The sequence below is a fragment of the Shewanella marinintestina genome (assembly GCF_023283845.1).
Classification (GTDB): Bacteria; Pseudomonadota; Gammaproteobacteria; order Enterobacterales; family Shewanellaceae; genus Shewanella; species Shewanella marinintestina.
Genome location: NZ_JAKILC010000016.1, coordinates 57,672 through 115,342 on the forward strand (window position 1 = coordinate 57,672; position 57,671 = coordinate 115,342).

General features: G+C 42.2%; 48 protein-coding genes (2 of these 48 cut by a window edge). 21 read left to right on the forward strand and 27 right to left on the reverse strand.

What is annotated here, in order from left to right; genetic code table 11:
• On the reverse strand, nt 1-875 hold the 5' portion of the coding sequence (locus L2747_RS16185; protein ID WP_249000044.1) for a LysR family transcriptional regulator. Its footprint begins 91 nt before the window's first position; only the first 875 of its 966 coding nucleotides appear in the window; it begins with the start codon at nt 873-875; its stop codon lies off the left edge, out of view.
• 540 nt (nt 876-1,415) lie between these two features.
• On the opposite strand from L2747_RS16185, the gene L2747_RS16190 reads away from it, so the two are divergent.
• The 3 genes from L2747_RS16190 to L2747_RS16200 all read left to right on the forward strand — a co-directional run bounded on the left by L2747_RS16190 (nt 1,416) and on the right by L2747_RS16200 (nt 5,962).
• Entirely contained in the window at nt 1,416-2,111 is a 696-nt protein-coding gene (locus L2747_RS16190) for a 4Fe-4S dicluster domain-containing protein (RefSeq protein ID WP_249000045.1), read from the forward strand.
• Between the two features lie 9 nt (nt 2,112-2,120).
• Nucleotides 2,121-5,156 (forward strand): molybdopterin-dependent oxidoreductase, encoded by a 3,036-nt coding sequence (locus L2747_RS16195; protein WP_249000046.1) that lies wholly within the window; start codon nt 2,121-2,123, stop codon nt 5,154-5,156.
• A 224-nt stretch (nt 5,157-5,380) separates the two neighbouring features.
• Nucleotides 5,381-5,962: a hypothetical protein gene (locus tag L2747_RS16200; protein ID WP_249000047.1), complete on the forward strand. Its 582-nt coding sequence runs from the start codon at nt 5,381-5,383 to the stop codon at nt 5,960-5,962.
• A 132-nt stretch (nt 5,963-6,094) separates the two neighbouring features.
• On the opposite strand, the gene L2747_RS16205 is transcribed toward L2747_RS16200, so the two are convergent.
• The 4 genes from L2747_RS16205 to L2747_RS16220 all read right to left on the reverse strand — a co-directional run bounded on the left by L2747_RS16205 (nt 6,095) and on the right by L2747_RS16220 (nt 12,714).
• The gene (locus L2747_RS16205) at nt 6,095-6,661 is read right to left on the reverse strand and encodes a lipid-binding SYLF domain-containing protein (RefSeq protein ID WP_249000048.1); all 567 of its coding nucleotides are present in this window, start codon (nt 6,659-6,661) and stop codon (nt 6,095-6,097) included.
• Nucleotides 6,662-6,815: 154 nt separating this feature from the next.
• Nucleotides 6,816-8,873 (reverse strand): S9 family peptidase, encoded by a 2,058-nt coding sequence (locus L2747_RS16210; protein ID WP_249000049.1) that lies wholly within the window; start codon nt 8,871-8,873, stop codon nt 6,816-6,818.
• A 128-nt stretch (nt 8,874-9,001) separates the two neighbouring features.
• Complete coding sequence (locus tag L2747_RS16215) at nt 9,002-9,892, reverse strand: hypothetical protein (RefSeq protein ID WP_249000050.1); 891 nt, start codon at nt 9,890-9,892, stop codon at nt 9,002-9,004.
• A gap of 161 nt (nt 9,893-10,053) precedes the next feature.
• Entirely contained in the window at nt 10,054-12,714 is a 2,661-nt protein-coding gene (locus tag L2747_RS16220) for a hybrid sensor histidine kinase/response regulator (protein ID WP_249000051.1), read from the reverse strand.
• A gap of 102 nt (nt 12,715-12,816) precedes the next feature.
• On the opposite strand from L2747_RS16220, the gene L2747_RS16225 reads away from it, so the two are divergent.
• Together L2747_RS16225 and L2747_RS16230 are read left to right on the forward strand one after the other, a co-directional pair.
• On the forward strand, nt 12,817-13,305 hold the full coding sequence (locus L2747_RS16225; RefSeq protein WP_249000052.1) for a hypothetical protein: 489 nt from the start codon (nt 12,817-12,819) through the stop codon (nt 13,303-13,305).
• Nucleotides 13,306-13,307: 2 nt separating this feature from the next.
• Complete coding sequence (locus L2747_RS16230) at nt 13,308-14,348, forward strand: hypothetical protein (protein WP_249000053.1); 1,041 nt, start codon at nt 13,308-13,310, stop codon at nt 14,346-14,348.
• 278 nt (nt 14,349-14,626) lie between these two features.
• Here the strand turns inward: L2747_RS16230 and L2747_RS16235 are convergent, their stop codons facing one another.
• From L2747_RS16235 to L2747_RS16300, 14 genes are all read right to left on the reverse strand, one after another.
• Nucleotides 14,627-15,577 (reverse strand): hypothetical protein, encoded by a 951-nt coding sequence (locus L2747_RS16235; protein WP_249000054.1) that lies wholly within the window; start codon nt 15,575-15,577, stop codon nt 14,627-14,629.
• A gap of 139 nt (nt 15,578-15,716) precedes the next feature.
• Nucleotides 15,717-17,153, reverse strand: coding sequence for a DUF3131 domain-containing protein (locus L2747_RS16240; RefSeq protein WP_249000055.1), 1,437 nt, complete (start codon nt 17,151-17,153; stop codon nt 15,717-15,719).
• 17 nt (nt 17,154-17,170) lie between these two features.
• Complete coding sequence (locus L2747_RS16245; protein WP_249000056.1) at nt 17,171-17,497, reverse strand: Hpt domain-containing protein; 327 nt, start codon at nt 17,495-17,497, stop codon at nt 17,171-17,173.
• 34 nt (nt 17,498-17,531) lie between these two features.
• A complete protein-coding gene (locus tag L2747_RS16250) occupies nt 17,532-18,809 on the reverse strand; it encodes a glycosyltransferase (RefSeq protein WP_249000057.1) in 1,278 nt (425 codons plus the stop codon).
• A 157-nt stretch (nt 18,810-18,966) separates the two neighbouring features.
• Nucleotides 18,967-19,860, reverse strand: coding sequence for a hypothetical protein (locus tag L2747_RS16255; RefSeq protein WP_249000058.1), 894 nt, complete (start codon nt 19,858-19,860; stop codon nt 18,967-18,969).
• A complete protein-coding gene (locus L2747_RS16260) occupies nt 19,857-21,239 on the reverse strand; it encodes a DUF3131 domain-containing protein (RefSeq protein WP_249000059.1) in 1,383 nt (460 codons plus the stop codon). Before L2747_RS16260 ends, L2747_RS16255 begins: the two co-directional genes overlap by 4 nt.
• Nucleotides 21,240-21,253: 14 nt before the next feature.
• The gene (locus L2747_RS16265) at nt 21,254-22,648 is read right to left on the reverse strand and encodes a DUF3131 domain-containing protein (RefSeq protein ID WP_249000060.1); all 1,395 of its coding nucleotides are present in this window, start codon (nt 22,646-22,648) and stop codon (nt 21,254-21,256) included.
• Nucleotides 22,649-22,658: 10 nt separating this feature from the next.
• The gene (locus L2747_RS16270; RefSeq protein WP_249000061.1) at nt 22,659-23,984 is read right to left on the reverse strand and encodes a DUF3131 domain-containing protein; all 1,326 of its coding nucleotides are present in this window, start codon (nt 23,982-23,984) and stop codon (nt 22,659-22,661) included.
• On the reverse strand, nt 23,971-25,827 hold the full coding sequence (locus L2747_RS16275) for a glycosyltransferase family 2 protein (protein ID WP_249000062.1): 1,857 nt from the start codon (nt 25,825-25,827) through the stop codon (nt 23,971-23,973). The genes L2747_RS16270 and L2747_RS16275 overlap by 14 nt, the downstream gene beginning before the upstream one ends.
• Before the next feature lie 66 nt (nt 25,828-25,893).
• Nucleotides 25,894-26,355: an ATP-binding protein gene (locus L2747_RS16280; RefSeq protein WP_249000063.1), complete on the reverse strand. Its 462-nt coding sequence runs from the start codon at nt 26,353-26,355 to the stop codon at nt 25,894-25,896.
• 10 nt (nt 26,356-26,365) lie between these two features.
• Nucleotides 26,366-27,559, reverse strand: a complete 1,194-nt coding sequence (locus tag L2747_RS16285; RefSeq protein ID WP_249000064.1) for a nucleotidyltransferase family protein — start codon at nt 27,557-27,559, stop codon at nt 26,366-26,368.
• A 13-nt stretch (nt 27,560-27,572) separates the two neighbouring features.
• Complete coding sequence (locus L2747_RS16290; RefSeq protein ID WP_249000065.1) at nt 27,573-27,905, reverse strand: STAS domain-containing protein; 333 nt, start codon at nt 27,903-27,905, stop codon at nt 27,573-27,575.
• Between the two features lie 13 nt (nt 27,906-27,918).
• Nucleotides 27,919-29,121 (reverse strand): SpoIIE family protein phosphatase, encoded by a 1,203-nt coding sequence (locus tag L2747_RS16295; RefSeq protein WP_249000066.1) that lies wholly within the window; start codon nt 29,119-29,121, stop codon nt 27,919-27,921.
• Nucleotides 29,122-29,299: 178 nt separating this feature from the next.
• Nucleotides 29,300-29,695: a nitrous oxide-stimulated promoter family protein gene (locus L2747_RS16300; protein WP_249000067.1), complete on the reverse strand. Its 396-nt coding sequence runs from the start codon at nt 29,693-29,695 to the stop codon at nt 29,300-29,302.
• A 731-nt stretch (nt 29,696-30,426) separates the two neighbouring features.
• Between L2747_RS16300 and L2747_RS16305 the strand changes: the two genes are divergently transcribed.
• The 9 genes from L2747_RS16305 (at nt 30,427) to L2747_RS16345 (ending at nt 41,272) form a co-directional block, all read left to right on the forward strand.
• Nucleotides 30,427-32,952: a TonB-dependent receptor gene (locus tag L2747_RS16305; protein ID WP_249000068.1), complete on the forward strand. Its 2,526-nt coding sequence runs from the start codon at nt 30,427-30,429 to the stop codon at nt 32,950-32,952.
• Between the two features lie 122 nt (nt 32,953-33,074).
• A complete protein-coding gene (locus L2747_RS16310) occupies nt 33,075-35,093 on the forward strand; it encodes an EAL domain-containing protein (RefSeq protein ID WP_249000069.1) in 2,019 nt (672 codons plus the stop codon).
• Nucleotides 35,094-35,279: 186 nt separating this feature from the next.
• Entirely contained in the window at nt 35,280-36,179 is a 900-nt protein-coding gene (locus L2747_RS16315; RefSeq protein WP_249000070.1) for a hypothetical protein, read from the forward strand.
• Between the two features lie 129 nt (nt 36,180-36,308).
• A complete protein-coding gene (locus tag L2747_RS16320) occupies nt 36,309-36,605 on the forward strand; it encodes a hypothetical protein (protein WP_249000071.1) in 297 nt (98 codons plus the stop codon).
• Nucleotides 36,606-36,876: 271 nt separating this feature from the next.
• Nucleotides 36,877-38,328 carry a protein adenylyltransferase SelO gene (locus L2747_RS16325; protein ID WP_249000072.1) on the forward strand — a complete coding sequence of 484 codons (1,452 nt, stop codon included), beginning with the start codon at nt 36,877-36,879 and terminating at the stop codon, nt 38,326-38,328.
• Nucleotides 38,329-38,377: 49 nt separating this feature from the next.
• Nucleotides 38,378-38,674 (forward strand): DUF3630 family protein, encoded by a 297-nt coding sequence (locus L2747_RS16330; RefSeq protein WP_249000073.1) that lies wholly within the window; start codon nt 38,378-38,380, stop codon nt 38,672-38,674.
• A gap of 68 nt (nt 38,675-38,742) precedes the next feature.
• Nucleotides 38,743-39,771: a serine/threonine protein kinase gene (locus L2747_RS16335; protein WP_249000074.1), complete on the forward strand. Its 1,029-nt coding sequence runs from the start codon at nt 38,743-38,745 to the stop codon at nt 39,769-39,771.
• Nucleotides 39,772-39,900: 129 nt separating this feature from the next.
• A complete protein-coding gene (locus L2747_RS16340) occupies nt 39,901-40,512 on the forward strand; it encodes a thiol:disulfide interchange protein DsbA/DsbL (RefSeq protein ID WP_249000075.1) in 612 nt (203 codons plus the stop codon).
• A 547-nt stretch (nt 40,513-41,059) separates the two neighbouring features.
• Nucleotides 41,060-41,272: a DUF1107 domain-containing protein gene (locus tag L2747_RS16345; RefSeq protein ID WP_248471478.1), complete on the forward strand. Its 213-nt coding sequence runs from the start codon at nt 41,060-41,062 to the stop codon at nt 41,270-41,272.
• Nucleotides 41,273-41,282: 10 nt separating this feature from the next.
• Here the strand turns inward: L2747_RS16345 and L2747_RS16350 are convergent, their stop codons facing one another.
• Nucleotides 41,283-41,486, reverse strand: a complete 204-nt coding sequence (locus L2747_RS16350) for a cell division protein ZapB (RefSeq protein ID WP_249000076.1) — start codon at nt 41,484-41,486, stop codon at nt 41,283-41,285.
• Nucleotides 41,487-41,666: 180 nt separating this feature from the next.
• Here L2747_RS16350 and L2747_RS16355 point away from each other — a divergent pair, with 180 nt between their 5' ends.
• Nucleotides 41,667-43,157, forward strand: coding sequence for a Na+/H+ antiporter NhaC family protein (locus L2747_RS16355; protein WP_249000077.1), 1,491 nt, complete (start codon nt 41,667-41,669; stop codon nt 43,155-43,157).
• Between the two features lie 97 nt (nt 43,158-43,254).
• On the opposite strand, the gene L2747_RS16360 is transcribed toward L2747_RS16355, so the two are convergent.
• Nucleotides 43,255-43,875: an outer membrane beta-barrel protein gene (locus L2747_RS16360; protein ID WP_249000078.1), complete on the reverse strand. Its 621-nt coding sequence runs from the start codon at nt 43,873-43,875 to the stop codon at nt 43,255-43,257.
• Between the two features lie 241 nt (nt 43,876-44,116).
• Between L2747_RS16360 and L2747_RS16365 the strand changes: the two genes are divergently transcribed.
• The 5 genes from L2747_RS16365 to L2747_RS16385 all read left to right on the forward strand — a co-directional run bounded on the left by L2747_RS16365 (nt 44,117) and on the right by L2747_RS16385 (nt 50,136).
• Complete coding sequence (locus tag L2747_RS16365; RefSeq protein WP_249000079.1) at nt 44,117-45,463, forward strand: esterase/lipase family protein; 1,347 nt, start codon at nt 44,117-44,119, stop codon at nt 45,461-45,463.
• Between the two features lie 262 nt (nt 45,464-45,725).
• The gene (locus L2747_RS16370; protein WP_249000080.1) at nt 45,726-46,619 is read left to right on the forward strand and encodes a virulence protein; all 894 of its coding nucleotides are present in this window, start codon (nt 45,726-45,728) and stop codon (nt 46,617-46,619) included.
• A gap of 78 nt (nt 46,620-46,697) precedes the next feature.
• Nucleotides 46,698-47,606 carry an alpha/beta fold hydrolase gene (locus L2747_RS16375; RefSeq protein WP_249000081.1) on the forward strand — a complete coding sequence of 303 codons (909 nt, stop codon included), beginning with the start codon at nt 46,698-46,700 and terminating at the stop codon, nt 47,604-47,606.
• Complete coding sequence (locus L2747_RS16380; protein WP_249000082.1) at nt 47,603-48,904, forward strand: DUF4056 domain-containing protein; 1,302 nt, start codon at nt 47,603-47,605, stop codon at nt 48,902-48,904. Before L2747_RS16375 ends, L2747_RS16380 begins: the two co-directional genes overlap by 4 nt.
• Before the next feature lie 29 nt (nt 48,905-48,933).
• Nucleotides 48,934-50,136, forward strand: a complete 1,203-nt coding sequence (locus L2747_RS16385; RefSeq protein WP_249000083.1) for a BamA/TamA family outer membrane protein — start codon at nt 48,934-48,936, stop codon at nt 50,134-50,136.
• A gap of 70 nt (nt 50,137-50,206) precedes the next feature.
• Here L2747_RS16385 and L2747_RS16390 read toward each other — a convergent pair whose 3' ends face one another.
• From L2747_RS16390 to L2747_RS16410, 5 genes are all read right to left on the reverse strand, one after another.
• Nucleotides 50,207-50,950: a cupin domain-containing protein gene (locus tag L2747_RS16390; RefSeq protein WP_249000084.1), complete on the reverse strand. Its 744-nt coding sequence runs from the start codon at nt 50,948-50,950 to the stop codon at nt 50,207-50,209.
• Nucleotides 50,951-51,404: 454 nt separating this feature from the next.
• Nucleotides 51,405-52,478 carry a DcaP family trimeric outer membrane transporter gene (locus tag L2747_RS16395; protein ID WP_249000085.1) on the reverse strand — a complete coding sequence of 358 codons (1,074 nt, stop codon included), beginning with the start codon at nt 52,476-52,478 and terminating at the stop codon, nt 51,405-51,407.
• 253 nt (nt 52,479-52,731) lie between these two features.
• Complete coding sequence (locus L2747_RS16400) at nt 52,732-53,859, reverse strand: porin family protein (protein WP_249000105.1); 1,128 nt, start codon at nt 53,857-53,859, stop codon at nt 52,732-52,734.
• A 46-nt stretch (nt 53,860-53,905) separates the two neighbouring features.
• Entirely contained in the window at nt 53,906-54,274 is a 369-nt protein-coding gene (locus L2747_RS16405; RefSeq protein WP_249000086.1) for a cytochrome c3 family protein, read from the reverse strand.
• Nucleotides 54,274-55,797, reverse strand: a complete 1,524-nt coding sequence (locus tag L2747_RS16410) for a flavocytochrome c (protein WP_249000087.1) — start codon at nt 55,795-55,797, stop codon at nt 54,274-54,276. The genes L2747_RS16405 and L2747_RS16410 overlap by 1 nt, the downstream gene beginning before the upstream one ends.
• A gap of 339 nt (nt 55,798-56,136) precedes the next feature.
• Between L2747_RS16410 and L2747_RS16415 the strand changes: the two genes are divergently transcribed.
• The gene (locus L2747_RS16415; protein ID WP_249000088.1) at nt 56,137-56,922 is read left to right on the forward strand and encodes a TetR/AcrR family transcriptional regulator; all 786 of its coding nucleotides are present in this window, start codon (nt 56,137-56,139) and stop codon (nt 56,920-56,922) included.
• Between the two features lie 127 nt (nt 56,923-57,049).
• Here the strand turns inward: L2747_RS16415 and L2747_RS16420 are convergent, their stop codons facing one another.
• A protein-coding gene (locus tag L2747_RS16420) for a porin family protein (protein WP_249000089.1) crosses the window boundary here: on the reverse strand, nt 57,050-57,671 show its 3' portion. 512 nt of this gene lie beyond the right edge of the window; 622 of the gene's 1,134 nt are visible here — the last part of the coding sequence; its start codon lies off the right edge, out of view; its stop codon occupies nt 57,050-57,052.

The window sequence follows — 57,671 nt, forward strand, 5'->3', positions numbered from 1 at the left end:
CCAAATAACACATAGTTACCAATCTCGCGATTTTCTCTACGGCGAGTTCGGCATTTTTGCGCTAACTCGTCTGGCAATTTGACGTAATCAATCCCCGGTAGCATGTTGACGAATTGACGGGTGAATTGATTACAGCTCAGAGTTATTGCATCACTTTCGCTTAAAAGGCGCATAGCTGAGGCTAAACTGTCGGTATAACCTTCAACATCCATGCATAAGTCTTTCTCTCGACATAAGTTGACTAATAGTGGGCAACTAAGATCATCGTAGTTATCGATTTCTAAGCAGGGATAGCGAGAGAGGTTTTCGAGAGTAATTGCTTGGCTTAAAACGGGATGATTGCGCTTGGCAAGTATATATAGGCTATCGGTTTCGCTAAACATTTCGTAGTTTAGGTTTTTACCATTGAAACCTTCGTACACCACCACAAAGTCCATGTCGCCATTAGCCAGTGCCGTAGTGCAATCATGAGTGAGTACTCTGACATCAAATCTTAGATTTGGCGCTTCATTTAAGATATCTTCACGCACGACTTTCTGCACTGCGTAGACAAACTCATCGTAGGCATGAATTACAAATTGCCCGCCAGATTCAGCTGGTGTAAATACCGAATGCTGCATTTCAATTTTTTGATATTGTTCTACTAAACTTTTAGCCATTGGGATCAGTTGGTGAGTTTTTTCTGTGGCAACAAAACCTGAACAACGTCTTATAAAGAGAGAGTCTTTAAATATATCTCTTAATATTTTAAGTGTTCTGCTTACACCAGAAGCTGTCATACCTAATTCATTTGCAGCCTGATGGCTTTGTCCGTGTTCATATATAGCAATAAAGACTTTTAATTGGTTGTAATTTAATAGGTCTATTTTGTTCATGACAAATGCCTGCTGCAATAATTAAATTCTATAATCTATATAAGAGTTATAATGTGCAGTGTTATATGTCACATTTTTAATAAGCTTATTTTTGTAACTTTGATATATGTCTCGTGTTTTACATATTAAGATTAGCAAATATCAGAATGTGATATTTGCAGTTGATATATATATGATCTTTAAACTCAATAGCTAAAGAGTATTTATCGATATAGCTAAAAATACCTGTAATGCCCGGAGTTACTGTATCTTATTGTTTTTATTTGTATATATATCTACTGTTGTGTTTGTGTTTTATCAGGGTAATAGTGTTGATACGTTTTGTTGCATATATATTCTGGATAAATAAATGCCTGAAAATCTACCTTCCAATTTTATTTCATAAAATTTCAAATTATTTTCTTATTGTGACCTCTAGTTGATATTCGTTTGTTAGATTATGTCGTTGTTTATATTTTTGTGTTTTTGAGTGTATTTTAAATATAAAGATTTTATAAGTGAGTAAATTAATATTAGTCACTTTTATAATAAGGAATAAATATGTTGGATAGACGGTCCATATTAAAAATGGCTGCTGGTGGTGCAATGTTAACGCTGATCCCCAGTGCTCAACTTCAAGCTAAAACTTCTGGTAAAAGGTTAGCGATGGTGTTTGATGTTCGCCGTTGCACTGGGTGTCTATCTTGCACAGTGTCTTGCGCTATGGAAAACCAAACTGATGCAGGGCGTTGTCGTACTCGGGTGAATCAAGCTGCCATTGAAACATCAACTGGCTTTGCGACACTGGCGGTACCTAACCAATGTAATCAGTGTGATAACCCTGCTTGTGTTTATGTTTGCCCTGTAGAGGCGACTTATAAACGCGAAGAAGACGGCATCGTAGTGATTAACCATGATGAATGTATTCATTGCCAACTATGTGTTGATGCATGCCCTTATGGCGCTCGCCGTAAAGACGACACCTTTAACTCACCACCTGAGAAGTGCAATTTCTGTATTCATCGTACATCGGCTGGTTTACTGCCTGCATGTGTTGAAACCTGTATTGGTGAAGCGCGTAACTTTGGCGACCTGAATGATCCCACTAGTACTGTGTCGAAACTTGTTCGCGACAATAAGGTATATGCCATGTTGGCTGCTGAAGGGACAAAGCCAAATATTTTCTACATAGGTTTGCCTGAACAACCGCAGGACAAACAGATTTTGTCTCTTAACTTTCTTGAATGGCAACGCTAGGAGCTGACAATGGACAGACGTAAATTTTTAACTCAAGCAGGCGTTGTTTCTGTGGCTGCTGCAACAGTAGGCTGCAGTGATAAAAGCTCTCCAATTCATCCAAGCCGCAGTCAAGATGTGAGTTGCTTTGGCCATCCTATTCCGGCTGAATGCCAGCAAGACACTAAGGGTGATTGGCAGCTCACACCTGGCATACGTACCGCGTATTCTCGTTGTTTTAGTTGCTACAATATTTGTGGCTTACGTGTACGTATTGATGACAAGAATGACAAAGTGCTAAAGGTGGGCGGCAACCCTTATTGTGAGAATAACTCTGGCTCTCCATTACCAATCGAAACTAGCGTTAAGCAAAGCTATATAGCATTAGCAGGCGAAAAAGGCCTAGAGAACCGAGCGACCACCTGTGCTAAAGGTGCAAGTTGTGCAGACTCTGTTGATGATCAGCGAAGAGTGACTCAAGTGCTTAAGCGTGATGGAAAACGGGGTGAAGGTCGTTGGATCACGATTAGTTATGAGCAAGCCTTACAGGAAATTTTACAAGGTGGTGATCTGTTTGGTGAAGGTCATGTTGAGGGCTTGCGTAGTTTGCGCCAGCTCGATAAGCCAGCTAAACCAGGTTTCCCTGAATTTGGTAGCGCGGCCAACCATCTATTTGCAACTTATTGCGCCGAAGATACATTGCGTGGCAGTTTTTATGCTCGTTTTATGCAGCAGGCTTGGGGCACAAGCAATTTGGGTACGAAACATGCGTATTGCGGCGCTGCGCAGGCAACAGGCTATAGCCTAGGCATGGCCGCTGGCTTTGAAGAATGGCTTAATGATGTTGACTGGGAAAACGTCGAGTACGGTTTATTTATGGGAACTAGCCCAGGATCTTCAGGGGTTAGTCTTAACCGTGTTGGCCGCGGCCTTGCTGATAGCCGTGTTGATAGAAAGTTTAAGTATGTGTGTGTCGACCCATTGCTTCGTACCACAGTGGCAGCAGATACTAATGCCACTTGGTTAGCTGTTAAGCCGGGCCAAGATGCCGCATTTTCTTTTGGTGTTATTCGTACCATGTTAGAAGAGGGCTGGTTTAATAGAGTTCACCTTGAAGGTGCGAGTGAAAAAGCGGCTAAAGCCGCTGGCGAACTAAACTATACCAATGCGGGGCATTTGGTTATTACTGATCCTAATCATCCTGATTATCGCCGTTTTGCTAAGGCTAAGGACTTTGGTTTAGGTGATGATGAAGCCATTATTGTAAAAGCTGGCAGCAATAGCGTGGTCTCTGCTGAAAGCGGTGATAAAGCTGAGTTATTTGTCAGTAAAACCCTTAAAGATAGTCGCGGTAAAAAAGTGCATTTGGCGTCTTCTCTTTACCTATTAAGAGCTGAAGCTCAGCGTACGAGTATGAAACAGTATGCAGCGAAATCTGGCATTAGTGTTGATGCGATGCGCCAAGTGGCACAAGACTTAGGAAAATATGGTCGTAAGGCCTGTGTTGCAGGTAATGGTGGCACTAATTCTTCAGACGGTTTTGTAATGGGCTGGATCTGGGCGACTTTAAATACCTTAGTCGGCAGTCATGACGCTAAAGGCGGTGCAATTTACGGTAATGGCCCAATAGGCGGTATGGAAGGGCGCTACGATTTAGCCAATATCGATAACGGTGTCAGCCTTGACGGCGTAGTCAATGCTTGTCGTGATGGCGCTTATGAGTCATCAACTGAGTACAAACAAAAACTAGCTAAAGGGCAAAACCCTTATCCTGCTAGCACACCTTGGCATGAGGTTTTGCCTGCAATGAATGCTGCAGAGCAATGGACTAGCCATGCTAATAACGATCCTTATCAGGCCAAAGTGTTATTTAATTGGCGTAATAACTTCCTCTATAGCGCGGCATCGATTAGCCAAGAGGTCGTAGCAAGTATTGCAGATCCTAAGCGTCTACCTCTGATTATTGGCATTGATTGCCATATGAATGAGACGAACCGTTACGCCGATTACTTTATTCCAGACCGTTCCATGCTTGAAGAATATGCAGCAGATAGAATGTGGGGCTCGCATATGTTAGGTGTGGTGGCCGCTGCGCCACTTGTTACTCCAAGAACCGAAAAAAATGCCGCTGGACAGCATGTATGCATGGAGCAGCTATTAGTCGATATAGCACTCGATATGCAGTTAGCTGGCTTTGGTCAAGGTGCGATTGCCCATGAAGATGGCACAAAAGCTGATTTGCTTTGTTTTGAAGATTGGCATGCTAAGTATTTGGCGAACGTGGCTGCGCAGTGTGAAAACTTGCCGACAGTAACTGCTGAAGATAGACATTGGGCTGGGCTTTCATACGCAATGAAACCGTTAACACCTAGGCTTAATGCTAATGAAGCCGCTGAAGTTGAGGCGTTATTATCGCGCGGTGGTTATTACGTGGCAGATGAACGTTATGACGGTGATTTTATTAAAGGAGCAGGCCCTAAGTGTTTGCAGCTTTATCATGAGGCAGTTGCCCAGTTACGTCATGCCTATTCTGGTGAGCGCTATCCGGGCACGATAACTTATCATGAGCATAGGTTCTGGAATGGTGATAGTTGGGAAAGCCACTGGCCTGCAGCTGAGTATCCGTTGCTGTTCTCAAGTTACAAGGCTACAGTGCGTTCAAACTATGCTGTAGCGTATAAGCGTATAGCAGAGATTAGCCCAACCAATTTTGTGTTTATGCATGAAGAAACAGCCAAGCAGCAAAACTTAAAAGACGGCGATACTGTAAGGCTGGTAACAGCGAATGGCAAACCTGCTGAGGGATTGTTGCAAACTGACTTTGGCGTCGCGCCAGGCGCAGTGTGTGTATCCCATGGTTTTGGTCATTCACAGGGTTTTGGTGGTGATGACCGGGTGATTAATGGTGAAAAGCTAGCTGCGCTAAAAGAGCGTGCCGGTGGCGTTGCGATTAATCAAATGATCCCATCAGATCCTACTCGTAAACAATCTGCAAGTATGCTTAATGACTACTGGACTGGGGCAAACTGCCGTCATGGTATTCCGATCCGTGTTGAGAAAGTGTAATGGCGTTTTAAGATTGAAAAGAGTCTCGAAGCTAACAAAATAACAATTAGTTAGCTTCGAGATAGACTGATTTGTCCGGCTCAAAATTTTTGTTTTATCCTGCAACCTTCCCCTCAGTATTATGTTTGGCTGAGGGGCTTTTCTTCTATTTAATCAAAGCAAATTGCTTCAGTTAAAATTTATCTCTTTGTGATAGTGTTAGTCACAAATCATCGGAGATAATAATGAAAACAATAAAATACTCAGGCCTCGCGTTAGTGGCTGCTAGCTTTGCAGTACCAGCAATGGCCACCACAGTTGAACAGAATGCTTTTTTCGATAACCTCGCAGCGCACTGTGGTAAAGCGTTTGCAGGTACTGTGACTGCGGGCAATACCGCAGATTCGGCGTTTAGTGGCAAAGAGCTTATCATGCATGTGCGTGAATGCAGTGATACTGTACTTAAAGTGCCATTCCACGTAGGTGACGACCACTCTCGTACCTGGGTGATCACTAAAACGCCTTATGGGTTGCACCTTGCACATGATCATCGCCATCAAGATGGCACTGAGGACAAGGTGACTATGTACGGCGGAATGACTGCTGATATGGGCAGCGACACTGAGCAGTCTTTTCCTGTTGATGCTTACTCGATTAACAACTTTAGAGAAAATGGTTTAGATGTGTCGGTGACTAACGTTTGGCATATGTATGTTAAGCCTCAAGAATTTACCTACCGCTTAACCCGTGAAAATCGTGACTTTAGAGTCGATTTCGATCTGACTAAGCCGGTTGCTCTACCTCCAGTACCTTGGGGTCATAAATAGTGGACTCTTATCTTTTTAAGGGATATTAAGGTATGGAAATGACCTAGGTTCAAGCTTTTAATGGCTAGGTCCTAGGTCCTAGGTCCTAGCACTACTTTCCGTCTTAGCTTGTTCCTATAACCTTCTTGTCCCCTACTTCTCTTCAAAAGTGAATGACTGTCCGGCAAGTGCAGCTTCAAACATCAAACCGCCTTTTGCGACAGTAAACACGGCCATACCGTTAATGTAGGCGGCCTTAGCTGCGCTCTTACCTGCGCCAGCGGAATTCCCCGTTGTTCCTGCTTGTGCATTGGCACCAATATTTATGGCTACTGCCGATGCCTGTGCGCCAAATTCAAAACTGCCACTGGTGAAGTCTTTATAAGCCGCTTCATCTTTAAAGAAGATAATCTCACTGTAGGCTTGGCCGCCTAGCTGAAAACCAAAGGAAACCTGAGTTAAACTGGTATCACCGGTATACGCTCCGCCTTGATAGACTTGGCCTTTACCGTAAGCGGCACCAATACCAATACCACCTTTACCCACAGTGGGAAATAGAGCATAACCGTAGGCGTTATTAAAAAATTTCTGAGTTTCATTCGCTTGTTGAAAAGTGCTTTTAGCTTGGATATAGCTATCTTCAGCTAAAGCTTGCGGGGCTAATAGAATACTGGCAAGCAGACATAAGCTAGTGGCAATTTTCTTGATAAAGTGAGTCATTCCATTCTCCTAATCTTACAAACAGGCTAAACCTTAGCATACGCTTACTGAACGGAAAGTGAATGGCTTTTACTCAGACTAATTGAAACATAAAATAAAAGCGCCACTGCAGGCGCTTATTATACTAATTGGTATTATTTAGAGGGGTCAGTGCTTATTCTACAGGCTTACCGAGCACGTAGTGATTAAACCATTTCTGATCCCATTCCATCTTAGCTTTACGATGTTGGTACTTGCTTAGACCATGACCTTCACCAGGGTAAACCACTAACTCTACAGGTACATTAAGGTAGTGGTGCAGGGCGCGATATAAGCCTTGGGCATGACCCAGTGGTACGCGTTGGTCACCTTCACCGATGTGGATTAAGGTTGGGGTTTTAATTTTGTCTGCATAGGTTAACGAAGAACCATGGTTGTATGCTTCAGGCTTTTCCCAAGGTAAGCCCTCCATAAAGTTAACTACGTGGCCAGGGGTATCCTCAAGGATCCACTGCAGACGTTGATCAAACACACCTGCCCCTGAGCTTGCTGCTTTGAAACGGTTATTGGTACTGATTAGCGCGTTAGTAAGGTAACCACCGTTGCTCCATCCCATCACCGCCATCTTGTCACCATCGACAATACCGTTAGCGATGAGTTGATCGACGCCAGCCATAATGTCTTTGACTTCGATATCGTGTTCACGGCCAACCAGATCGGTTAAAAACTTATCGCCATAGCCGGTAGAGCCGCGATAGTTAGGCGATAATAATGCCCAACCATTGGCGGTAAATGTCGAGCGACCGTAAGATCTATGCTGCAGTGCATAAGGGGTGGCTGCAGTTGGTCCACCGTGGATCTGTATGATTAATGGCAGTGGGCCATCTTCTTTTTTATAGTCAGCAGGGAGGTCTAAAATCCCTTCAACTATAGCGCCGTCTGGTGCGGTCCACTTTACAATTGAAACTTGTGGTAGTTTCCAGCTATCAACTTGAGGGTTGATATTCGTTAGACGCTTCGGTTTAGCGCGGCTGCTATTGGCATCGGCAATAAACATATCAGAGAAATGATCTAACCCATTGTGGCTAAAGGCGACAGACTTTCCATTTTGGCTGAAGCTGTAACTACCTATCACCATATCGCCAGGAATAACTGTGCGGGTATCGCCTTGTTCGCCATCATCTATTTCAGTACAGAACAGTTTAACTCTGCCATGATCGGCGCCACGGTAGCAAAGTTCATCGCTATTAGGTCGCCAAGTTAAATCGCTAGCAGTGAGAGTTACGTCGCCTGGGCGGCTTATCTCTAATGATGGTTTGTTAGTTGCGTTAGCATCTGCAATGAACAGCTTACCTGGATGACCATCAAAGTCGACTCTAAAGGCTAGTTCTGTATTATCTTGCCATGCAAGCCCAAGCAGCCAACCATAAGGAGAGGGTGCATTGTCACGCCATTGTGTATCTACTATTACGTTATTTTGCATGGCCTGAGTATCGTAAACTTCAATGTCTGACCAACCCTCTAAAAATACCAATTCGTTATCTGTCGTGGTGATACGGGCTATCTTGCTGTCATCTTGGCTAACCTTGAATTCCCACACCACTTTGTCATCGTCTAGCACTAATTTTTGTTTGAAATGCTCAAGATCGAGTTGATATAAAGGGTTGGTTGTTTGCTCGCCGTGGCCATATTTAGGTGCGCTGTGGCTAGTACGCATTGCTGCCCATTGGTCGTCATCAGTGGTGATTTTAGTGGCTAAAAAGTAAAGGCTTTTTCCGTCATGGCTGAGCTCAAACCCAGCAACACCTTCAGCTTCTTTAGTCATCGGCTGACTGTTACCATTGTTAACTGACAGACGGAATACTTGAGTCTTGCCGTTGTAAGGTGCTTTCGCACCTTCTTGTGCTACTTTTCCTAAATAATAAACATACTCACCGTCAGGGCTCCATTGTGGGCTAGACTCGCTTTCATTGGTGAAGGTCATGCGTTTTGACTGACGAGTTTTGGTATCGAGTAACCATAAATCACGTTGGCTTTTATTTAGCTCTTTGTCCCAGCGAGATTCTAACCAAACTGCTTTTTTGCCATTAGGGCTAAGTGTTACTGAGCCCATGTTACCAATATTGAAGAAGTCATCTATGGTGATATCGTGAGTTCGATCTGCCGCTATGGCGGAAAAGCTGCTACCGACTAGCGCGGCAGCAAGCAGAGAAAGCTTGTGTGCTTGCTTCATGTATTGTTCCTACCCTTCAAATAGTTAACTTTTATTGTGTTGTTATTTTAAGATCTGGGCTCATACACTAGCGTAAGTTTTGTGCGGTTGGCTATGAAATTGTTGTTTGAGTGCTATAAGGTTAGCGATTAGGGCTGGGGCGGCTTTGGGTGATGTCTATCTTCTTGCATTAATTGTTGTAGATAAGCGAGCTCCTCGGAGTTGAGCAGTTGTTGGCTCGCTTGCATTGGCTTTTTTGGTTGTTGTGCTAATTTTCCGCGTAAAAATGCCGCACGAGTTATTTGTTTAAGACCGTAAATAGCTAAAATATAAACTGTGAGCAGTAATGTTAATTTGGCTGCGGCTTGGTTGATGGTGAAAACTTGGCTTGAAAAATAATAGGGCATTATGATGAGAACAACGCGAATTAACCAATTACTCATTAATGCCAAAGTGAGCACCAGTAACCAGCGAAACTTAATGTCTTTTAAACTATCTTGATGAGCACGAGATACCCGCCCTGGGTAACGTATGAGCATTTTAATGATGAAGTAAAAGTATAGGGTGGTTTGGATAAATAATACTGCTGGGAGCAGCATGCTCAAGATAGTTAAATCACTAAGTCTTGGCAGTTGTTCTAGGGGCGCTAAACCGTAACCTATGACAATGCGCAAACAGGCAAGCATAACTAATATTGCTATTATTGTTGCGGGATAAAAGTGCCGAGAAAAGCCAATTGGACGATTAATATCATTTAAGCTGCGATCACAATATAGATAGAGCAATGGCATCATTAAGAAATAGACTGGAATAATAAAGATAAACAATAAGTGTAGCGGGGCTGGAGCGTTATCACTCGTGAATAACCCAGTGAAAAAATACACAGCCATAAGGCTAAATATTGCCGCTAGAATTTTATGATTACCACTGCGTTCATTATAAATATAACGAATATAGAGGCCTAGCCCTAGGCAGTGAAGACCGCCAAGCAAAGAGACCCACCAATAGCCTTGAGAGAAAAACTCATCAAATTCATTCATGTATTTGCTATTTCAACCTATTGCCTAATGATATGCAAGCGTTGAATTTATCGACAGTTATGTCAGCGCTGAATAGTGCTAATGGTTTTGGACTTTGGCCTTATTCGCTTGTATGCGCTGAACATTTATTGTCGATAGCTCTAGGTTTAAGTGTAGAGCATTTAGCTGGCCAATTTGGGAATAGCTTTTAATTTATGTAGCAGCGCCTCTTTTTTAAAAGGTTTAGCTAAATAGTCATCCATCCCGGACTGGTAACATTTTTGAATGTCTTGATCGAGCACACTAGCGGTTAATGCAATAATCGGCAGTCTATGCTGGGAATGATTGCTCTCCCATTCTCTAATCTTTTCAGTCGCGGTAAAACCATCCATAACTGGCATCATACAATCCATTAAGATCGCGTGAATAGCTTCTCCAGTACTAATGAACTCATAAGCTTCTTGGCCATTGTTGGCAATAATAAAGTCAAATCCAGCCTGCTTAATAAGTAAAGATGCAACCTTTTGGTTAACAAGGTTGTCTTCCACTATAAGGATCACCACATTTATTTTTTCAGCTGTTTCGGTTTGTTGTTCAGAGCTATAGTATTCACTAGAGCGCTGTTTTTTCCTTAAATCTCTACTTTCTAAGCCATTGTGAATTGCATTTCTAAAGCGATTGCCCAGTAGCGGTAAGGTTACTGTGGCGTCCATATTTTCTAATGCGCGTTTTTCTGTTGGGGTATTGATTGCAATGGTAAAAATATCTTTCTGTTGTAACAGTTCCGGTAGTGTTGCTATTGCATCACGAGTCGATGCAAAATTGTCGACAAATAATAGGTCGAATGTTTGCTTATCTTGCTGTAGGTCGAAGCAAGACTGGTAATGATAGTTAAGACTAAATCCTTGTTGATGGCATTCTTTATTGAGCTCCTCATACAGCTGAACATTGCTGGAAATTAACGCGGCGGTCAGGTCTGTGAATTGATTTGATAATGGCTTTTCCATGGTGATGATTTGAGAGCGTAAGTTAATAGAAAAACAGCAACCTTCACCTTTTACCGAAGTGATGCCAATAGTGCCACCCATAAGTTCAACTAGCTGCTTACAGATAGCTAGCCCTAGCCCTGTGCCGCCGAACTGACGGGTTATAGTGTCGTCTTCTTGGGTGAATGGAGAGAAGATATGTTGTTGTTTATCTTCGGCGATACCTATACCTGAGTCATGAATACTGATTTCCATATCGGTATACCCAGCAGCGTCATTTTTGCAAGCGACAACAATCTTGATCCCTCCTTCATTAGTAAACTTCACCGCGTTAGAGAGCAAGTTCATCAGTACTTGTCTCATTCGGTGTTCATCAAGTGAAATGAGGTAAGGAGTGTTGTCATCTATCTCTACATTTAAGGTTAGTTCTTTCTCTGCTACTTTAGCCAAAACCATAGTTAAGGTGTCGTATACAACCTCGGTGATATTGGCGTCAGAATTGGTGATAGACAGATTGCCAGACTCAATTTTAGAAAGATCGAGAATATCGTTAATTAGCAATAGTAGGGTTTGTGATGAGGTTTCGATAGTCTGCAGGTATTCATTTTGAATAGCTGTAAGTTTTGTCCCAGCCATAATATCTGACATGCCTATAATGCCATTGAGTGGTGTTCTAATTTCATGAGACATATTGGCAAGAAAAGAGCTTTTTGCTTGGTTCGCTTTCTCGGCTTCAGACTTTGCGCGTAAGATTTTTTGTTCGTTTTGGTGACGTTCTAAAATAAGGTTGTTTAGCTTTCCGGAGAAAAAGCTGAGTTCATCGTGACCGCTTTCATTAATTTTGTAAGAATAGTCATGAGTTTCTTCAATTTGCGACATGGTTTTAATGACATGCCGTAAGTAATTGATTATTCGGTTGTATAGATTCGCTCCAATTAATCCAATTAGCAATAACGAGACGAATAAAGCGCCACAAAATAGCATTATTAACTTTTTGGATTGTGCTATTTCATTGTGAATATTGCTGGTGAGCTGCTTGGAAAACGTGTTGACCACATATTGAATCAAACTTAAACGTTGGCTAAAGGCCGTTAAACTTGCTTTAGGGTCATTCGCTAAGTTTTCGCGATTTAATATATCGCTTCTTAGCTTATAGCTTTGCTCAAAGGCTCTATCAGAAAATGTATTCAGTAGTAGAGTGACTTGTTCTGGTTTGGCGTTTATATCGATAAAGCGTTCTACATAAAGCTGTTGTCGTTCAGTAATAGTATTTAATTGGCTGAGTAGTGCAGTGCTATTTCGATCTAATAGTAACTGGTTTATCAGCCACTTTTCTTCTGTAGACCATAGAGATAGCCACTGTAATTGATACAAAATTGCTAGCTCACGGTTTATTTCTTCGTTAACGTTAGAGCGATCCTTTTCCAATATTGTTAATGCTTGGGTTTGTAACTCACTCAGCCAAGTTGACCAATCTGCTAAACCATCGACTCCGTCTTCCGGTAATTCATCTAATGCGCTGCGAGTACTATCGAGCCAAGATTGCATTTCTTGAATGTGAATTTTAGAAAAGGCTTTTGGCAGTAGTGTTTCAAGTGATGTCAGAGATTTTGAGTATGGGGACGTCTCTGTATAAGCGTTGTCTCGAAATAAAGTTTCGCGTGCTTGGTTGATACTGTTATTAAGCTGGGAGAAAGATTGCAGAAAGTCTATTTTACTATTGAGGGTATTTAACGCCTGAACATTATTTTTTTGCTTTATGATTTCTAATCCAGATAAAAACGAGGCAAAAATTAGTGGTAAAAGCACTAAAGCCAGCATCCGTGTTTTTATTGAAAAGTGGTTCAATAAGTTCATTTCTACTCCATGAATTGAACAAGTTAGCAGCAATCTTGTAGTTTGATCTATGCTTGACTATATTCAGCATAGTACAAAAACTATCTAGGATTGAGGTTTTTAATGTTTAAGGGATTAAACGAACTCACTCGGCTATGTTATGGCCGAATACTGATCTTACTTTTATTATGCTGTGCCTCACCTAGTACACTCGCTGCAGTTGTTGACGATGGCGATGTTGAGTTTGCAATTTTTAGTCTCAATAACGACTTACCTCCTTTAAGTAAAAATAAAGCTCGAATGCTTTATCGGGGAAAATCAAAAAAAATATCTGGCAGTTTGAAGATTATTTTGGTCGATCTTCCCGAAACTTCTATTCATCGAGAAGATTTTTATAAAATGCTATTAGGTAAGTCAGTTTCCCAAATGAATGGCTATTGGGCGGGGTTAGCTTTTTCCGGTAAAGGTTCTCCGCCAGAAGAATTAGATAGTGATGATATAAAACAAATTTTAAAATGGCTGAACGATAACCCTAATGGCATAGCCTATGCTCCAATTGAATCTGTACCAGAAGAAGTCAATATATTAATAACCGTGCCACAGGGAGAGTAGCCATGTTATTTAGACGAGCGCCTTTAATTATCTTATTGTCGATGCTGGTTCCTACCCAAGTAAAAGCAAGTATTGAACTTACCGACAACATTAATTTAAGCGGATTTGGGTCAACCGCGATCAGTAAAAGTGACAATCGAACGCCACTATTTATAAGCCGAGAGATAACCGATGAGGTCTGTTATGACTGTGACACCATTTTTGGTTTGCAGTTGGATGTTGATATCTTTGAAGGTTTTACAGCTTCTGGACAAGTGGTTAAACGAACCCAAGATAAATGGAGCGATCCTGAATTAGAGTGGGCCTATCTATCCTACGAATATGATGATTTTGAGTTTAGAGCTGGGCGTTTACGTTTACCGCTTTTTTTAGTCTCTGAATATTACTATGTTGGCCAAGCTTATCCTTGGGCGCGTCCGCCGCAAGAGGTGTATGACAGTATCTTAGGTTTTACTTCCTATGATGGGTTATCGGTTGCCTGGAACCTTGAGTTGTCGGATGGCTTATTACTGACAGTATCGCCTTACTATGGCTTTGAACGAGTCAACAAAGTCGATTTAGGTGTTGTCGCATTGGAGTTTGATACTGATTATATGGCGGGTATCTATGTTGACTTGGTTGGATTCAACTACCGTATTCATAGCGGTTTTATGCAGGCGAAATATCAACAACGCCCAAGCCCGATAGTAGAAAAACTGGATGTATATACTTTGGGGGGGGAATATAGTTACGATTCTTGGCAATGGATGGCTGAAATTGAAATTGATCGAATTCAAACTAATTGGTACGCCTCTATTATCTATGCTTTCGATGCATTCTCTCCTTATTTCACTTACGCCGAAAGCCACCAGTCTCGTAAAAGTAAGGCGGGGACTTTAGGCCTAAGATACGATGCAACCTCGAGTATTTCATTGAATTTAGAATACCAAATGATTTTTTCTACTGAGGAGGGCAACCGCGGTCAATTTGTCACGTCGCCATTAGTTTATGGTGAAAGCTCTGATGTCGACCTCGTTACCCTTAGCGTTAACTTTGTATTTTGATTATGGAAGACATTACATTTTGGCTTAGTTTTTATCTGCTGATGTTAGTGCTCGCTATCATCATAGGTTATAACAAGGGCAATGTTGTGGCGGGAGCACTCCTCGGCTATGTATTGGGTCCGATAGGGGTTTTATTACTATTGTTAAGTAAAGACCGCAGAATGTTGCCTTGCCCAGAGTGTGCGACCAAAATACATCGGCATTCTTATTTTTGTCCTCGGTGCCAGCAAAAGGTATTTAATCGTTTGAAGTGATAATCCAGATTGTTAGTGGAATGATTAGAACTTAAATGAGTAACTAATGCTGATAGAACCATCTTTAAAGCGGCCGGTATCAGGCCCTCTATCTGCACTATTCCAGCGATTACCTGAGTAATTATTATATTGTATGGTAATTGTGCCGGGTTGCCAGTCAAAATAGCCAAAACCATAAGTGAAGTCGGGGTTCCATGGTTGTTTCTGCGCACTATCTAAATAATAAAATGCAGTCGCGTTGACATACCAATTCCCGATAATCGAATATTTACAGCCCAAACTGACGGTTTGATGTTGGGTTTTATATTCAACACTTTCTAAATCGAAATACTCAGGCGTGTAGTTATAGTCAATTTGGCAGCCTATGGCGCCATCATCAGTAAATGATAGCCAGTCAATAAAGGGTTTAGTCACAGGAAACTTCCAACCTAATGACCAAGTTCCTTGAGAGAACTCTGTACGCCTAAACCCTTTGCTTGGATTGAAGCGGTTACCACCGTAATTAGAGTAAAGTAGGCTAAAGGTATAAGGACGCCAGTCACTATAACCAAACACATAGGTGAAGTCGGGGTTCCAGGCTTGCTGCAGTTCTTTATCAAAATAGTGATAAGCAGTAGCAGATATAAACCAATTACCTATGATGGCATACTTTAAAGATAGGCTGGCGGTGAAGTTTTGATTGCTGGGACCTGTCGTCGAGTTTGCGGGTAACACTGCGGGGGTATCCACCAGCGGATAACCTAAATTGACGCTAGCACTCCAGCGTTTATACCAAGGTATGTCAGCATTCCATTCCTCTACGGGTAGCATAAATGAGCTATTTATACCCTTCCAAATTAGATCCGAGTCGCTTGTTGTGGTGTCATCTTTAATAGGCTTTGCTGTATTGAGAACAGCAGCTGGATTACTCTTGGGAGCATGTTTTGCCATTTGGGTCTGATGTTCATTGGCCCAACACGATATTGTGGCTGTCATTGATGTCATTATGAGCAATTTTTTAGCGTATTGCCTACGGCTACTCGTCCCTGAAAAGCGATTTATCAATGGTGCTTCCTTGATGTTATCCGCGATAAGAGTGTAAAACATTCTATGTTTACTCTTGTTTTATTCAGTATTAATTTCGCGACTTATTGCTAGACATTTCCGCTTGTAAACCTCTAGTGTTATCGGGCAATAAAATTGATTGTTTATTGCGAGATTTATACCAAAGACTAACTAATATCAGTGAGTTAGTATTTATATTATAGGCGGTATTGGTTTTGCCGTTAGCATAAAGGCCTGTAGGAATGACTGTGTGCCGAGCACTGTTACTTATGACTAAATCTGCGAGCTGCTGACTATATGGTTCATCAAACAACACACTCATTGCAAAAGCGGCTTTATTACTAAAGGTCTGCTTGTCATTAATTGGTTTACCGGAGTGAGATACGCTCTGCCAAGGTGAGCCTTGGAAAATAATATTGTTGTACAAAAACCAAGGCGACTTACTCAGAGAATCTTCTGCAAAAGCAACCAATCGATTGTTCGTTGCAGCGTGTTGCTTATGTAACTTATAGAGCTGTTGTAGTTGATTCCAACATGAGTCTTGGTAACCGAGTTCTATCGCGTATAACACGTAGGGATCTAAAGTGAAAAAAGGTAGGTTACCTTGGTCTATTAATAGAGAAATACCCTCCAAATCAATGCTTTCAAGTTTGTAGCATTCAAATGCGGTATCGACATTTAACCCTGCTAATCGATAGCCCGTTGCGGCATATTGTAGGTAACCTAAGCGACCTTCTTGACGAAAGTATTCTCTTTGGGCGGTGAGTTTTGTACCGTATAGATTACCCTGTTTAGTTGCGCGTTCTAGCTGCCATTTATTCTGCACCTGGTTGATTTTTTCGATTAAATAAGGCTTGTGGCGCTTAAGGATTTCAAGCCAAATATACAGTCGACCCAGATCTAAAGCTGACCAGCCGTTGCCATTTGATGAGGTTTGGCTCATACGTCCAGAGGGGAGCGCTGTACGGGTGTTATATTGGCGATTGGGTAAAATGTTTTTATATAGAGGGAGTTTAATGAGTGTATTGAGCATTTTTTCGAGGCGAAAATGTGTAGATTGTTGGCTGCTCATCTCGAGAGCTTCAAGTGCTAACAAACCTGCGATACCACTAGCTACATCCCACATAGTTGCGTGACTATAGCCTTGTACTGAGTCGATAAGCCCTGTTGTTTCGTTCCAGTTTTTATCAAAATAGCGCTTAGCTTTATTGATTAATAATCTATCATGGCGGTTCAATTGTGATACTTGCGACGCAACATCGTCGGTTAAGTTGGTCTTGCTTAATGTTGCTTGTTTTGTTTGCTGCTTATCAAATGTTGGGTTAGGAATAACCGAGCGGCGTTGGAAGTGTATTTTTACCGGAGGAGAGGGATTAGGAGTTTGTTTGATATTACGCGAAATAGCTTGTGCTGGAACTATTTGGGCTGATTGTTGGCCAAAACAGTTTAAAGTAGCAAAGAGTAATAACGCCGCCAGATAGCATTTAACTCTCTTAGGTTTGGCCATGTCTTATCAGCCGCTATCTATTGAAACATTGTTTTAATTTGCTGATTAATTTGCTGTATTTCATTACAGAGGTTACTGATGGCGCTTTCCTCGGGGATGGAACCTGCTTGAGAGCTTGATTCTACAATTTGCGCTAAACTCATGGCGTCTTTTGCACATAAGTTGCTGAACATCCCCTTTAGCTCGTGTGAGATTTTAAATAAGCCATCAAGATCGTCGGTTTCATACCTTTGTTGAATGATACTATCGCTCTGGCCGTACTCTTCGAGATAGATGGTAAGAAGCATCTCAACCATAGAGTCATCATCGCCACATAGCGCTTTTAATTCATCAACTTTTATCATGCGTAAATCCTTTGCATTATCGACAGATTGGAGATTATAAATTGGACTCTATAGCTGACATTTTTACTTCAGTTAGCCAAGCCGATAACGCTTTGGGGCTCATTAATGTTTCGCTACCTAATTCGCAATCTTTAGCTTTGATGAGTTCATCTGGAAGTTTATCTATGATGATTTCCAGATCTGCCGTGCAGCGAACATGTTCATCAATCAGCTGCGCCATCTCTTTGCTGTAATGAATATCTCTTGCTCTAAGTGCGGTAACCAAGCCTTGAAGTAGAGTTAACCAAGTGCTCATTGGGCCTTGAGTTATTGAGGCTGATTCAGCGGCAGAATCAATAAAAGCAAATGGCACGGTAACAATTTTGAGATTGTGCTGCATTGCCGCTAAGATCCAGTCCGTATCAAATGAGAAGTCAAAAACACTAGGCTTGGCTAAAATGCAGTGCAGCGCCTCACGGCTAAATAATTTATAGGCAGCTTGAGTGTCGTGGATCCCTTGAGAAAATATACTGGTTCCAACCATTCGTTGCATGTGCCGCAGGGTTTTAATGCCTATCCCCCAGCGCTGTTCTTGCTTTACGAGCACTGACATAGGGTGTTTTCTATTTCCTAAAACAACTTGTGTATGTTGCTCAATAAACGGTTTTAAAATCAGTCCCAGTTGCCCCATATGCACTGAATTATCTGCATCGGTATAGAGTACTGCATCGACATTGTCCTCTAACGCCTGCATACAACCATGAATGATTGCACCACCTTTTTTGGAGTCATCAACGTGCTGTAATTTAGCTAAAGGCCCTGAATCAGATTTCACACCATCGCTAAGTTTAAGAACGTTTATCTTTACGCATTGGTCTGAATGGCTTGCGATACGTTGGGCTATATCATAGCTGGCGTGAGGGCAGCCATCGTCAACAGGGTATAGCCGCCAGTCTACTTTGGACTGTTGGCATACCCACTGCAATTGCTGAACTTTAGTCAGGAGAGAGTTTTCACCATTTGGATTGGCACTGGACTTACCAAGTAGGCGATGGTTTTCACCCCACATGGCAAACACGATACCGACGATAATAGGTTGTTTGATTTGCTTAATTGCTTGTCTAGAAAGCACAAGCTTGACCGCAAGCTTAAAGGCTAGCGGGCAGTCTTCTTTTTGTGCCAATTGCAACAACTGTTCTGGGGAGGTACGTTGCAGATCGAGCAATGAGTCAGCTAGTTCAAGTAAGGCATCTTGATGAGTGGGTTCAGTTAAATCAAATTGATTACTTGCGGCGCGGTACAGTTGTTCAAGATCTTCTCTTGGGGTCATCATAATGAATCCTTTCATCGCAGTTACTCTTCCTGAGGTGCGACATTCTAGCTCTGAACGATAGCAAAAAGCCGCTACTTCAAGGCTAGTAATAAATCCTTAGAACAGCAAGTTTACTTGTAATTTCAACAGTAATTTTAAATATCTTGCATTGGCTGAGTTAGTTTTGTTTGAGTTCTACGTCGGCATCATCTTTTTCAATTGAGGTAGAAGTAGATGTGTCGGGTACGGGCTCTATTTGACGCCTTTGTATCGCGTTGACCTGTGGGTTTTGTGCTGTAGAACGATTCCCTTTTGCCATAGGGCTTTGCTGCGCTGCTGTAGAGATTTCGTTAGCAGACGAGTCAACTTGCGGATTTAGTTTGTCAGCTTGCGAACTGCTGTTGGGCATTTTTTTGGGTGCCAAAGTAAATGATGGCTGCTGAGAACCCGTCGTTTCAATGCCTGATAGTTTTTTATTACCAGCACCTTGTTCTGTTTGCTCAGTAGAATAAGGCATTGGGGCAATCACATTACTTTGCTCATGCCGGTTTAGTCCTAAGCGCGGTGAGCTGAACTCAAATATTTGTAATTTATCATCCCATATTTGTAAAGCACTAAGCTCCAAGTCAAGGGAGGCGTCTATACCAGTATTGATATCGTTGACCTGCATAGCTACAGAAAGTTGGGTATTGGCGGTTTCGAATCGTTGATGTAGTTGTTGTTGTAACTGTGACCAATTAGTGCCACCAGTGAGTAAGTATCGCGTACTGTCAGCCCAATATTGATAGGCTATTGGATCTTGTGCTTTATCTGCGGCAATAGCGGCTAAGGATACTGCCAAGCCGGCGGATTGCCACATCTCTTGCGGTGATAGTTGCTGTGAGTTAGTCATAAATAAAATACTGAGTTGATGCCAATGCGCTGCAGCTTGATCATAAGCGCCTTTTTTTAAGAGGTAATTCCCTTTACTGAATGGCTTTAAAGATATGTTTTGCGGTACGGCATATACCACTAGGGTAAACAGCAGGCTTAGGCTGGCAAAAGTGATTATCCAGCGATAGCGTTTACTCATCTGAAAGTCTCCATTAAGCATTTTCCTGGATGGTCAAAGCGGGAATTAAAGCGAACATCACGGTACTCCTTGTCATCATTGGCGCGATAAAGCTTGCCATTGCTCTTGTATAAAAGAGCCTCTAAAACTCCGGCATTCGTTTTGAGGGTTATGCTTTTTTCGTAAGCGCTAGAGTTTTCATAACGTCCCTCATACCAACCGCGTTGTGGGTGATACATCTCTTGCACAAGCGTCAGTAACTGGTCCGTGTATGCTGTTTTCCATAACGCCCACATTTGAAATGCAATACGCGTAGAGACTAAAGCTAAATGGTCGTGACTACTGCCATCTTCGGCAACGGTAATCCATGGGGTGCCTAAGGCGTAAATAGCGTCATAGACAAAGTAAGGTTCACCTGACACTACATGCTCACCTCGTGCGGTGTAAATGCGCTCTTTCTCCCAGCGGCTTTGCTGCACTAAATAGACGGAATCAGCCATTGCCGCTAGGCTTTTGTTACTATGGTTAGCATCTGAAGAATTTAAATCGTCAATATCATCCCAATTGAATTCGAGCCCGAGCCAGAGATACGGGGTGCTAAATACTGGTCGCAATACGTCAGTGAAACGCGGGTCCCTGCCGTCAAAGAGTAAGTCGATACCATTAATGGTAATCACTTTGTATGGCTCTAGATTGATGTTTCTATGGGGAATTATTCCCCAATCTAAATATCCGTAGGAGGCGTACTCTTCAATACCTAACCTGCCTTCTTTGTAGCGATGTACTTGGTTTGATGAAATATTTCCGCCGTATAACTCTCCTTCATCAGACACCAAGTTACAAAAATTCCAGCGTAAGACCGCTTTATCGATATATTCGGCAAATTGGGCATTTTTTTGTTTGGTAATAGCTAAAGCAATTAGCAGGCGACCGATATCTACGGCTGACCAGCCTAGCTCCGCTGGTTGATTAGCATAGTTCACCATACCTCTATGGCTGGTGGAGTAGACTTTATTGGGCACGCCTTGACGGGTTAATGGCATGTTGGCGAGAAAATCGATTGTCATGGTGAGACGCTCATCATGCTCACGCGATGTGATTAACTCGAACTGTTTTGCAGCTTGCAAGGCGATAAGGTAGTCAGCGAGTGAAGTCATATCCATGGTGGGGTAGTTATCGATAGAGTTGACTAAACCTGAAGATAATTGAGTGTTGTTTGAAAAATAGCGCCATGCCGTATTAGCCCATGCAAGCTCTTGCTCGCTGAGTTCTCCGTGCCGCCCTTGGCGAAACAGCTGTGATTGACTTACCCCTGATGCGCTCGATTGCACTCCTTGATATATGAGTCCACAACCTTGTAGCCAAATCATAATGAATATTAGCGCTGTGTACCTTTGCATATAACGCTTACGCCTTATTGTGATAATGACGGTTTAGGTAGGCATTGGTTTTGATATTCAAAAGGGTTCTGTAATGCTTTATCCCATAAGCTAGGTGCTGTTTGGGTTTGGTATTGCAACAGCTTCCCCTGTTTTTTATAGAGTAAGATCTCGAGTAAGATCCCGTTATTATTTGACGTAAAGGTGTCGATTAGGCCTGTGCCGTTTTCATAAATTCCCTCGTAAAAACCTTTCTCTCGATCATAAACATGGCTGACATGCTCAAATAGTAAGTCGGTATATTCAGTATCCCAAAGAACCCACATACCCATAGCCCCTTTTATTGCTACCGCAGCGTATTGGGGTAAGAATTCTCCTGCTTCTGAAATCGTATTCCAAGCAAAGCCATCAGTGTAAATGGTGTCGTACACAAAATAAGGCGGACCAGCGAGTTGGTGCTCAGTTCTGGCAGTAATAATGCCTGTTTCGTGGTAACGCTTTTCTTGTACTCGATATATTTGTAGGGCAAAGTCGGCAATCCAGTCATGGGTATAGTCATCATTATGAGCAGATCTATCACTGGTGAGATCCCACCCAAGCTCAATGCCATCCAATACATAGCTCTCCGTCACAACATAACTATGGGCCTTTAGTTTACGAGGGTCGCGCGTATCATAGGGGATATCATAACCATACATATTGATAGTTGCGTAGGGTTCAGGCATAAGGGCTTGCTCGGTATTAAAGCCCCACAGCTCAAAGCCCTTGGCTGCGTATTCCTCATAACCTAAGCGACCTTCTTGCAGGTATTGCACGGCTTTACCTGGTTCAAGTAATGCGCCAAACATGGTGCCGTTTTTATCAACGACATTACAGAAGTTCCAGCGTAGTACTGCTGAGTCAATAGCGCTAGCATACTGAGGAAACCTGTGTTTAATGATGTGCAACCAGATAAGTAGTCGCCCCAAATCTAATGCCGAGTAGCCAATTTCTCCAGGCTGGTTGGCGTAATCAACTTTTGCTGCATTTTGGGTGTTATAAGCTTTGTTGGGCAGCTCACCCATAAATAAATCTAGGGTATTCAGAGTTGTAATAAAGCGAGTAAAACGTCGATCAAACTCTTCTTTATTAATGATGCCAAATTCTAAAGCGCTGACCATTCCGGCTAAATAGGATGAGGCATCCCACCAAGTCACCGAGGGATAATTGTTTACCGCATTCACTAATCCTGTCGATTCTTGGTAATTATTTTCAAAGTATTTCCAAGCGATAGTCGCCATTTCTAGCTCTTTTTCTGTTAATTCACCAGAGCGCGGTTTGGGAGTATTCCAATGGGTGTGGCGTTTAACAATATCATTGGAGAACCCTTGATAACTGTTACCGCAAGCAGTTACAGTTGCCGCTATACATAAGAGTAGTGCTAGTCGCATATTGTCCCCTTTATTGTTGGATATCAGCACCAATATTCAGTAGTGCGCCACTTTGAATATAAGCAAGAGACTCTAAGACAATGCCGTTGGTATTGGCCGTCAGTGTTTTATTTATTTCGCCATTACTTTCATACAGGCCGGAATACCAACCTTCAGAATCAGAATTAAGTTGATCGACACCATTGATTAGCTTGGTGGCATAGGGGGTGTCATACAGTGAATACCAGCCGAATGCGGCTTTGGTAGATAGCGTTTTAAAAGCTGAAGCATCGGCACCTGTATCTGTAATTGAATTCCATTTTTTACCGTCAGAAAAAACCGTGTTGTAAACAAAATATGGCGCTTGGTCGATATGATCCTCACTCACAGCGGTTAATATACCTTGTTGCTTAAAGCGTTGTTCTTGTGCTTTATAGACCCTATAAGCAAACACCTTAGAGATACTGTCGCCGCCAAATTCGATGCTGTCTAAGATATATGACTCACTAACCACGTAGTTGTGAGCATGATATTTAGCTGGGTCGCGGCTATCGGTAGGGATATCGATACCATTGATTTCGATCAGTTTTAAATAATCGGCATATTTGAGGGCATTAAAAACATCTCGCCCCATTAAACTTAGTGCTTTAGAGGCGTACTCCTCATATCCAATACGGCCTTCTTGGACTAGCTCTAAAGCATTGCCCGTTGAAAGGCGGGCGCCATAGAGGTAACCATCTTGGGTCATGGCTTCAATTTGCCAGTGCTGGAGTACGGCGTTTACCTGACGGTTAAATCTCGGATACTGCCAAATGAGAATATTCATTGGTACTAAAATGCGACCAATATCAATCGCCGACCAGCCAATACCGCCCTCTACAGGGGTATTGTCGTAGTCAACCATGGCTAATGTTTGAGTGTTGTAGGCTTTATTAGGCAGCTCATCGCGGACCAATGGCAACCTCGCGAGTGAGTTGAGTGCTTTTTCTGTTTTCAGGCTGAACTCTTCAAAGCTAATGATATTAAGCCTATGGGCAGATATCAGCGCCATTAAATATGATGCAGTATCCCACATCGTCGTTGAAGGGTAACCATCAACTGAATTAACCAAACCTGTGTTGTCTTGGTAGTTATTCTCGAAATACTGCCACGCAATGTTGGCCCATTGATACTCTTGGTCCGTTAAGACTCTGCTTTGCCTAAAAGGAATGGGTTCACTTGGCGTAAAGGACAGATTGCCGAGTACCTGGTTGTACTCTCGAGTTTCAATGCTAAATGCAATAACTAGCGCGGTGAATAGGCCTGCTAAAAAGACAATATGATGGCGTGCTTTAACCCATGAGCTAGTCGATTCCATAGTTTAACTCCTCTACATTCACTTGGCTGGTGGCATTGGTGGTGGGTGGTGACCAACAGGCTGCAGCGATCATCCCCCACATAGCCATCATGTTATTGATGGCCCAAAAGCTATTTAAAATAAGCCCGCCTAGTGAGTAATTGCCAAAGGCTTGTGTGCTGTAGGCATACCAGGCAAACCCCATACTGACTGCGCTCAATGCTAATACAGCAATTTGTGGGATGACTAAGTGTAAAAAGCGGCCTTGTTGTCTGCTCTTAGGTGTTGTTGGAAAACTAATTTTCTTGCCACGTAAAACAGTCCAAAGGGCTTTTAAATTCACTGGGAAAAATGATAAGAAATTGGTCTTTCCTTGGTAACCAGCAACTCCCCAAGTACCAACCATCATGGCTAGCTCTGCGGTAATCACAAAGGGTAAAAAATGCATGTAGAAAGTCGTGTCATAAGCACTAACAGGTGCAATACTTGTTAGGAAATAAACGATGGGACAGGCTAGGAAAATGATATTCCAGATGGCTGATAAATTAGACCAGAAGCTCGCCCCATACATAAACTTTTGCTTGAGACTCATGCCTTTTTTAAACAAGGGGTTATCGTTCATAAAGATATCGATAGAGCCACCAGAATACTTGAATCTCTGTACCGTCCAGCTTTGCAGATCTTGAGGGGACAACATTTTACTTTCTATTTTCGGGTGTTGAATTGAACGCCATTGACGCTCGGTATCGCCATGAAGAATGAGTGATGTATAAATATCTTCTGATACGTGGAATTTATAAGGGGTGAATTCAGTATCAAAGATGATCTCCTGACGTAGATTATTCGAGATGCTGCTATCGACTTGCTTCTCTTTAGTCAGTTTGCGTATCTGTTTTTCTACCGCATCATGTTCCTGGCTTATCTGGTGACTATAGCTACGTAAAGCTGCTTCCATAACGGCTTCCCGGCGGTGGATTGAACCAGCACCACAGCAAAATGAAGCGTTAGCCCAATTGCGTCTTCTCTGAATGATGTCGTAAAACATCTGTGGGTCGTTAGCGAATGGATCTTTACCTAAGGTGACCGGACCATAAATTTTTTCAATGGCACTACCTAGCCAGCCAAACGGAGTACCTAAACGACTTTTTAGCCATAGTGGTAAGCGCTCTCCTGCTGGTAAATCAAAGAACCATTGCGGTGTTTGTACCCAAGCCACATCGGCATCTTTAAAGTAGCCCAAAGTGTTTTCTAATAAAGACGGGAATGGGCGGGTATCTGCATCACAAATAACAATAAAATCGCCATAAGTTTGCTCTAAGGCATTACGCAGATTACCGGCTTTGTAACCTACATTATTGTCTCTGGTGATATATTCAACCTGCATCTTTTGGGCTAGCTCGGCCATTTCAGGGCGTTTGCCATCATCTAAAATAAAAATTCTAATCTCGATGTCGTGTGGGTAGCGTACCTTAAGAGCATCTTTAATACTCAGAGCGACCAGTTCAGGTTCTTCATCGTAAGTTGGAAACAGAATATCAACGCTTAACGGCCTATCTTCCATTGGCTCATTGATACATTGATTGATAGATTTTGGGGGACTTTGTCGCGGTTCATCTTTAGTTTTCCAAAGATTAAACGTAAAGAGTATTGTGCCAATGAAGGCACAAGATTCAGCGAATGCTAGTGGCAGCGAAAACCACATGGCATCGTAGTTTAATGCAAATCCCCAGCGCCAAACGAGATACCAAATGCCTAGGCAGATATTACAGGTCGCCAGGTATTGATAAAGTAACTCTCTCGGTAAACTATAGGGAGTTGGTTCGGGCGGCTTGCGCTTTTCAAACTCATTGAAGTAAAAATCCATTTAGCCTTCTCCCTATCTTTCTTACCATATGACTTATCAATAGTGTTTGTAGCTGTGCTCTATGGGTTAAGCTTTACCATTGGCTACGCTAGCTTCTTTTAATAGTCTGAATGTGTTTTTGTTTGCCGTTGTGGTGTACTCAAATGTGTCTGCTAGCTGTTTAACAATCTTTAACCCTCTGCTGCTTTGTAGCCATGTAGATGGGTCGTCGGCCACAGGTTCAATAAAGTCAGCATTGGCTAAATCCGTCAGGGTTTGTGGTGTCATAGTGTTGCCATAATCAGAGATTTCAATAGTGAGCTGCTTGGTTGCATTTAGGTAAGAGCTAATATCAAAAAGTGAACCTTCGTTATTAGCATAAGCGTGCTCAAACACATTGTTGACTAACTCCACTAAGCACAGCTCCATTTGATCTATTGTGGTGACTGCAACACCGAGTTGTTGCCAAAATGGCACAATATCAGCAGCCACAAGACGAGAAGCGTCTAGGCTGCTTGAGTATTGTTTGTGAAACGTCCTTGTATTCACTCGTCGCCCCTTATTTGACTTGATGTAGTGGCGTAGGGGCTGTTGGTAGCGAAAGATCATCTTTATAAAAGGAACCAACACTGGATTTACCAAGTAACGGCCGAGAGACATTGCGGTTTTTTAAAATATGTACGTATTGGCAATCAGCCAAAACTTGTGTATAGCCATCATGGCCTAGCAGGTAATCGCCAAACATGGTTTTATTAACGATATAAGCATCATCTGCTAAGTGGATGTAATCACAGATAAGCGTATTACTAACTAGACTTTTGCTTTCGACTTTACAATTTGCGCCAATAACTGCAGGGCCAATGATGGTGGCACCATCTTGAATTTCACAGCCACTACAGATAATGACAGGAGGAGTGATCTTGCATTTCGAGATATCGACTCGAGAATTTATGCCGACCCATACACCGGGAGACACTTGAGTCCCTGGAATAGGGTAGCCCTTAACTTTGCCGTTTAAAATATCGCTGGTGACCTCCCATACATCTTTAACCTTGCCAACATCAAGCCATTGAAAGTCCATATTGACGGCATAGAAATTAGCTTGTCTCTCAACGAGTAATGGGAAAAGGTCACTACCAATATCAAATTCAACATCTTTTGGGATAAAGTCAAAGATGGCAGGCTCAAAGATATAAATACCAGTGTTAATTTTATTTGAAAGTGCTTCTTCTTCGGCAGGTTTTTCTTGGAAGCTTGTGACCTGACAATATTTATCGGTGACAATAACGCCATATTTACTGACTTCAGAAGTTTCGACTTCACGGGTAATAATTGTTGCAAGTCCACCATGCTTTTTATGGTGTTCAATGGCTTCTTTTAGATCGAGATCGATCCAAGCATCACCACAAACAACCACAAAGGTCTCGTCAAAGAACCCTGAGAAATCTTGGATTTTGCGCATACCACCAGCACTGCCTAATGCCTGGCTAATAAACTCACCGTTTATTTCTTTGGCTTCATAGGAGTATGACAATTGAACATTAAAGTGGTGACCGTCGCCAAAGTAATTTTCAATGATCTCAGCTAAATGGCTGGTATTAACCACTATTTTATCTATGCCGTGTTTGGCAAAGAGCTGGATCATCGATTCCATAACGGGTTTACCCAAGATAGGCACCATGGGTTTAGGAATAGCATAAGAGATTGGTTTTATTCGAGTGCCTTTCCCTGCGGCGAGTATCATCCCTTTCATTACATTTACCTCTTTATGCCGTTGCTGCTAATGCTGATTCAATCGTTGGATGGCTTAAAATTAGTTTGTCCATACGAGTGAGTTTGAGCAGGTCTAGAATTGATTTTTGTGGATTCACTATGCTGATTTTTGTATTACGCAACATCTTATAAGCGCCCATTACTGCGCCAAGTCCACTGCTATCCATAAAACGCACATGGCTTAAATCCAGTACTAGATGGTCACGAATATTGCCTTTAATATTTTCTAACTCTTCTCTAAAAGAGGGAGCTAGCTTGGCATCAAACCGTGCTTCATTAATTTGGATTACCGTATATTGGCCTTTTTCAATTATGTCGAATTGCATGATATTTCCTCGTTTAGTTTCCTTTCCATTCAAAGGTTAGCAAGCTGATGTCATCATCAAATTGCTCTATGCCACACCAGCCCTTTACAATGCTTACAATAGTTTCTGTTTGCTCGTTGATTGGCTGTGGCGCTAGTTTTTGTACTAGTTCTTTTAAGCCCAGTTCGGAATATTGTTGATTGTTAGCAGATTCTGCTTCAGTGATGCCGTCAGAATATAAAAAGATGCGATCGCCATGATGGAGTTGCACGTGTTCAGTTTTATAGCTCGCAAAATCAAACATGCCTGCTACAAAGCTGTCTTGCTCAATAAAGTGTGAACATTGTTGTTGCTTCTGCAGCCAGATCATGGGGGGATGCCCTGCACTGGCGTAGCTTAATGTACCGTTGCGGATATTAAGCACGGCATACACCATAGTGAAATATAGATTGTTGTTGTCTTGGCTGAGGTAGCTTTGGTTTAACCTAGCGAGAACTTCGCTGGGATCTCTAAGCATATAAAATGGGTCGGTGTCTTTTTTTCGTTTGACGTTTGAATGCGTGCCAGTGTTGGCACTTAAGCTTTGCTGAATAGCAAATGACATTAATGCTGAGGCAACACCGTGGCCTGCAACGTCAAAGAGATAGACTGCAACATGCTCCTCATCGAGCTGCATGCAGCCGAGCATATCACCGCCAATTTGTGCACTGGGTATGTGAGTGTAATGCAGTTCAACGCCTGGAAAACTGGTTTGCTTAGGTAGCATTCGACGTATAAGAGCGTTAGCGGAATCTAAATCTTGATGAATGGTGGCGTAAGCGCGGTCGAGCTCAATATTTTTAGCGACTAATTGGTTATGTAGTTCTAAGGTTCTAAAGCCAGCTTTTAGGCGAGCATCTAGCTCGTTAATATTGGTTTCTTTTGCAATAAAATCATCGGCACCAGCATTAATGCCTTCAACAATTGAATCATCATCGTCACGGCCAGACAGTAAGATAAAGAAAATATAGCGGCCATAATCTGGAGATTTGAGACGAAAGCACAGTTCGATACCGTTAAGTTCCGGCATCATCCAATCACTGAGAACCAATTGAATAGAGGGCGATTTTTCTAGTTGCTTAAGCGCGTGATTACCATTGATAGCGGTAATAACTTGATAGCCTCGTGAAGACAGCATTTTAGTCATGAGCAGTTGCATGACTCTGTTATCTTCGACCAATAGGATTTCTTTGCTCAAACTTCAGCCTCCGTGCTGCCTCGTACTCGTCGAGCTAAACTTGTCTCGATTTTGAATAAGTCCTTTTACTTTTCAAAAGTCTAGTAGTGAATTTTGCATACGGCAAGCTGGTGGCAAATACTAAGGTAGATGCCTGTTGAAATTCTAAAATGAGTCTCTTTTATAGTAGCGATACAGCCTAATCTTTATCGTTTAAACTTAGTCGCTGGTGGCGGTTTGAGTTTGCTTTAGGTGGTTTAGCAGGAGCGTTTTTGCGCTCAGACATTAAATGTCTAATTGCCATAATCGGGTGAGGAAGTAGCATTCTTGGGCCTGCAAAAATCATTATTTCACGAGCTTTGGCTTTCATATGGGGTTTGTAGCAGTGCACTGGGCATTTATTACATGTGGGCTTATCTTGGCCATAAGGGCAACGATCTAAACGAACATGAGCATACTCAATAAAGCTAGCGCATTCTTCGCAAGGATGTTGTTCTGCATCGGTATGATGCGCTTTACAGTAAATTTTAACCATAGCTGAAATGGTTTCAAACTCTCGAAGAAGTTTACCACTGAGAAGTTGTTCTAATGCCATGGGATACCTTAGTAAGCTACTGGGTTATTTATTATGATAAGAGGCTTAGCATTAGCTGACAAAATATAACGATGAAACTTTGAAGATGTGCACAAAATATTGGTTTTGGTTACTAACATCTGTAGTTCATGGCAGAGCTAAAATCTGTACCCTGTAATAAACATTAGGTTTTTATTTGGCGTAAAAGCAGTTTTAATCACTCAATCATTGATAACAATAGCGATTAATCTGGGATTATTTTTATGTAAGGATAAATTACGCTTGTCAGAGTGATTCACACTGGCTTAAAATCCGCCGCGACATTTTTATGTCAAAAATTTTTAGACTAAATATTAGCAACATACGCAAATGGATAGCGACAAATATAGTGCTGTTACCGAACATGTATAGGGTAGTTCTACATTGAGGTTTTCTATATCTGTTTAAGTTACTTAGCTTGCTAATATTTAAAGCAAGATTGAAGTTAACTTCCATAGCCCTTCCTAAAGTAGCTTGTAAGTCTACAAGAATCAAAATCACTCTTTTTTATCAGGGATGCACTAGCTATTCCTAATATTGGCACGGCGCTGAATGTTGCGATGCCATTGATATATGGCACCACTTTTAACATGACAATTGATACTTTGAGATATTCCTTATTGCGATTAATAGGGATAGATCGTCCGATCCTTAAACCTTGTTTACAGCCGACTCAAATATTTAAGTCATTGGTTGTTTTTCTGTTGGCTGTAATGCCACAAGCTAAGGCAAGTGAGCTTATTACTGAAGATTCAATTGAAATAATCGAGGTACATGGGATCCAAGCTTCAATGAAGGCCTCCATTAACAGCAAAAGGTTTGCTGATTCGGTCATTGATATAGTGACTGCCGAGGATATCGGTAAGTTTCCCGACGCAGATGTAGCAGAGTCATTAGCCAGAATGCCAGGCATTGCAGTTAACCGCCAATTTGGACAAGGGCAGCAGGTATCTATTAGAGGTGCATCGAATCAACTAACGAGCACCCTATTAAATGGTCACTCCGTAGCATCAACAGGATGGTTTGATCAGCAAACAACAGATCGTAGTTTTAATTATTCTTTATTACCGCCTGAAGTAGTGGGAGATATTGAGGTTTATAAATCTTCCCAAGCGGATATCGCTGAGGGTGGTGTTGGTGGAACTGTTATCATTAATACTCGAAAACCGTTGGATTTAGATGCCAATTCACTCTTCTTTAGTACTAAACAAGATTATGGCAGTGTATCAGAAAAAGTTGACCCTGAATTTTCTGGTTTATACAGCTGGAAAAACAATGAAGAAAGCTTAGGTGTTTTGCTTGCGGTAGCTAATGCGAAAACGCGTTATCAGCGTAATGGTATTGAGTCTCAAATAGGTTGGGGTGATATTGTGCCGACGACTTTTGAGCAGCAGCGCGAGCGCACAGCCATTAATGTGGCTTTACAATATCAAGCTACGGACAACTTAATATTGGGCTTAAATGTTATGCGCCTTAATATGCAGGCTAATAATGCTAACACTTCACTATTTCTTATGTTTCCAGATGATAAAGAAGCAGCTTGCGAACAAAGAAATGAAGCTGGAACTTGCATTTTTTATCGCCGTGGTGCGGATGATGCTAATCCTGGCTGGGCACAAACGTGGGTGCGTGAAGCCAGCATGGATTCAAACACCTATGATTTAGATTTTACCTATGAAACCGATAATTACACTCTAGAGGGATTAGTGGGTAATACGCAATCTGACGGTGGAACCAATACGACGGCTAACTATGGATTTTGGTTGGGGCAAGCCAATGATTTTGCCGGGACCTATGATGCAACTGGTGATGTAATACATATCGATATCGCCGATAAAACTTTTGTAGCAAGTGACTTTAATGGTCCACTAGCACCAGAGAGTTGGTCGCTTCGCAAACAGCCAAACTCTGACCAAGAAAGCTATATTAAACTCGATCTTACTGTACCAGTGGAGTTAGATTTTATTAGTGCTGTTAAAATGGGGATTAGCTGGGCTGATCATGATGTAAAGCAGGAGTCATTTGACGGCGTTTTTAATCCTAATGTGCTTGCCAAAAATGCATCGGCTTATTACTCAGGCACGGTGTCATCAGGTGGGGGCTTTACTCTGCCCAAGCCTATTTTTGATGCGATGCTTAATGATGCTAAAGCCGCGATAAGCTATTTTGACCGAGATGGGCAAGTATATAAGTCCGGCTACGGTACCATTAGCGAAGACAATCTAGCGGTATATCTAATGGCTAATTTTGAGTCTGCAGGCCTTCGCGGCAATATTGGTTTGCGTTATGTTGCTACTAGCGTGGCTTCAGATTTTTATCAGCTAAATGCCGAAGGCACCTATAGCGACGAATTGAGTCGGTTAGCATCTAGTTATAGTGAGCTGTTACCTAGTATCAATCTTGCCTATAACATGCGAGACAATTTGTTACTCCGTGCAGCAGCTGCCAAAGTTATTTCCCGACCTAATTATGACGATATGTTTGCTTCTTCTGCGCTTTCTGGTTTTGCTGACGGATTACCCTGCAATGAAGTTGTTGATAAAGGCAACATTGGGTTAAAGCCTTTTAAAGCCACGCAAGCCGAAATTGGCCTCGAATGGTATTTTAATTCTGAAAGTTTAGCCGCAGCGACCTACTTTGTTAAACATATCAGTTCATTTGTGACCTCTGAACAATTGCTAGATCAAAGTATAGGTATTGTCGATCCTGATACTGGCGAAGATAATTGGACTGTATCGACCAAGAAAAATGGCTCCGGTGGCTACATTCAAGGCGTTGAATTACAGCTGCAAAGCAACTTTGAAACAGGTTTAGGTTATGCGGTTAATTATACTTTTTCCGATTCTAGCGCGCCAGCACACTATTACCCTGATCAGATAGGTGTGTTTTCTGACTCTTCAAAACATACAGTAAACTTAGTAAGTTACTATGAGACAGATGCATTTTTTGCTCGGCTTGCCTATAACTGGCGCAGTGAATATATGATTAGAGAGCTGCCAGGCTACTACGGTAATCGAGAGCATCAAGACTATGCAACGGTCGATTTGAGCAGCGCATACCATGTTACTGATTATCTCGCCGTGACATTCGAGGTCGTTAACTTATTTGCAGAAGATAGTATTCAACTTGGTGTAGCATCACAATCTGCGGATGTTAAGCCTGAGTTTAAAAATAACTATCCAGTCTTTAGTGCTAAGGGTGAAGCGAGATACAAATTGGGTGTAGCGCTTCGCTTCTAAGATTTTGCTATGGAAAATATATATTTAATCGCGATAAAAGGTCATGATGAGCGTGGCTGTACTTTTAATGTTAACGCTCTTACTGCATGTTTTTTCTGGGGTTTAGCTCAAGGTTGTTACGCATGATTTTACGCAATATCTCAGCTAGAGTGTCAAACTTGAGTCAAGGCTCTAAACTCTACTTATCTGATCTTGCTGCAATTGCATTACTACTGCTGCCAATTACATTAGCTAACTCGTTAACTATGTTGTTAGGTCATGCTTTTAGCCTTATAGAGATTAATTATGTTTCTGAGTTAATGTTCTATGTTTCGAACATTCTTATTAATCTCTATCCAACGACTTTTTGTATCGTTGCCTGCTACTATTTATCACAGAAAACGAACGCATCTAGCGCCATTTTTATTATTTATGGCTTAGTACTTTTCTATATCCTTTCGCTGGGAAGTTTCGATTTATCAACAAACTACACCTTGCCTAATAACCCGCTACTTGCACTATTAAGCGCCATTGTGACCTATTTATATTATCTGTATTTTCCTATTCGTTTACTCGATCCTAATTCGTTTGATTTTGCGTCTAGGCTAATAAAATATATTGGTCATATTTTCTGTTTCCTAATTATTGCCTTGTTGCTTTCTCAGTGGATTATTCATATTGGGGATTATATTAGAGAGGAAGTTTCATCATTTGGATTCAATCCACTTACGTTTAGCGGTGGTTTGTTATATCAAACACTTCTTGGCATGCTAGGGGCTGTAGGAATTAATGGGCATAACATGCTGTTTGCCGTTAAGCAGCAAATCTATGCTGATACACTAACCAATATTGAAGCTTGGAAAGCAGGTGAAGCCACGATAAATGTGATTAGCCAAGGTTTTTATGACGCGTTTTTATCTATGGGCGGTTCGGGTAATTGCATTAGCTTATTATTGTGTGTGTTACTTTTTAGCAAAAAATATAATCATAAAATGCTCGCTGTCGTCGCGATACCTATGGTGCTATTTAATATTAATGAAGTACTGCTATTTGGATTACCGATCCTCTTCAACCCTATACTCATAGTGCCGTTTATTGTTGTTCCGTTAGTCAGTTTTGTGATTGTGTATTCCTGCATCGCTTTAGGCGTTGTTTCACCTATAGTCAGCATTGTTAATTGGTTAACCCCGCCTATTTTTAGTGGCTACTTTGCCATGGGGGAGCAGATTGACGGCGCGATATTACAGATAGCGGTCATTATCGTTGGTATTTTTATCTATCGACCTTTCTATTTGGCTTATGTTGGTAGGCATTTAATTACGCTTGACCCTGCAACTCGCTTTGCGGCAGCTGAAGGTTCGATATTTAATAACGTGTTACGCAGTGTTAGAGACTCTGCAAACAATAATATTAGCCAATCTTCAGCACAGAAACGCCTTGCTCAAATCTTAAGGCAGGGACAGTTGGTGATGTTTTATCAGAAAATTCAATCGGTGCAGGATCATAGCCAATATAATTACGAGGCTTTAATTCGTTATATTGATGATAGCGGCGAGCTTCGCCAACCGACATTTATTGCGGACTTTCAATTACTAAAATCGATGCCGCTACTAGATAGGTTAGTCATAGAGTTGGTGTTAACTGATATGCAAAAAATGCACTTGCCTGAAGGTGGACGTGTAGCAATAAATGTCTCTGTTGCGTCCATAGAGCAAGCTGATTTTGTAAGTCATTTACTAGCACGATTAGCACATTATGGAGTTAGTCCGTCAAAAGTAGAGATAGAAATTACCGAAGAAGCTATGTTGAGTGACAAGGTGTTCCTGACTCGAGTGATGACAGAGTTGCAGGCAAAAAATATTGCGATCTCTATGGATGATTTTGGTTCCGGTTATGCGTCATTCCCGCATTTGCTAAAGTACCCATTTAACAAGGTCAAAATAGATAGGTCGTTATTATTAGATGCTACGTCGAAAAAGGGCAGAGAGGTTTATAAATTGGTTGCAACTTTAGGTTGCATCGCAAATTGTAGAATTGTCGCTGAAGGGGTAGAAACAGCGCAGGAATATGAATTTGTTGAACATTGTGGTGTTGATCTTGTTCAGGGATATTACTTAGCCAAGCCTGCTCCTCTTGAAAAATTAACTGGTCAAAACAGCTAAATTTGGCTGCTATTTATGCTTTGTAACATTCAAAAAACGAATATTTTTGATACCCGATTAAAAAAGAGATATAAATACTTGATATTAGACGAGACAATGCATTATTAATAATGTTTGATTTTTGCACACTCCAAAGCTAAAAAGTGCTTAAGGGATGTGTTTTATGGCCAACTCAGGTGGAAGATAATGAAAGAAATTGCCATTATATTACTGATTGTAATAGGTGTTTATCTCTATATGCGTACTCAAAAAACGGCACAAGCCGAAAAAGAGCAGGCAGCAGAGCAAGCAAAGCCGACGGAAAGTGCGGCAGAGTCAGAGATGAAAGATATCACTCCTGAACAGTCTGAACCTACCTCTACGCCAACGGTTGATGGCGTGAGTTTTGAGCCGAAAGAGGCTACAGAAACTGAAATTCAACAAGCTGCAGAGCCAGAGCCAGAGCCAGAGCCAGAGCCAAAAGTGGTAGTAGAGCCAACTGTTGAAGATAAGGCTGAACCTAAAATTACTGTTGAAGTTGAACCAGAAGTGCCTACCGAGAAGCTCAATATTGTTGCTGAGCCAGAGCCTGGCAATACTGAAGAAGTGATTGTTGAAGCTCCCCCCGTTGTAGTGCCAGCGGTTAAAGCTGAAGAAGCTGTTAAGTCTGAGGCGGTTGAGAAAACCGCAGAGTCGGGTGATTTAGATTGGGCTAACCCTAAGTTGGTTAAAGCATTAGCTGATTTCGAATCGGCTAATGACTCCGCGACTCAACATCTTGCGCTCTCAGCTGCCGTTGCAGAATGTTATAAGCAACGCAAAACCGCTGAATATGTAGAGTACGGTGCAGGGTTATCACAGCGTTACCTTGAAGTGTTTGCTGCCTTTATAAAAGGTGTTAAAGCAGAGAATCCTGATACTGATGTTAAGGGCGCTGGCATGATGCATTTATCAACCTTGCTTAATGATAAAGGTGAATTTGATAGCGCTATTTCTATCTGTAAAACAGCAATTGAATATGGTCTTACGGACGGTACAGTTACTGATTTTTCAGGACGAATTGTTCGTATCGAAAAAGCCAAAGCAAAGGCGAATAAAGCGGGTTAATCTGCGAAAAATAATCAATCCATAACCAAGCTGTGTAGAATTAGCTTAATGGTTAGCAAAAGGCGAAATCCAGACGGATTTCGCCTTTTTCATTTCTTATTATTTTAACGTTTTATTAGGATGTATTTCATGAACCTTAAATCATTATGTTTAGTTGTTGCCGCAGGGGTGAGCTTAACAGCTTGTATCCAATCGCCAGAGTGGACATTGCTTTATTACCCTGACAAAGAAGCTAAGCCGAGCGTAGCAGAATCAGGTGAATTTATTAATGGTTACTACGAGTCGATTGAGCAATGTCATGCTAAAGGTAAAGGATTGAAGCGCTTAAGTGGTAATGATAATGGGACTTATGTGTGTGGTTATCAGTGTGAAGCGTCTGATAAGTCTCTTAGCTGTAAAAGCGTTATTACGCCGCAAGAGTCATAGTGAAGGGTCAGCACTTTATCCTGATTTTGGCTTATATCGGCGTCAAGGATTGGGGTTGTTACAATCAGGAATGAGTTGAACGGGGTTAACCTCAGGCTTTGTACGCTATGGTTACTTTGACAGATTACGTACAGGCGTTGAATATCGAGATTATCTATTGCAACATAGCTGTCTAATACTCATTAGCGTAGTGTTGAAGCTCTATTATAGGTGTAAAGGGTAAACTTGACGCGACGAACTACTGGGCCCACTTTAGCAGGATTGGAGTAACATGCAGTTAAAACAGGACTTCTTTGAGCAGCTACCAGAGTTTTATTCGCAGGTTTTCCCACTTGGGATCAGTAACCCACATTGGCTCGCATGGAGCCAAGATGCAGCCGATTTGCTTGCTATTAATGCGCCGACAGAGTCATTGTTACAAGGGCTGTCAGGAAACGCCGCTATTGATGGGGCAAGCTATTACGCGCAGGTTTATAGTGGTCATCAATTTGGTAGTTACTCATCTCAATTAGGCGACGGCCGCTCTATTATTCTTGGAGAAGCATTAGGTCCACAAGGCGCTTGGGATGTGGCACTAAAAGGCGGCGGGCCAACACCGTATTCTCGTCATGGTGATGGTCGTGCAGTTATGCGTTCTGCTGTAAGAGAGTTTTTGATTTCTGAGGCTTTACATCATTTGCATGTCCCGACTACGCGAGCGTTAGCCGTTATTGGCTCTGACTTACCAGTATGGCGAGAAACGCAAGAGGCCGCTGCAATCACAGTGCGCCTGGCTAGGAGTCACATTCGATTTGGTCACTTTGAATTCTTTTGCCACAGTGAACGTGGTGCACCCGATAAGCTAAAACAGTTGCTGAACTTCACCATTAAGCAACACTACCCAGATTTAAGCTGTGATGCATTAGGATATAAAGCATGGTTTGCCCGTGTAGTAGCAGATACCGCCAAGATGATTGCTCATTGGCAAACAATCGGTTTTGCGCATGGTGTGATGAACACTGACAATATGTCGATACTCGGCGATACCTTCGATTTTGGTCCTTTTGCTTTTCTCGATACCTTCAAAGAAGACTTTATTTGCAATCATTCAGACCCTGAGGGGCGTTATGCATTTGGCCAGCAGCCGGGCATTGGTCTATGGAATTTACAACGCTTAGCTCAGGCGTTAACACCGATAATTCCATCTGATGATCTTGTGGCTGCATTGAACCTTTACCAAGTTGAACTGGTGCAGCAATACCTTGTGCTAATGCGCCCTAAATTAGGGCTAACAACCACTTACCAATGTGTAGAACAAGACCAAAGTGATTTAGAGTTAATCGGGGGCTTTACGACTTTGATGGAGAAAAACCATTTAGATCATACTAATACTTGGCGTCGATTCGGTTTATTAGACCCTAATGCCTGTTCGTCTGCTTTGCGAGATGACTTTGTTGATCTGAACGGTTTCGATACTTGGTATCAGGCATACCAAATGCGGCTAGGTAAAGTTGATGAGGTTCATCAATGGCAGGTTGCTCGCAATCAAGTTAACCCTAAATATGTTTTGCGAAATTATTTAGCTCAAGAGGCAATAATTGCTGTTGAAGAAGGTAATTTAACCCCACTACATCAGTTGCAAAAGGTGCTACAAACCCCTTTTGATGAGCAAGCAGAATTCGAACATTTAGCTAAACGTCCGCCGGATTGGGGCCAAGGTTTGATAATGTCTTGTAGCAGTTAGGCGCCAAGCGAATGTTTATCGATACAAATACAATAATAAGAGTAAACTAATGCAATTAATCTCGATTAAATTAGACCGCGAAACATTAAGTTTAGCAGTGCAGGCTGATATTGATTTTGAACAGTTTGAGTTGTTTGCGGAACCATTTGCTAAAGCCTTGGATTGCCGAGTCTTAGAAAAGCAGTGGGGAGCAGACCGTCACCAGTGGTTACTCGAGTTTGAAGGGACACATCTACAGCTGAATTATGAGTTTTACGGCGATATCTGTTGGTTATCAACTGACAGAGAAGATGAGTTTGAAGTGTTGGTCTATTTGGCAGAGTTAATACGGCCTTATCAAGTTTAGCCTGAGCGCTATTATAGAATTTTGTGACCGAAGCTTAAGCTAGGCCATGGGAAATTGAGCAAATTAATATGAATATAATCCCTCCTCAAGCGCCACAAGAGCAAGAGTCTAGCTCGGCGTTCCATTATCAGGCGTTGACTCCAGATTTGATTTTAACGGCGATAGAAACCCTGGGGATTTACCCTGAAACCGGCTTGTTGGCGTTAAACAGTTATGAAAACCGGGTTTATCAGTTTCGTTGTGACCGAGGCCAACGTTATGTGGTTAAGTTTTACCGACCTGAACGTTGGAGCGATGCGCAAATTCAGGAGGAACACGACTTCTCTGCAGCTCTTGCAGATCAAGAAGTTCCAATTGCAACACCAGTGATTATTGATGGTAAGTCACTACATGAGTATCAAGGCTTTAGGTTTGCTCTGTTCCCTTCTATTGGTGGTAGAGCCTTTGAAGTCGACAACCTAGATCAGTTAGAACAAGTTGGTCGCTTTATCGGTCGTATCCACCAATATTCGAAGCAGGCTGATTTCATTTATCGTGATGTAATGTCCCCAAAGCTGTTAGGCCAAGAGTCATTAACATGGCTTAAAGGATCAGGACATATTCCAGCAAGCCTTGAACTGCCTTACTTCACTGTGGTTGAGCAAATTTTAGAAAAAGCATCTGCACTGTGGCAGCCAGAGCAATATCGTGCAATTCGTCTTCATGGTGATTTGCATCCTAGCAATATATTATGGACTCCTGATGGTCCAGGTTTTGTTGATCTTGATGACGCTAAAATGGGCCCTGCGGTACAAGATATCTGGATGATGCTTGCTGGCGATAGACCACAACAATTATTGCAATTAGAAGTCTTGCTTGAAGGTTATGAAGAGTTTTGTGAGTTTGATAGTAGAGAGCTTAAATTAATAGAGCCACTGCGAGCGATGCGAATGCTGCATTATAATGCGTGGTTAAGTCGCCGTTGGGAAGATCCCGCTTTTCCAATGAACTTCCCTTGGTTTGCGGAAGATAAATATTGGGAACAGCAAATTTTAGCTTTTAAAGAGCAGTTGGCTGCGCTTGATGAAACTCCCTTGAGTTTGACACCGCAATATTAGTTTTAAAAGCAGCTAAGACAGGGATTTTGTAACAGAAAAATGAACTTTTGCGCTTGAGGTCGACTCAAAAGCACATTATGTTATGTCCAAATTACTATGGTGATGCAAAGAGCATCCAGGGGAATCGAGATGAAAAAAGCTTTATTAGTTGCATTTGCACTATTGATGGCACCGATGGCTGCAATGGCAGCTCAGTATGAAGAAGGTGTGCACTACACAGTTATTAATGAAGGTCCAGGTACGGCTAAACCGGAGATTGCTGAGTTCTTCTCTTTTTATTGCCCACATTGCTACACGTTTGCTAAAGAGCAAGTGCCAAAGATCAAAGCGACTTTGCCTGAAGGTGTAACTTTCAAGCAGAACCATGTCGAGTTTATTGGTCGTCAAATGGGTGTTGAAATGTCTCGCGCTTTTGCTATTGCCCACCAGCTAAAAATTGAAGAGAAAATGGAAAAAGCACTTTTCTCTGCAATCCAAGATAAGAAGCAAAACTTCACTAACTTAGATGATATTAAAGCTGTTTTCGTCGTTAATGGTGTTGAGCCTAAAGCATTTGATGCTGCGGCTAAGTCATTTATGGTGAACGCACAGATGTCTAAGATGAAGCGTGATACTGAAAATGCAAAGATTGCGGGTGTTCCAGCGCTTGTCGTTAATGGTAAGTACCGTGTCGAAACGGGTGCGATTAAGTCATACCAAGAATTGCTTGATATCGCTTATTACTTAGCAACACAAAAGTAATTTGTCGCGATAGCTAAAAAAGGAGCCAATAGGCTCCTTTTTTGTATATGGAAGTACTGATCCCTGAACGCTGGGACAGCCTAAGAAAGGATTTATGCCCGGCATCTTATAATTGTGAGCGATGCTAATCACCATAGGTAGCCAAGCCGTGGTAGTTGTGTTTGTTCATCTTTATTAAAGAAAACGACTTACTGTTGTTTCGACCCATTTTCTTTGCTTATAAGAAAAGCGGCTTAACTAAACTCCCAGCATAAAAAAACCGCACTTCCTGATCGCAAGAAGCACGGCTATCGAGCTAGTAGCTCAATGTTACCCTGAGTAACATTTAAACGGTAACAGAGCGTCAAAAATCTGGCAAGCGTCAATTAAAAATAAGTATTTATTTTGAAAATGAGTTATACATCTGATTGCCAAGAATAAATTATTTTTTCTAACATTCTGATTCAAAAATTTACAATTAAATGCTCAAATAAATGAAACTCTCGTGGTAAAACACCTGTCCAACTTAAAAATTAATAACAACAAACCAAAGTTGTCGGGAGGTCTTGTGAGAGTTTTTCCTGTCTATGCACCTAAGCTAATTGTAAAACACGCGCGCATTTTTCTTACTGGGGTAATCTGGGTAAAAGATTTGGGGCGACTAGAATTTGATAAAGGCAGGTTCTTGTTGCCAAGAAAAAGCCTGCCTAAAGTTAAGCAGGCTATTTTAGAGCTCAATGAGTTGATTGAGTCTCAAAGTAACGAGATGCAAACTGCATAACGTTAGGAATTTAGTTAACTTCGTCGTTGAGTAGACCAACTAAACCAGTCACTTTCTCATTCCAAGAGTTAAGTTCCTGCTGTAGCTGTTGGTTCTGCTCTGACAGACCTGTATTTGTCTGCTTCTCTTCTTCAAGCTCCATTTTTAGTAGCTCAATAGTTTCTAACGCAGCTTGGATTTTAGTTTCCAATTTTGATAATAGTTCTAGGCTCATGGGGAGTCCCTTTAATAGCGAGATGATAGCTCCGATTCTAGCAGTGACGGGCTATTGCTGAATAGCTAATTATGCTAAATGAGCAAAAAAGACGCGATAAATTCGTTGGAAAATGATTTTTTTTGTACTTGTTACTAAGTCGTTAGTATTCTTCTATTTATTTCCTATTGGATCTTGGCTATGAGCAATAGTTTGCTGATTCTTATTCCCCTGTTGCTAACCTTAAGTTTAGCGCTCATTTTACGTAAAACCTTAGTTGCTTTAGGTGCGGGAATTGTCTCTGGTGCGCTGATTATCACGGATTTTAGCTTGTCGAAAACGTTAAGCTATATGGCAGATAAAGCTTGGTTACAGCTCTATAGCGATGGTCATTGGCAAGCGTGGCACTTAAATGTTTTAGCGGCGATGATCCTACTTGGCATGATGACGCAGTTACTTGCTCGCGGCGGAGCTGTTAAGCGTTTTGCTGATTGGCTGTATCATCGAATAAAGAGTGGTCGCCAAGCGCGGATCGGTGTGGTGTTATTAGGCTGGGTCGTTTTTATCGATGGAATCTTTAGTTGCTTGGCGGTTGGGCATGTTTGTCAGCCTTTGAGCCAAAGATACAATATGTCTCGAGAACAGATTGCTTACCTGGTGGACTCAAATGCTTCTCCTTTATGTGCCTTGTTGCCTTTTTCAAGTTGGGGCCCCTATGTCATGGCCATTCTGGCGGGTATCACGTTACTGCCATTAACTCCGCTCGAGTCATTTATTGAAATCGCTAAAACTAACTTTTACGCTATTACCGTTATTTTGCTGTCTTTACTGATAGCGTGGTTCGGTATTGGTTTTAACTCTGACTCGGATACTGCTGCTATACAAACCAATGATGAAGTTGATGCAGGCAGCCCTTGGTTGTTAGGTTTACCTATGGCGACGTTATTACTCGCATCAATCGGTTTGACCTTATATTCAGGTGCTAGCAATGCTCAGGGTGACAGCATTACTGATTGGATCACTGCAGCCGATATTGGCAGCGCCATGCGAAATGCCTGTTTGTTGGCGACATTGTTGGCTGTCGTTATGTTGAAGTTAGATGGGCGCACGTTAAGGTTACTCATTGGTGATTTAATATCAGGTATACGTGCTATTAGCTTTGCGATTTTTATTCTACTTTTTACTTGGATGATAGGCGCTGTCATTGCCGATCTGGGCGTAGCTAAGCTGCTGGCAAATTGGGCAGAGGCTTTCTTGTCACAAGAAGTGTTGGTGGCAGGAACATTTTTACTTTGCGCGATAATGGCATTTACTACCGGCTCAAGTTGGGGGACGTTCGCTATTATGATCCCTATTGGCGCCGAAGTTGCGTTAGCGGTGGATCCATCTTTATTATTACCTTGTTTAAGCGCGGTAATGGCTGGCTCTGTATTTGGTGACCATTGCTCACCGATATCTGATACCAGTGTTATTAGTGCAACAAGTTCTGGTTGTCAGCCCCATGACCATGTCATTACCCAACTGCCGTTTGCAATTATTGCGGCTTTGAGTGCTTTGATTGGTTTTCAGTTACTAAACCTTGGAGTGTCGATGAGTTGGGCGTGGCTGGCTGTGGCTGCGGCAGCAATACTGATGTTGGCCGCTTTTAATAGGTGGAGCCACGCAGATGCATTAGTCGAGAATTCTATTTAGTCTGCAAACAGAGTCACTTGTTATTAATTTATAGGCTTATATAGCGAAAGCCCGCCACTAACTTAAGTCTGTGGCGGGCTTTTCTATTTACGGCGTTTTAGAAGCGGTAATCAACCGATAGGTAAAGTTGTTGGCTATCGTTCAATGAGGCTGTTTCAGACCCCGCTGCAATACCATTGTATGGCGTTGGTACTGGACCACTTACATCATAATCTTGCTTCAGGTAACGGTAACCAATTTCGGTGCTTACCTTGTCGTTAATCTTATACATTAGACCCGTTTGACCACCCCAAACGAAGCGATTTTTTGAGTCTAGGACGCTAGTATCTGGGCTGATATGATTCATACCTGCTGTCGCACCAATAAACCAATTAAGCTTATTGCTATCGCCTAGGCCGACTAAGTAGTCATAAGACATTAAGAAGCTTTGCTGACGGCTTAAGTCATCAGAGTTATATGAGTAAGTACCATAAACACGGTTAGCATCATTTAGATAAACACCCGCTCTGACTTCATAGATAACGTTATTTTCAGTCTCTTTAAAGTGCTCGGTTTGAGGACCTCCAGCAATTGGGTTTTGTAGTGCTGGGTCGTAAGAACCTTTATAAGTGTTCTGCTGGGCGCCAACACCGCCACCAACAAACCAGTCTGCCGCCATAGTTGGTGCCGAGATTGCCGTTGCCATTACAGACGCTAAGATAAGTGATTTAGTTTTCATGTTGTGCTCCAGTGTAGGATAAATTAAGTCGGTGTCGCGTTTTGTTGGGCACATCATAGGGCAGGCTTGCTGAATAATAACTGAATGGTATTAACGATCGCTGAAGTTGACTATTTTGCTATATAGATACCGAATAGCATTTGGTAACCTATTGAAAATTATTAATTAGCTAATTTTGACTATATAAATAAGTCGAAGCGTTTTGTCACCTAAAGGCAAGTTGGATTTTATCGAGGTCATAATGGATTTAGTGTTTATTCATGGATGGAGTGTTACTGATACTGACACTTATGCTCAATTACCCCAGGCAATAGAAAAGCGAATGCAAGGCTCTACTGAGCTTACTATTCGGCATATTTATCTTGGACGTTATATCAGTTTTGATGATGAAGTTCGCCTAACCGATCTCGCTAAAGCATTTGATAATGCGCGTATTGATTTGCTTGGTGATAAGCCATTTGCGGTGATCACTCATTCCACTGGCGCACCGGTTTTACGTCAATGGTTGCAAATGTTTTATGTTGGCGAGCAGTTAGCTCATTGCCCTCTTACTCACTTGATCATGCTCGCTCCAGCAAATCATGGCTCTGCATTAGCCCAATTAGGTAAATCGAGGGTAGGGCGGATTAAAAGCTTTTTTTCAGGCATTGAACCCGGACGGAGAATACTCGACTGGTTGGAGCTTGGTAGTGATGGCCAATATCAATTGAATTTACATTGGCTTAATGATTTTAGTTTAATTGGACCGCTTCCGTTTGTGTTGACCGGCACTACGATTGACCCGAAGTTTTACGATTTCCTCAATAGTTATACTGCAGAAAAAGGCTCTGATGGTGTAGTTCGAGCCGCCTCCGCTAACCTTAATTTTAGTCATATAGTGTTAGCGCAAACGGCGCAAACCTGTAATAGTTTCGATGCGAGTTGTGTGACCAAGTTGCAAGTTGCTAAATATTTAGAACCTAAGCAGCACACTGCTTTTGAGTTAATAAAAAATGCCAGCCATAGCGGCAGTGAAAAAGGCATTATGGGTTCAGTTACCACTCGTAATGCGAGTAAAAAACATGTGGTTCATCGAATCATTGATTGTTTAAATGTTAATAGTCATAAGCAGTATCAACAACTAGCAGATGAAATGCACCAAGCAAGCTCATTGGTTAGGTCTAAGGTGAGTGGTTGTATGCTTGTGGTACGCGTGATTGACGATACTGGCTTGCCAGTAGAAGACTTCGATATCATTTTGCTTTCAGGTACAGGTTTTTCTCCCAACGTATTTAAGCCCGGCTTTATGCTTGATAAGCAAAAAAATCATCAAAATAACCACGTAATGACCTTTTATTTTGACGCTGCCAAAATCGCTAAAGTGGCTAATGGGAAAATAGGCATACGCATTGAGCCTAGGCCAGAACAAGGGATGTGTTATTACCAAAATGCTGAGTATCATTCTGATAGCAAGCAAGTGACTAGACTTTTAAAAGCTGATCAAACCACAATGGTCGATATCATTTTACAGCGTCAGATTAGTCCAAATACCTTTAGCCTAGTGACGCCGGAACAAGCAGGTGATTTTTCTGATTTAGCTGACGATTAAGCAGTTATCCGCGAGTAGCGGCCGTATTACTATGGCCGTTATCGATTTTAGTTTATCTGAGAATTTGTGTTAACTAAGCGCGAACTGTTAAATTAGAGTTTGAACTCTAATCTGTGCGCGTCGCGTGCAGAATTTCAGATTGAGTTCATCTTGTTGAGCGATAATTCGCCTACGTTAATTGTTTCCTGCCATTACAAAACTGCGGCAAACTACTTTTAGTACGATATCTGATTCTTATTTTCAGCTAAGGTTTAATCTTTAAATGCTTAAAATGACTACTTTTTTAGCAGCACTTACAGTGCTGCTTTTTGTTTCCCCTGTTCACTCTGAATCGATTGAGCGTGAGCCACAACAGCCGAGTTATGATCGGGTGTTTCCTATCTGGGCTCAAGAAGCGATGGATCTCGGTCATGAACTGCCAAAGCCTTATGGGATCTCCCTTAACTATATGTCGATGGATCAACCTCTTGTTGTCGACTCTGTTGGTTTTACTGGTTTAGGCCCATTAGATGACATGCTCAGCATAAAGGGCAGTGAAGCAGTGCAAGACTCAGAAACCTTGACACTAAGAGGCGACGTTTGGGTGCTGCCATTTTTAAACCTTTATGGTGTGCTGGGCAAAACAACTGGCAGTAGTGTAGCCAATGTTCAGCTAGAAGCCGATTTGTCTTCTTTGTTTCCTGACTGGGTGTGCACCATTAACCCGTGCAATGTCAGCAGTGCGCCTTTTGATTTTGTATTGGACTTTAGAGGTTCTACATACGGAGTCGGTGGTACGTTAGTTGGAGGTATTGATAATTGGTTTGCCTTACTTGATGTTAATTATACTAACACTCGCCTAAACATCCTTGATGGCGAGATCAGCAGTATAGTGGTTTCCCCACGAGCAGGTTATCGCACCAGCTATAACAACCACGATATTCAAATTTGGGTTGGTGCTATGTATCAAAACGTAGAGCAAACCTTTAGTGGCTATTTGCGCGATATTGGCTTCCCACTTGGAGATGCAAAGTTTGAGGTAAATCAGCATTTGGCTGATAAATGGAATGGTCTGATAGGTAGTCAAATAGGTCTAACTAAAAACATCGACTTACTGATGGAAGTCGGTATCGGCACTCGTAGTAGTTTTATGATGAGTTTAGGTTATCGCTTTTAAGGTTATACCCATTCGTGAAACTTTTTAGCTGCTAGCCTTTGGCTAGCGCCGTTGTTAATTGATGTTGGAGTTTAGAGTATGCGCACTATCTGTATGTTGCTACTGACGTTATTGATTGGTGGCTGCTCGGCCGTTGATATTGTCGATTCTAAAGAAAGGGCTGCGCTACAAAGCGTGGGGTTTGAGCAACATCAATTGATGCTCAAAGAAGGTGGAGAGTTGAACTATTGGCAAGCAGGACAGGGTAAACCGCTGTTACTGATTCATGGTTTTGGTGGTTCAGCGGTATCGAGTTGGCAGCAGGTAATGCTTGAGCTAAGTCAAGATTACCAAGTAATTGCGCCAGATCTTGCATGGTTTGGCGATTCTGTCAGCCAAGGAGATCCAAGCCTTGCTACGCAAACTCAAGCTGTTATGCAATTGATAGATAAACTTGAGCTGGAAAAAGTTAACTTAGTAGGGATCTCCTATGGTGGCTTTGTGACTTTCGATTTAATGATTAATGAGCCAAAGGTTGATAAGGCCATTCTGCTAGCCAGTCCTGGCGTGCTATTTTCTGATGCTGAATTAGCGTTGATGAATCAGCGTTTTGGTGTTGATGATCCGACTCAGATTTTTGTTCCTGAAACTCCAAAACAGATGCGACGTTTGTTGGATGCAACTTTTATCGATTTTCCTTGGTATCCAGGCTTTATTGATGCCGAAATCTACGATAAATATTTTGCTGGTTATTTAACCGAAAAGCGCAAACTGATTGAAGGACTTCCGGCTGACCGAGATCGAATTGCAGCTAACCTTTCGGTAGAAACCTTACCGCCTAGCCTACTGATTTGGGGCGAGCATGACCAAGTTTTTCCGTTGTACTCGGGTTTGCAGTTAGCTGAGCTATTAAGTGCCCCTATTGTTGTTATCCCACAAGGAGCACACGGAATAAGTAATGATTATCCGCAGATTATCAGCCAAAGCATTAGGGCATTTGTACAATGATGGGCCGTATATATATGCGCAGTGGCGGGGTTGCTGCTTTAATTTTATTGCTTGCGGCTTGTAGCAGTAATGATTGGCAAGTCCGTGCTTTACCAAGTGATATCGCTATCGGTGCTGCCTTAGATAACGAGCCTGATTTAGACTTACTGCATGAGATTAATCTGCAAGAATTGCCTTTGGTACCAATTCCCAAGGCTGTGCGTCCTTGCTGTGCTTTCGGTAATGCGCAAAAAGTTAAAGTCGGGCCTGTTCCTGTACCATTTTTTCGTTATGCCAATACCTTAGCAGTTGATAAAGTCGGCCCTCATGCCTTTGAGGCGGGTACGTTTAGCTTCCAAAAAGATGCGCCTAATGGCAGCCGAGGCACAGAAAATAATGGACTGATGTATACGCTACGAGGTGGCTTTATTGACTTAGCTCATGTGCGCGATACCGCAGACAATGCTATTGCGCTGTTTTATCGTATTTATCCTCAACTGGGACAACAGCAGACGATTAAACTGCCAGATGAAATAGGCCCAAGAGTGATAGAGTTAAGTGAATTTGATTTAAGCCACTTAACGCCAAGGCAACGTTGGGAAACGGCTGCAGCTATTTCAGTTCGGTTAGCTTATTTTATGGCTGAAGCACATGAGATAGCCCAGTGGCATGGATATCGTAGTTGGGCTCCTTGGTCTGAAACTGTTTCAGCTTACTCTCCGGAAGATCTTTACTCGAATATGCTTGGCGCAAAGATTGCTCTAGCATTGATTAATAATAATTTGGCGATGAGTAAAGATCTTTATAATCAGCATATGACTCAGTGGTTTGCTGCAACACTAAATTGGCTTGAGCCAGTTTCAATTGAGCAAACGAATGCTTTATTTGATGTGATTGATGGCCATTGGTGGGATTCAAATCAGCCATTACCCAGTAAGTTTATGTTGCTTAAGCGGCACTATCAGTTAAGTGATCTACAGGCACCTTATTTAGTGCCACAATCTTTGGCGCAGAACCATGAAAAATGGAATGAAGTCGCAGCGTTATTTACCTCCACACAGCAAGCGCATAACTTGTCATTAAGCCGCATCATTCATGGCGTAGAGATAGATAGCATTGCTACCCAAAAGCTGATTGTTGCCGATAAATTTAAGCAAAGTTTTAAGCATATTCCGGCTGAACTTTGGCAAGATGGTTTTACCCAAGCCGACTTTTACCAAATTAGCGAATATAACCAAGCACAAGATGAACTGGAATTACAGCTGTTTCAGCAGTCAGAAACTGTGGAGAAAGCGTTAGCTTCCAAGGAACAGACTTGATGCTTTATGGTGCGTATCATAGGAAAACAATGGGGCGGAATTTTCGCATGTTGATGGTTAAAGCTTGCAGTGGTATCACGCTACTTGCTTGTTTAGTATTGCCCGCATGGGCAGAAGAGACAGCAAATGATCCTGAGGTAAATAATGACGCTACTGATAGTAAAGAGTCACAAGGTTGGATAGAGGACTTTTTACAAACTTTGGGCGCCGATGGGGAATTCGATCCTGATAAGTTGATTGATTTTAGCTATTTACCAGGGCCATTTTACAACCCTGAGATGGATTTAGGCGTGGGGATCTCGGCGGTAGGCTTATATCAATACGATCCCAACGATGAAGTCAGCCAGTTATCATCTTTGGTTATAAACGGCTTAGCATCCACCAATGGTGCATTGGGCATGGTGATCGCGAATAAGACCTTCATTAATCAAGATCAGCAACGTTTTTATCTGAATGCAGAAATTTTTGATGCTCCGGATGTGTTCTATGGCGTGGGCTACGATAACAATCATCAGGAAAGCAATCGAGTTGAGTTTAATCAGCGCATTGTGTCTTTCAATCCCATGTTATTGCACCGTATGAGCCCGACCAGCTTTGTCGGTATAGGCTTTGATTTTAGCTATGCCAACGCCAGTAAAATAAACTCATTAGACTCAGGCGTCGATACCGGAATAATTGATGACAGCTCACGCAGTGTAGGGGTAAATTTGCTGCTGAATCATGATAGCCGAGACAATGTCCTTAATCCCCAGTCCGGTCGTATTTTAGAAATTGATGCAACTTTTTATCGTCAGTATTTAGGTAGTAAAACTGACTTTGATGTTTATGACGCACTATACAGTGAATATATGCAAACTGGCCGCGGTGAAGATATCTTAGCGTGGCAAATTCGAGGTCGCTTTACTAATGGCGAGGTACCGTGGGATCAGTTATCAAAAGCGGGTGGTGGTGACTTACTACGTGGCTATACATCGGGTCGCTATCGTGACAAGCAGATGTTAATGACACAAGTGGAATACCGGCTTAATTTACCAGGGCGTCACGGTATGGTGTTCTGGGGCGGCGCAGGCATGATTGCCGGTGATATTAGCGAGTTTAATGCAAATAAAATCTTACCTAATGGTGGTGTAGGTTATCGCTTTGAGGTTAAACCTCGGGTTAATTTAAGGCTCGACATGGCGTTTGGTGACGGTGACAGCGGTTTTTATTTCAATGTAAATGAGGCTTTTTAGATACTGTAGCCGGTAAAGCATGAATACACAAAAAGGGCCTTATAGGCCCTTTTTGTGTTTACTATAAAGCTTATTTTTTGAAGATAGCTTCGTTAGTGCCGTATGCGCCTAAGTTAAGGTCACGTTTACGGATCTCATCTACACGGTCAAATGCTTCCTCAGCCACGCGTAGGTTTTGTACGTCTTTACGCCAGTAGTATTTAAAGCCGTTGAAGTTAGCGTTATTTGGGTACCAGTACATTACACCTAGGCCTTTATCACTTAAGATCGGTGTGTTGTGAATTGTAGCGCCAGGAATATAGAAATACTGTCCAAGTGATAGTTTTTGAAACTTGTTTTGTGCCAAAGTTTGGCTTTCACCCGTTACTACGTAATAACATTCTGGTTGGCCGTGGAAATGTGGTGCGTGGTCAGATTTTCCACCGTCTGTAATACCAATAACGACAGGGCTGTCAGACAGCTCTTTCCAGATATATCCAACTGGTGATTTTGACTTATCACAGTCCGCAATTTCTAATACGTTGCCATCGTCATCTAGCGATTTACAGAACTGCTGGTCTGCTGCAATACTGCTGTTTGATTTGATGGTTGTAAAGTCGATCTCACCTGCTTCCCAAGCAGCAATATAGGCCTCAACCTCTGGGTTAGCACATTGTGCAGGCATAGTATCTTGTGGTGCATATGGAGTGCTGTCATATGGCACTGGTGTCATTTGTTGGTAAGGCAGTTGAGCATGATCGCACTGCGGCCCTTGAGCAAAAGCAGCTGTAGATGTTAGTGCGGCAATGCCGAAAATCATTTTTAGTTTCATCATTCCAATCCTATTTTTAGCTGATGCAGCTAAAGCTGCGATATTGTGCTCGCTTTAACGGGCTTGAACTAACAATAAAGTGATAATTGCTGCGTAAAGTTGAATTGGATCACGCACCGTTTTTAGCAGCAAACTTATTCGTGAGCAGAGTCGCGAATAATATTTTTTTGATGGGTGACGAAGCGCACACTCATTAGCTAGAGGACTTAAAGTTAGCAATTGCGTGAAGTCTAGATAGTTCTTATGAATGACACGGATAAACTCGCTGGATTTTGATTACAGCCCAAGCTCATTTGGTATTGTGGAATTTAGTCATATGCAAAGTTAAATGAATGTCGTAGGGCTCTATTTTGCATAGCAACTGAATGCTATGGTGCAACATCTGACAGATGTTGCGCTTTTGCTCAGTTGGTTTTTAGTGAACAAAAGCGATTTTTTCCATATGTAGGCCCGTACCTTAGATATGAAGTTGCAGGCTTAGTTGGGCATAATTTGATGTTCCTTGAGGAGCACTGACTCCTGTATAAGGGTTTATTTTATCGGCAATTTGGTAACGACCTACTTCGACACCAACAGCTAAAGCTGGCGTTAAATTAGTAAACAAGTTTACTCCAGTATGAAATCGGTCGGTTTGTTCTTCTTCTGTGATTGTACGGCCATAAAATAGACTTGAACGCATATGTTCCGACCAAAAATGGCGGTAAGCAAACATAGCCGAAGTGGTGGTTTCAACCTTGCCATTTATCATATCGCGAGCAGCATCTGTTCCCACATATCGCCCTAAATTACCGTGGTGTAGTTGTAAGCGAAGATCATCTTTTCCGAGTGTATGTATTTTGGCTGCAACGGATACTCCGGCTGCAAGTTGCGCAGTTTCCTCAGGGTCTAAATAACGTAATAGACTCGACACCGACACATTGCCCCAATCACCTTGTTGATTAAAGCGCACCACTGCGTCGGGAACATAATCGTTGCTGGTATCTACCCATTGCTGTTTTACTTGCTCACTTTCGGCTTTAGTTCCGTAGGTATAAGGGTTTTCCAGTGCAAACTGCCAATTCTCTGTGCTATAGCGTACTAATGTTTGGCGCACCATTGCTTGCCCTACTAGGGGGCCGCCAAGATCCGCTGTTTCAGCAAAGGTGCTGGTATTGACCATTGTTGACCAAGTTTGGCCAGCGGTGAACTGTTGATAATTAATGTAAGCATGTCGTAATCGCGGGCTATAGGAGTTAGAAAATGCAGCATTACCCTGTGCAGAACCAGCAAAATCTATTTCTGCAAAGCCACTGACTTCAGCATGAGTTATTTTTACGTTAAAGCGGCTTTCAGCGGCGCTAAATTGGGTTTTTTTAGCTGAATTCGAGACGTTACCACCACCCGTCCAACTATCTTGAAAGGCGATATTGCCGTCAACATAACGTGCATTTGCTTTAAGGAAGCCACCGAAGTGATACTCACTTGCCATCAAGGGGGGAAATAGATTGCTCGTTAAACAAATACAAATAGCTATTTTTGTTATTGATTTCATATTGATTTCTTGTTTTTTTAGATAAAAAAGCCCTAAAAAGGGCGTGATCCATCGAGGCCACAGCAGGAAGGGGCGCTGTTTCCGTTAAAATGTAGGTTGGGATCGAAAGACTATCTTAAGAGGGTAAAAGCGAAGTGAGAGCAGCTTCGCCTTTACCGGTAACGCGTTTAATCTTTGATTAGCTTATCGATGTGATTGTTATACTCCATGTATTTAAATCACTGACAACAAATCACTAAAGCCTAAGCCGGCGTTAGAAGTAATAACCAAAGTTGATGTTAACTCGCTTGTCCCAGCTATCGCCCATTTCTGGTAGACCTACGTGGTCATTGTTAGCTGTAGAGAAGGTCATGTTTTTGCCCATTACAAAGTCAACCATAGTATAAGTTGGGCCTGCTGAAATCGCACAGCCAGTAACGTTTTGCATACTATTGTCAAAGTTGTTATCGCTAACATCCGGCGTCATTAAACCAAAGTCGTTGTAGCACTTTACGCTACCCCAGTCTGTCGCAAACGTCTTAGCAATATTGGCACTATAAGATTGTCCTTTAGAAGCGATCTCATATTGCCAGCTAACAACAGAAACACCGATTGTGTTTTCATGCTCCTTGTCATCATACTCGTATTGCATGGCTTGCAGCTGCAGGTTCCAGCCTTTGTAGGTACTGTCTAAGTGCAGTGCTACTGCATAACGGTCGCCATTTTCTTGCAAGTTGCTGTTATAGATCTGACCGTACTGGACAGAACCACCAATCGTCGTTTGACCGCCTTCATGTTCAGCTGTATATGTTTGGCGAACGTTAAACTGATTTGTTTCTTCGTTAGCATACTCAGTACCATTAATCGTGCCTGTGTATATATCCGTAGAATAACGCTTGTTTTCTGATGGACCGTATTCAGCGCTCTTATAGAACGCTAGGTCGGTATGCCAGCCATTTTTGTCGTAAACAGCTTTAATACCTGTGTCATGGTCGTCTTCAAAACCTAGGTAATAAGGAATGCCAAACCAGTAGCTGTTTGAGATGAAATCACGGTTACCAAAAGGTACCTTGTTGATACCAACTTGTAATTGCCAGTCAGGGTTTATATCGTAAAAGCCGTAGCCATACTTGATGTAGTTAGTGCCAGATGTAAAGCGGTATTCTGCTGACAGTCCCCAGTCACCTTGCTTACCATCAAACTTAATAGCGGCCATATCAAAGTAAAAGTCACCGCCTTTATCTTTGTTAGCTTTATCGTAGTCACGGTAAGCGTAGTTAACACGCACTGCACCGCCTAGCTTGATACCATCTTCTTGCTCAGCGGCAAACGCTGTTGCGCCTGAAAGAGCAATTGCTGTAGCCACCATAGACAACATAAACTTAGTGGTTTTTTTCATCATCATTCCCTATTTCTATTTTTTAGATTTTGTAAATCAGTATCTTGAATTACATCTCTTCAAACCAAGTACGGTGACACTCTGTACAAATAGGTGCTTTTTTCTCGTGCTCAGCGTGACACGCTAGGCAACTTGCACCTTGGTTGTAGTGCAGCGACTTGTGAGGATGCGCTTCTGGAATCGCCAGCTTACTTTCATCAACTGGGATGCTATTAATGTCGCCATGACATTCGACACATGCAGCATCAGTAGTATTCTTTTTACCTGAACCTTGGTGGCATGTTTGGCAGCCATCTTGGTAAATAAACTCGTGGTTTACACGACCTTCGGTTTTGCCTTTCATCTTGATTAAATCGCCAGCCATAACGCTGCCAGACACTGAAAGACTAAGTAAAATGCTTAGTAATAACTTGTTCATTACACAGCTCCTTGAAGGTCAGTTTTAATTGTTTCAGCCACTATAATGCCCATGACTAGACACTCTAGGCATGATGTAGAACTCAAGCGGGCTTCGCCGTGAATACCACCAGTAGCTTCACCAATGGCGTAAAGGTTCTTAATTGGCGACATAGAGCGACCGTCGATAACACGAGCGCCTAAATCAGTTTTTAGACCACCCATGCAGTAATGTACTTTTGGCCAAATGCGCGACACTACAAATGGACCTGTAAGCTCTTCAGCGGTATCCATCTTACGATTGAATAGTGGGTCTTTGCGGTCACCAACGTGTTTGTTGTATTCAACAATGCTGCGTTTTAGTTCTGCTATAGGGATATCGAATTTAGTTGCAATTTCATCTAATGAATCAACTTTCCAAGCCATTTTATCGCGCAGGGCACGGACAACACGGTCGTCCTGAGCGTAGTTGTTGTAGTTGAAAAATACGACCGGATAAGCAGGGCTGCCATCAGCGTTACGGTTTTTCATAATCGCTTCCGAGCAGGTCTTGCGGTCAGCACGCTCATCCATAAAACGCTTACCGTTTAATACGCTAACCGCCACACCTTGATGCCAGCCGATAGATAACAGTGCGTTTGACCAACCGAACCCACCCTCATCAGGTGAACCCCAGTGGCCAGTTTGGATTAGGTTCATGTGTACAGGTAGTGCACCATAAGCCATGGCTGTAAGGGTGACTTCGCCAGTAGCGCCCATTGCATTGGTACAATCTAGTGTTGGATCTAGAGATGGATCGACCGCTTCACGTAGTGCCATATTGCGAGCAAAACCACCGTTAGCTAGTACCACTGCTTTATTGGCTTTTATAAAGATAGTGCTACCGGTTTTTAGATCGGGAAAGCGGTAGTTTTTGCGTACTTTAACGCCGATGATCTGCTGACCATCCATGATGAAATCTTCGATATAGTGCTGTAGACGATGGTCAACGCCTTCTTTTTCGCCCGCTTCATAAAGTTTGGTGGTGATATCGCCGCCTGTACCATGTTGAGTACGAATTGCGCGGGCTTTGTTGTGGCCACCTACTTGAATGTTAAAGCCATCGCGAAACTTCACGCCAGTGTCGATACATAGATCGTAAGCATCGAGAGAACGGTTAGCTATTTGACGCAGGGCTGGTTCATTTTGCATACCACGCCCAGAAATTATTTGGTCTTTAACTAGCTCTTCTGGTGAGTCATCGTTGACACCTTGGGCAAGCTGAATAGGATTTTTAGGAATAGCTAACCAACCGCCATTAATTGCAGAGTTGCCACCAATCACTTGCATTTTTTCTAAAACAAGTACTGAGCCTAGACCTTGGCGTTTAGCGTTTAATGCTGCTGAAAGACCCGCAAAACCAGAGCCTACAACAATAACGTCAGCACTTTCGTCCCAGTTTATTTCGCCACAAGTTTGTGCTTGAACTGTTCCTGGTAACGTCGCAGCTAGACTACCAATGGTAGCTCCAGCGGTTAGTTTTAAAAAATTTCTTCTACCTTGCATTTTGTGATTCTCTTAATGGGAATAACCTAAAGATAAACGCAAGTTCAGTTACTAAAGGTGAACTAAGTCACGCGATTTTTTCAGTGACAAACTTATTCGTGAGGCAGATCTCGAATAAATTTTCTCTATAAAAGGCGGCGTAGTGGACTATGAAAAATGTGAACGGATTCTATATTGAGTTACAAGTTATTGCTGTAATGTTTATATGACGTAACTCACAAAGCCTGCCGATAAAGTCATTTTTGCGTGAAGTTAATCCCGATTAAGAAAGAGTTATCTATAATCTGCAATTGTTAGAAGCGCATAATTCGCCTAATTCGATATACAGGTTTTTTATAGATGAAATGTCCTACAGAAGCATTGCCTATGATGCGCTGCAATCAAATACTTGATGCAGCTGAGCAGCTAATTGAGTCACAAGGCATTGTGTCTTTTAAATTCTCGCAACTTGCGAAAGAAGTGGGATGTTCCACGGGTACGTTATATAAATTTTTTGAGCGAAAAGAAGATGTTTTAGTATGCTTGTTTTTGCGTAGTGCAACATCGAATCACCTTCCAATATTTATTAACAAATATCCAGAACTAACGGCTCAAGAAAAAGCACTGCTACCCATTTTGTTTACATTTGAGACCATAAAACGCAGTAAAAGCTTTTTTACTCTGCGGTCTGTTTCGGTGAATACTATGGTGTGGCAATTGGCGAGTGACGAAAAAGTTGAACGCTTTAAAAAGCGTATTAATGCTTTTTGGGGGTGGTTTACTGACTCGTTAAACGAAGCGGTAGAAAGAGGTGAGCTTGAGGCAACACCATTACAGGTAAAAGAATTAGTACAAGGAATTACTTTCTATTTAACCGGGTCGCTAACTCAATTTGAAAGCCAGTTAATCGCACCTGAGTACTTATCTAATCGACGTGAAACCTGTTACCGGCATTTAGCGCGTTTAATGGCGCAGTATAAATGGGCTAAGCCACTTAATCCTGAGCTATTTGAGTCATTAGAAGAAAGAAGCTCAAGCTTCTTTGATAAACACTATCGTGATCATATGAGTTGCAGTGCTTGTAGTGCCTTGGCTTGTAATCCTAAGGACGACTCGTGTTCTCGGATCAAAGAGCATGCTGCTTAATTTTATTGTCAGATTGAATATAAAAAAGCCCTCTTATTTAAGAGGGCTGGGTCAGAAGTATTGGTGTGATATATGAGATGAGCTTTGTCTATGACCCAAAAGCTAGATTGGCAGGGAACGCTGCCGTCTAAAAGTAGTAGCCAAAGTTGATATTAACGCGTTTATCCCAGTTATCACCGACTTCGGGGAGGCCGATATGATCGTTGTTAGCCGTAGAGAAGGTCATGTTTTTGCCCATAATAAAGTCAACCATGGTGTAAGTTGGACCCGCTGAAATCGCACAGCCTGTGACGTTTTGCATACTGTTGTCGTAAGTTTCGTCGGCCACATCAGGGGTCATTAAACCAAAATCGTTATAGCATTTTACACTCCCCCAATCGGTATCGATGATTTTGGCTATATTGGCGCTATAAGACTGCCCTTTGGTGGCTATTTCGTATTGCCAACTCACAACAGAGACGCCAATTTTATTGGGATCAATTGCGTCTGCAGCGTCGTACTCATATTGCAAAGCTTGCAGTTGGAGGTTCCAGTCGTTATAGCTGCTGTCTAAGTGCAGCGCTAACGCATAGCGATCACCATTATTACCCGTTTTACTATTGTAAATTTGTCCAAATTGCGCGGAGCCGCCTAAGGTGGTTGAGCCACCATTGTGCTCAAAAGTATAGGTTTGACGTAGGTTTACTTGGTTGGTTTCCTCGTTGTGATACTCAGTACCATTGATGCTGCCTGTGTATAGATCTGTCGCA

Excerpts from the sequence above, each read along its gene's own strand:
- L2747_RS16190 (WP_249000045.1), top strand. The coding sequence starts at position 1,416 with ATGTTGGATAGACGGTCCATATTAAAAATGGCTGCTGGTGGTGCAATG.
- L2747_RS16195 (WP_249000046.1), top strand. The coding sequence starts at position 2,121 with ATGGACAGACGTAAATTTTTAACTCAAGCAGGCGTTGTTTCTGTGGCT.
- L2747_RS16200 (WP_249000047.1), top strand. The coding sequence starts at position 5,381 with ATGAAAACAATAAAATACTCAGGCCTCGCGTTAGTGGCTGCTAGCTTT.
- L2747_RS16205 (WP_249000048.1), bottom strand. The coding sequence starts at position 6,661 with ATGACTCACTTTATCAAGAAAATTGCCACTAGCTTATGTCTGCTTGCC.
- L2747_RS16210 (WP_249000049.1), bottom strand. The coding sequence starts at position 8,873 with ATGAAGCAAGCACACAAGCTTTCTCTGCTTGCTGCCGCGCTAGTCGGT.
- L2747_RS16215 (WP_249000050.1), bottom strand. The coding sequence starts at position 9,892 with ATGAATGAATTTGATGAGTTTTTCTCTCAAGGCTATTGGTGGGTCTCT.
- L2747_RS16220 (WP_249000051.1), bottom strand. The coding sequence starts at position 12,714 with ATGAACTTATTGAACCACTTTTCAATAAAAACACGGATGCTGGCTTTA.
- L2747_RS16225 (WP_249000052.1), top strand. The coding sequence starts at position 12,817 with ATGTTTAAGGGATTAAACGAACTCACTCGGCTATGTTATGGCCGAATA.
- L2747_RS16230 (WP_249000053.1), top strand. The coding sequence starts at position 13,308 with ATGTTATTTAGACGAGCGCCTTTAATTATCTTATTGTCGATGCTGGTT.
- L2747_RS16235 (WP_249000054.1), bottom strand. The coding sequence starts at position 15,577 with ATGACAGCCACAATATCGTGTTGGGCCAATGAACATCAGACCCAAATG.
- L2747_RS16240 (WP_249000055.1), bottom strand. The coding sequence starts at position 17,153 with ATGGCCAAACCTAAGAGAGTTAAATGCTATCTGGCGGCGTTATTACTC.
- L2747_RS16245 (WP_249000056.1), bottom strand. The coding sequence starts at position 17,497 with ATGATAAAAGTTGATGAATTAAAAGCGCTATGTGGCGATGATGACTCT.
- L2747_RS16250 (WP_249000057.1), bottom strand. The coding sequence starts at position 18,809 with ATGATGACCCCAAGAGAAGATCTTGAACAACTGTACCGCGCCGCAAGT.
- L2747_RS16255 (WP_249000058.1), bottom strand. The coding sequence starts at position 19,860 with ATGAGTAAACGCTATCGCTGGATAATCACTTTTGCCAGCCTAAGCCTG.
- L2747_RS16260 (WP_249000059.1), bottom strand. The coding sequence starts at position 21,239 with ATGCAAAGGTACACAGCGCTAATATTCATTATGATTTGGCTACAAGGT.
- L2747_RS16265 (WP_249000060.1), bottom strand. The coding sequence starts at position 22,648 with ATGCGACTAGCACTACTCTTATGTATAGCGGCAACTGTAACTGCTTGC.
- L2747_RS16270 (WP_249000061.1), bottom strand. The coding sequence starts at position 23,984 with ATGGAATCGACTAGCTCATGGGTTAAAGCACGCCATCATATTGTCTTT.
- L2747_RS16275 (WP_249000062.1), bottom strand. The coding sequence starts at position 25,827 with ATGGATTTTTACTTCAATGAGTTTGAAAAGCGCAAGCCGCCCGAACCA.
- L2747_RS16285 (WP_249000064.1), bottom strand. The coding sequence starts at position 27,559 with ATGAAAGGGATGATACTCGCCGCAGGGAAAGGCACTCGAATAAAACCA.
- L2747_RS16290 (WP_249000065.1), bottom strand. The coding sequence starts at position 27,905 with ATGCAATTCGACATAATTGAAAAAGGCCAATATACGGTAATCCAAATT.
- L2747_RS16300 (WP_249000067.1), bottom strand. The coding sequence starts at position 29,695 with ATGGCATTAGAACAACTTCTCAGTGGTAAACTTCTTCGAGAGTTTGAA.
- L2747_RS16305 (WP_249000068.1), top strand. The coding sequence starts at position 30,427 with ATGCCACAAGCTAAGGCAAGTGAGCTTATTACTGAAGATTCAATTGAA.
- L2747_RS16310 (WP_249000069.1), top strand. The coding sequence starts at position 33,075 with ATGATTTTACGCAATATCTCAGCTAGAGTGTCAAACTTGAGTCAAGGC.
- L2747_RS16315 (WP_249000070.1), top strand. The coding sequence starts at position 35,280 with ATGAAAGAAATTGCCATTATATTACTGATTGTAATAGGTGTTTATCTC.
- L2747_RS16320 (WP_249000071.1), top strand. The coding sequence starts at position 36,309 with ATGAACCTTAAATCATTATGTTTAGTTGTTGCCGCAGGGGTGAGCTTA.
- L2747_RS16325 (WP_249000072.1), top strand. The coding sequence starts at position 36,877 with ATGCAGTTAAAACAGGACTTCTTTGAGCAGCTACCAGAGTTTTATTCG.
- L2747_RS16330 (WP_249000073.1), top strand. The coding sequence starts at position 38,378 with ATGCAATTAATCTCGATTAAATTAGACCGCGAAACATTAAGTTTAGCA.
- L2747_RS16335 (WP_249000074.1), top strand. The coding sequence starts at position 38,743 with ATGAATATAATCCCTCCTCAAGCGCCACAAGAGCAAGAGTCTAGCTCG.
- L2747_RS16340 (WP_249000075.1), top strand. The coding sequence starts at position 39,901 with ATGAAAAAAGCTTTATTAGTTGCATTTGCACTATTGATGGCACCGATG.
- L2747_RS16350 (WP_249000076.1), bottom strand. The coding sequence starts at position 41,486 with ATGAGCCTAGAACTATTATCAAAATTGGAAACTAAAATCCAAGCTGCG.
- L2747_RS16355 (WP_249000077.1), top strand. The coding sequence starts at position 41,667 with ATGAGCAATAGTTTGCTGATTCTTATTCCCCTGTTGCTAACCTTAAGT.
- L2747_RS16360 (WP_249000078.1), bottom strand. The coding sequence starts at position 43,875 with ATGAAAACTAAATCACTTATCTTAGCGTCTGTAATGGCAACGGCAATC.
- L2747_RS16365 (WP_249000079.1), top strand. The coding sequence starts at position 44,117 with ATGGATTTAGTGTTTATTCATGGATGGAGTGTTACTGATACTGACACT.
- L2747_RS16370 (WP_249000080.1), top strand. The coding sequence starts at position 45,726 with ATGCTTAAAATGACTACTTTTTTAGCAGCACTTACAGTGCTGCTTTTT.
- L2747_RS16375 (WP_249000081.1), top strand. The coding sequence starts at position 46,698 with ATGCGCACTATCTGTATGTTGCTACTGACGTTATTGATTGGTGGCTGC.
- L2747_RS16380 (WP_249000082.1), top strand. The coding sequence starts at position 47,603 with ATGATGGGCCGTATATATATGCGCAGTGGCGGGGTTGCTGCTTTAATT.
- L2747_RS16385 (WP_249000083.1), top strand. The coding sequence starts at position 48,934 with ATGGGGCGGAATTTTCGCATGTTGATGGTTAAAGCTTGCAGTGGTATC.
- L2747_RS16390 (WP_249000084.1), bottom strand. The coding sequence starts at position 50,950 with ATGATGAAACTAAAAATGATTTTCGGCATTGCCGCACTAACATCTACA.
- L2747_RS16395 (WP_249000085.1), bottom strand. The coding sequence starts at position 52,478 with ATGAAATCAATAACAAAAATAGCTATTTGTATTTGTTTAACGAGCAAT.
- L2747_RS16400 (WP_249000105.1), bottom strand. The coding sequence starts at position 53,859 with ATGATGAAAAAAACCACTAAGTTTATGTTGTCTATGGTGGCTACAGCA.
- L2747_RS16405 (WP_249000086.1), bottom strand. The coding sequence starts at position 54,274 with ATGAACAAGTTATTACTAAGCATTTTACTTAGTCTTTCAGTGTCTGGC.
- L2747_RS16410 (WP_249000087.1), bottom strand. The coding sequence starts at position 55,797 with ATGCAAGGTAGAAGAAATTTTTTAAAACTAACCGCTGGAGCTACCATT.
- L2747_RS16415 (WP_249000088.1), top strand. The coding sequence starts at position 56,137 with ATGAAATGTCCTACAGAAGCATTGCCTATGATGCGCTGCAATCAAATA.